This window comes from Pseudomonas sp. LAIL14HWK12:I1, from assembly GCF_003202095.1.
Lineage (GTDB): Bacteria > Pseudomonadota > Gammaproteobacteria > Pseudomonadales > Pseudomonadaceae > Aquipseudomonas > Aquipseudomonas monteilii.
Genome location: NZ_QJKG01000008.1, coordinates 1 through 56746, shown reverse-complemented (window position 1 = coordinate 56746; position 56746 = coordinate 1). Strand labels below are relative to the sequence as shown.

General features: G+C 62.1%; 50 protein-coding genes (1 of these 50 cut by a window edge). 23 read left to right on the top strand and 27 right to left on the bottom strand.

Features of this window, described 5'->3' with window-relative positions; genetic code table 11:
- The 4 genes from D906_RS19500 to rpsU form a co-directional block, all read right to left on the bottom strand.
- A protein-coding gene (locus D906_RS19500; protein ID WP_027610116.1) for a bifunctional diguanylate cyclase/phosphodiesterase crosses the window boundary here: on the bottom strand, positions 1 to 3569 show its 5' portion. 175 nt of this gene lie to the left of the window's left edge; 3569 of the gene's 3744 nt are visible here — the first part of the coding sequence; it begins with the start codon at positions 3567 to 3569; the stop codon falls past the left edge of the window.
- A 126-nt stretch (positions 3570 to 3695) separates the two neighbouring features.
- Complete coding sequence (gene rpoD, locus D906_RS19495) at positions 3696 to 5546, bottom strand: RNA polymerase sigma factor RpoD (protein WP_019097143.1); 1851 nt, start codon at positions 5544 to 5546, stop codon at positions 3696 to 3698.
- A 67-nt stretch (positions 5547 to 5613) separates the two neighbouring features.
- On the bottom strand, positions 5614 to 7596 hold the full coding sequence (gene dnaG / locus D906_RS19490; RefSeq protein WP_027615912.1) for a DNA primase: 1983 nt from the start codon (positions 7594 to 7596) through the stop codon (positions 5614 to 5616).
- 301 nt (positions 7597 to 7897) lie between these two features.
- A complete protein-coding gene (gene rpsU / locus D906_RS19485) occupies positions 7898 to 8113 on the bottom strand; it encodes a 30S ribosomal protein S21 (RefSeq protein WP_003255575.1) in 216 nt (71 codons plus the stop codon).
- Between the two features lie 204 nt (positions 8114 to 8317).
- Between rpsU and tsaD the strand changes: the two genes are divergently transcribed.
- The gene (tsaD, locus tag D906_RS19480; RefSeq protein WP_019097141.1) at positions 8318 to 9343 is read left to right on the top strand and encodes a tRNA (adenosine(37)-N6)-threonylcarbamoyltransferase complex transferase subunit TsaD; all 1026 of its coding nucleotides are present in this window, start codon (positions 8318 to 8320) and stop codon (positions 9341 to 9343) included.
- Between the two features lie 3 nt (positions 9344 to 9346).
- Here tsaD and plsY read toward each other — a convergent pair whose 3' ends face one another.
- Positions 9347 to 9916, bottom strand: a complete 570-nt coding sequence (plsY, locus tag D906_RS19475; RefSeq protein ID WP_016715760.1) for a glycerol-3-phosphate 1-O-acyltransferase PlsY — start codon at positions 9914 to 9916, stop codon at positions 9347 to 9349.
- 74 nt (positions 9917 to 9990) lie between these two features.
- Here plsY and folB point away from each other — a divergent pair, with 74 nt between their 5' ends.
- Both folB and folK read left to right on the top strand, forming a co-directional pair.
- Positions 9991 to 10347 carry a dihydroneopterin aldolase gene (gene folB, locus D906_RS19470; RefSeq protein ID WP_016715761.1) on the top strand — a complete coding sequence of 119 codons (357 nt, stop codon included), beginning with the start codon at positions 9991 to 9993 and terminating at the stop codon, positions 10345 to 10347.
- Positions 10338 to 10847, top strand: coding sequence for a 2-amino-4-hydroxy-6-hydroxymethyldihydropteridine diphosphokinase (gene folK / locus D906_RS19465; RefSeq protein ID WP_019097140.1), 510 nt, complete (start codon positions 10338 to 10340; stop codon positions 10845 to 10847). The genes folB and folK overlap by 10 nt, the downstream gene beginning before the upstream one ends.
- Before the next feature lie 60 nt (positions 10848 to 10907).
- Here the strand turns inward: folK and D906_RS19460 are convergent, their stop codons facing one another.
- The 11 genes from D906_RS19460 to D906_RS19410 form a co-directional block, all read right to left on the bottom strand.
- Positions 10908 to 12023: a multifunctional CCA addition/repair protein gene (locus D906_RS19460; RefSeq protein ID WP_027615911.1), complete on the bottom strand. Its 1116-nt coding sequence runs from the start codon at positions 12021 to 12023 to the stop codon at positions 10908 to 10910.
- 55 nt (positions 12024 to 12078) lie between these two features.
- Positions 12079 to 13647, bottom strand: a complete 1569-nt coding sequence (locus tag D906_RS19455) for a SpoVR family protein (protein WP_027615910.1) — start codon at positions 13645 to 13647, stop codon at positions 12079 to 12081.
- Positions 13644 to 14918, bottom strand: a complete 1275-nt coding sequence (locus D906_RS19450; protein ID WP_025754030.1) for a YeaH/YhbH family protein — start codon at positions 14916 to 14918, stop codon at positions 13644 to 13646. The genes D906_RS19455 and D906_RS19450 overlap by 4 nt, the downstream gene beginning before the upstream one ends.
- Before the next feature lie 130 nt (positions 14919 to 15048).
- A complete protein-coding gene (locus D906_RS19445; RefSeq protein ID WP_019097136.1) occupies positions 15049 to 16971 on the bottom strand; it encodes a PrkA family serine protein kinase in 1923 nt (640 codons plus the stop codon).
- Positions 16972 to 17255: 284 nt separating this feature from the next.
- The gene (gene glpE / locus D906_RS19440) at positions 17256 to 17588 is read right to left on the bottom strand and encodes a thiosulfate sulfurtransferase GlpE (protein ID WP_016715767.1); all 333 of its coding nucleotides are present in this window, start codon (positions 17586 to 17588) and stop codon (positions 17256 to 17258) included.
- Positions 17589 to 17602: 14 nt separating this feature from the next.
- The gene (locus tag D906_RS19435) at positions 17603 to 18469 is read right to left on the bottom strand and encodes a symmetrical bis(5'-nucleosyl)-tetraphosphatase (RefSeq protein WP_016715768.1); all 867 of its coding nucleotides are present in this window, start codon (positions 18467 to 18469) and stop codon (positions 17603 to 17605) included.
- Positions 18469 to 18849 carry a Co2+/Mg2+ efflux protein ApaG gene (apaG, locus tag D906_RS19430; protein ID WP_019099225.1) on the bottom strand — a complete coding sequence of 127 codons (381 nt, stop codon included), beginning with the start codon at positions 18847 to 18849 and terminating at the stop codon, positions 18469 to 18471. Before apaG ends, D906_RS19435 begins: the two co-directional genes overlap by 1 nt.
- Positions 18850 to 18993: 144 nt before the next feature.
- Positions 18994 to 19794 (bottom strand): 16S rRNA (adenine(1518)-N(6)/adenine(1519)-N(6))-dimethyltransferase RsmA, encoded by an 801-nt coding sequence (rsmA, locus tag D906_RS19425; protein WP_019099224.1) that lies wholly within the window; start codon positions 19792 to 19794, stop codon positions 18994 to 18996.
- Positions 19791 to 20780, bottom strand: coding sequence for a 4-hydroxythreonine-4-phosphate dehydrogenase PdxA (pdxA, locus tag D906_RS19420; RefSeq protein WP_025754028.1), 990 nt, complete (start codon positions 20778 to 20780; stop codon positions 19791 to 19793). Before pdxA ends, rsmA begins: the two co-directional genes overlap by 4 nt.
- Positions 20777 to 22096, bottom strand: coding sequence for a peptidylprolyl isomerase SurA (gene surA / locus D906_RS19415; protein WP_025754027.1), 1320 nt, complete (start codon positions 22094 to 22096; stop codon positions 20777 to 20779). The genes pdxA and surA overlap by 4 nt, the downstream gene beginning before the upstream one ends.
- Positions 22077 to 24881: an LPS-assembly protein LptD gene (locus tag D906_RS19410; RefSeq protein WP_027615909.1), complete on the bottom strand. Its 2805-nt coding sequence runs from the start codon at positions 24879 to 24881 to the stop codon at positions 22077 to 22079. Before D906_RS19410 ends, surA begins: the two co-directional genes overlap by 20 nt.
- 130 nt (positions 24882 to 25011) lie before the next feature.
- Between D906_RS19410 and D906_RS19405 the strand changes: the two genes are divergently transcribed.
- The 3 genes from D906_RS19405 to D906_RS19395 are packed head-to-tail and all read left to right on the top strand — an operon-like array spanning position 25012 to position 27468.
- Positions 25012 to 26031 carry an aminoglycoside phosphotransferase family protein gene (locus D906_RS19405; protein WP_019099220.1) on the top strand — a complete coding sequence of 340 codons (1020 nt, stop codon included), beginning with the start codon at positions 25012 to 25014 and terminating at the stop codon, positions 26029 to 26031.
- Positions 26028 to 26699: an N-acetylmuramate alpha-1-phosphate uridylyltransferase MurU gene (murU, locus tag D906_RS19400; protein ID WP_025754024.1), complete on the top strand. Its 672-nt coding sequence runs from the start codon at positions 26028 to 26030 to the stop codon at positions 26697 to 26699. Before D906_RS19405 ends, murU begins: the two co-directional genes overlap by 4 nt.
- A gap of 1 nt (position 26700) precedes the next feature.
- Positions 26701 to 27468, top strand: coding sequence for a TerB family tellurite resistance protein (locus D906_RS19395; protein WP_016715776.1), 768 nt, complete (start codon positions 26701 to 26703; stop codon positions 27466 to 27468).
- 36 nt (positions 27469 to 27504) lie between these two features.
- On the opposite strand, the gene D906_RS19390 is transcribed toward D906_RS19395, so the two are convergent.
- On the bottom strand, positions 27505 to 28503 hold the full coding sequence (locus D906_RS19390) for an alpha/beta hydrolase family protein (protein ID WP_027615908.1): 999 nt from the start codon (positions 28501 to 28503) through the stop codon (positions 27505 to 27507).
- A gap of 95 nt (positions 28504 to 28598) precedes the next feature.
- Here D906_RS19390 and D906_RS19385 point away from each other — a divergent pair, with 95 nt between their 5' ends.
- The 9 genes from D906_RS19385 to trpE all read left to right on the top strand — a co-directional run bounded on the left by D906_RS19385 (position 28599) and on the right by trpE (position 39464).
- Entirely contained in the window at positions 28599 to 30986 is a 2388-nt protein-coding gene (locus D906_RS19385; protein WP_027615907.1) for a PAS domain S-box protein, read from the top strand.
- Positions 30987 to 30993: 7 nt separating this feature from the next.
- The gene (locus D906_RS19380; RefSeq protein WP_173401663.1) at positions 30994 to 31626 is read left to right on the top strand and encodes a response regulator transcription factor; all 633 of its coding nucleotides are present in this window, start codon (positions 30994 to 30996) and stop codon (positions 31624 to 31626) included.
- Positions 31627 to 31921: 295 nt separating this feature from the next.
- Positions 31922 to 33046: an ABC transporter ATP-binding protein gene (locus D906_RS19375; protein WP_016715779.1), complete on the top strand. Its 1125-nt coding sequence runs from the start codon at positions 31922 to 31924 to the stop codon at positions 33044 to 33046.
- A 40-nt stretch (positions 33047 to 33086) separates the two neighbouring features.
- Positions 33087 to 34121 carry an ABC transporter substrate-binding protein gene (locus D906_RS19370; RefSeq protein WP_019099216.1) on the top strand — a complete coding sequence of 345 codons (1035 nt, stop codon included), beginning with the start codon at positions 33087 to 33089 and terminating at the stop codon, positions 34119 to 34121.
- Between the two features lie 60 nt (positions 34122 to 34181).
- Positions 34182 to 35429: an ABC transporter permease gene (locus D906_RS19365; RefSeq protein WP_019099215.1), complete on the top strand. Its 1248-nt coding sequence runs from the start codon at positions 34182 to 34184 to the stop codon at positions 35427 to 35429.
- An 11-nt stretch (positions 35430 to 35440) separates the two neighbouring features.
- A complete protein-coding gene (locus tag D906_RS19360; protein ID WP_016715782.1) occupies positions 35441 to 36268 on the top strand; it encodes an ABC transporter permease in 828 nt (275 codons plus the stop codon).
- Between the two features lie 155 nt (positions 36269 to 36423).
- Positions 36424 to 37098 carry a ribulose-phosphate 3-epimerase gene (rpe, locus tag D906_RS19355; RefSeq protein WP_016484625.1) on the top strand — a complete coding sequence of 225 codons (675 nt, stop codon included), beginning with the start codon at positions 36424 to 36426 and terminating at the stop codon, positions 37096 to 37098.
- Positions 37095 to 37913 (top strand): phosphoglycolate phosphatase, encoded by an 819-nt coding sequence (locus tag D906_RS19350; RefSeq protein WP_025754022.1) that lies wholly within the window; start codon positions 37095 to 37097, stop codon positions 37911 to 37913. The genes rpe and D906_RS19350 overlap by 4 nt, the downstream gene beginning before the upstream one ends.
- A gap of 69 nt (positions 37914 to 37982) precedes the next feature.
- On the top strand, positions 37983 to 39464 hold the full coding sequence (trpE, locus tag D906_RS19345; protein WP_025754021.1) for an anthranilate synthase component I: 1482 nt from the start codon (positions 37983 to 37985) through the stop codon (positions 39462 to 39464).
- A gap of 32 nt (positions 39465 to 39496) precedes the next feature.
- Here the strand turns inward: trpE and estP are convergent, their stop codons facing one another.
- Positions 39497 to 41377: an esterase EstP gene (gene estP / locus D906_RS19340; RefSeq protein WP_019097607.1), complete on the bottom strand. Its 1881-nt coding sequence runs from the start codon at positions 41375 to 41377 to the stop codon at positions 39497 to 39499.
- Between the two features lie 369 nt (positions 41378 to 41746).
- Between estP and D906_RS19335 the strand changes: the two genes are divergently transcribed.
- From D906_RS19335 to D906_RS19320, 4 genes are all read left to right on the top strand, one after another.
- The gene (locus tag D906_RS19335; protein ID WP_027615906.1) at positions 41747 to 42340 is read left to right on the top strand and encodes an aminodeoxychorismate/anthranilate synthase component II; all 594 of its coding nucleotides are present in this window, start codon (positions 41747 to 41749) and stop codon (positions 42338 to 42340) included.
- Positions 42341 to 42349: 9 nt separating this feature from the next.
- Positions 42350 to 43399 (top strand): anthranilate phosphoribosyltransferase, encoded by a 1050-nt coding sequence (trpD, locus tag D906_RS19330; RefSeq protein ID WP_019097608.1) that lies wholly within the window; start codon positions 42350 to 42352, stop codon positions 43397 to 43399.
- Entirely contained in the window at positions 43396 to 44229 is an 834-nt protein-coding gene (gene trpC / locus D906_RS19325; RefSeq protein ID WP_027615905.1) for an indole-3-glycerol phosphate synthase TrpC, read from the top strand. The genes trpD and trpC overlap by 4 nt, the downstream gene beginning before the upstream one ends.
- 105 nt (positions 44230 to 44334) lie before the next feature.
- The gene (locus D906_RS19320; RefSeq protein WP_019097609.1) at positions 44335 to 45039 is read left to right on the top strand and encodes a lipoate--protein ligase family protein; all 705 of its coding nucleotides are present in this window, start codon (positions 44335 to 44337) and stop codon (positions 45037 to 45039) included.
- Here the strand turns inward: D906_RS19320 and crp are convergent.
- Positions 45036 to 45680 (bottom strand): cAMP-activated global transcriptional regulator CRP, encoded by a 645-nt coding sequence (crp, locus tag D906_RS19315; protein ID WP_012270218.1) that lies wholly within the window; start codon positions 45678 to 45680, stop codon positions 45036 to 45038. The two genes, D906_RS19320 and crp, sit on opposite strands and share 4 nt — an antisense overlap.
- A 191-nt stretch (positions 45681 to 45871) precedes the next feature.
- On the opposite strand from crp, the gene D906_RS19310 reads away from it, so the two are divergent.
- A complete protein-coding gene (locus D906_RS19310) occupies positions 45872 to 46294 on the top strand; it encodes an OsmC family protein (protein ID WP_016715792.1) in 423 nt (140 codons plus the stop codon).
- A 38-nt stretch (positions 46295 to 46332) separates the two neighbouring features.
- On the opposite strand, the gene D906_RS19305 is transcribed toward D906_RS19310, so the two are convergent.
- The 6 genes from D906_RS19305 to hemJ form a co-directional block, all read right to left on the bottom strand.
- Complete coding sequence (locus tag D906_RS19305; protein WP_019097610.1) at positions 46333 to 47373, bottom strand: hypothetical protein; 1041 nt, start codon at positions 47371 to 47373, stop codon at positions 46333 to 46335.
- 10 nt (positions 47374 to 47383) lie between these two features.
- Positions 47384 to 48031 carry a 2-polyprenyl-3-methyl-6-methoxy-1,4-benzoquinone monooxygenase gene (gene coq7 / locus D906_RS19300; RefSeq protein WP_016715794.1) on the bottom strand — a complete coding sequence of 216 codons (648 nt, stop codon included), beginning with the start codon at positions 48029 to 48031 and terminating at the stop codon, positions 47384 to 47386.
- 65 nt (positions 48032 to 48096) lie between these two features.
- Positions 48097 to 48435 (bottom strand): histidine triad nucleotide-binding protein, encoded by a 339-nt coding sequence (locus D906_RS19295; RefSeq protein ID WP_003255518.1) that lies wholly within the window; start codon positions 48433 to 48435, stop codon positions 48097 to 48099.
- A 63-nt stretch (positions 48436 to 48498) separates the two neighbouring features.
- Positions 48499 to 49281 carry an SDR family oxidoreductase gene (locus tag D906_RS19290; protein ID WP_016715795.1) on the bottom strand — a complete coding sequence of 261 codons (783 nt, stop codon included), beginning with the start codon at positions 49279 to 49281 and terminating at the stop codon, positions 48499 to 48501.
- 67 nt (positions 49282 to 49348) lie between these two features.
- Positions 49349 to 50305: a nitronate monooxygenase family protein gene (locus D906_RS19285; RefSeq protein ID WP_019097611.1), complete on the bottom strand. Its 957-nt coding sequence runs from the start codon at positions 50303 to 50305 to the stop codon at positions 49349 to 49351.
- Positions 50306 to 50333: 28 nt separating this feature from the next.
- Positions 50334 to 50759 carry a protoporphyrinogen oxidase HemJ gene (gene hemJ / locus D906_RS19280; protein ID WP_016715797.1) on the bottom strand — a complete coding sequence of 142 codons (426 nt, stop codon included), beginning with the start codon at positions 50757 to 50759 and terminating at the stop codon, positions 50334 to 50336.
- A 142-nt stretch (positions 50760 to 50901) separates the two neighbouring features.
- On the opposite strand from hemJ, the gene argC reads away from it, so the two are divergent.
- Both argC and erpA read left to right on the top strand, forming a co-directional pair.
- Positions 50902 to 51936, top strand: a complete 1035-nt coding sequence (argC, locus tag D906_RS19275) for an N-acetyl-gamma-glutamyl-phosphate reductase (protein WP_016715798.1) — start codon at positions 50902 to 50904, stop codon at positions 51934 to 51936.
- Between the two features lie 146 nt (positions 51937 to 52082).
- On the top strand, positions 52083 to 52433 hold the full coding sequence (erpA, locus tag D906_RS19270; protein ID WP_026020379.1) for an iron-sulfur cluster insertion protein ErpA: 351 nt from the start codon (positions 52083 to 52085) through the stop codon (positions 52431 to 52433).
- Between the two features lie 59 nt (positions 52434 to 52492).
- On the opposite strand, the gene D906_RS19265 is transcribed toward erpA, so the two are convergent.
- The gene (locus D906_RS19265) at positions 52493 to 53584 is read right to left on the bottom strand and encodes an anhydro-N-acetylmuramic acid kinase (protein ID WP_019097612.1); all 1092 of its coding nucleotides are present in this window, start codon (positions 53582 to 53584) and stop codon (positions 52493 to 52495) included.
- A gap of 3 nt (positions 53585 to 53587) precedes the next feature.
- Positions 53588 to 55009: a peptidoglycan DD-metalloendopeptidase family protein gene (locus D906_RS19260; RefSeq protein WP_019097613.1), complete on the bottom strand. Its 1422-nt coding sequence runs from the start codon at positions 55007 to 55009 to the stop codon at positions 53588 to 53590.
- A gap of 213 nt (positions 55010 to 55222) precedes the next feature.
- Between D906_RS19260 and tyrS the strand changes: the two genes are divergently transcribed.
- Positions 55223 to 56422: a tyrosine--tRNA ligase gene (gene tyrS / locus D906_RS19250; protein ID WP_016715801.1), complete on the top strand. Its 1200-nt coding sequence runs from the start codon at positions 55223 to 55225 to the stop codon at positions 56420 to 56422.
- The last annotated feature ends 324 nt before the right edge of the window (positions 56423 to 56746 follow it).

The following is a 56746-nucleotide window of genomic DNA, read 5'->3' as shown; positions in this document are numbered from 1 at the left end:
ATGATCGCCAGTTGCATGCTGCGGCCCAGGGCGATGATCGCACGGGCGATGGCAGCGTCGTGTGGGTCGTCAGGCAGGCCACGGATGAACGATTTGTCGATCTTGAGGATGTCCAGCGGCAGGCGCTTGAGATAGCTCAGTGATGAGTAGCCGGTGCCAAAGTCGTCGATGGCCAACTGCACGCCCAGTTTTTTCAGCTGGTACAGCACGGCCAAGGCCTCTTCTGCCTGGCTCATGATGAAGTTTTCGGTGATTTCCAACTGCAAGTCGCCGGCCTTGAGCTGGTGCTGCTTGAGCAGTTGCTCGATGCGTCGGGCCAGGTGTGGGTGGCGTAGCTGGGCGCCGGCGAGGTTGATCGACAGCGGGCCGAACGGTTCGTAGTGTTGCTTCCAGGCCTGCATCTGTCGGCAGGCTTGCTCCAGCACCCAGTCGCCGAGCTGGAGAATGGTGCCGTTCTCTTCCGCCAGGTGGATGAAGTGCTCCGGCGGTACTTCACCAAAGGTGGGGTGGCTCCAGCGGATCAGCGCCTCGGCGCCTACCAGGCTTTGGGTCTTGAGGCTGAGCTTGGGCTGGAAGCACAGGCTCATTTCGTTGCGTTCGACGGCGCGGCGCAGCTCGTGCTCAAGGGCGATGCGCTCGCTGGCCTGAGCGGTGAGGTCGCGGGTGTAGGCTTCGACGCGGTTGCGGCCTTTGGCCTTGGAGCGGTACATGGCCGCGTCGGCGTTGCGGATCAGTGTCGCGACATCAGTGCCGTCCTGTGGGTACAGGCTGATGCCGATACTGGCGCTGGTGAAGAACTCGTGCTCACCGGCCTGGAACGGCGCGACGAAGCAGGCCAGCAGCTTGTTGGCGATGGTGCTGGCGTCACTGGGCTTGTGCAAGCCAGGTAGCAGGATGATGAACTCGTCGCCGCCCAGGCGGGCCACGGTGTCGACGTCACGCACCTGCTCCTTCAGGCGCTGAGCGATGCCTTTGAGCAGCAGGTCGCCGACCGGGTGGCCCAGGCTGTCGTTGATGTGCTTGAAGCGGTCGAGGTCGAGGAACAGCACCGCGCCCTGGCGGTTTGATACTTGCGCGCAGGTAAGCACGGCCTGCAGGCGGTTCTCGAACAGGGCACGGTTGGGCAGGCCGGTCAGCGGGTCGTGGTGGGCCTGGTAGTCGAGCTTGGCCTGGGCGTGCTTGAGGCTGGAAATATCGGCAAACACGGCCACGAAATGGGTGATCTCGCGCTCGTTGTTGCGCACCGCACTGATGGTCAGCCAGCCGGGGTACAGTTCGCCGTTCTTGCGCTTGTTGTAGATCTCGCCTTGCCAGTGGCCTTCGTCGGTAAGCTGGTGCCACATGGCGGCGTAGAAGGCGCTGTCGTGTTGGCCGGAAGCGAGCAGGCGCGGGGTTTGGCCAAGGGCTTCGATTTCGCTATAGCCGGTGATTTCGCTGAAGGCGCGGTTGACGGCACTGATACGTTGGTCGATGTCGGTGATCAGCACGCCTTCGGCGGTGTTTTCGAACACGGTGGCCGCCAGTTGTAGCTTTTCCTGCATCAGATGGCGTTCGGTGATGTCGCGGGCAATGGTCAGCATGCAATCGACGCCGGCAATCGGCAGGGGCCTGGCGGATAGCTCGCAGAGGCGGATCTGCCCGTCACTGCGGCGGATGTGGCAGGTGAAGTCGCGCACGAAGCCGTCGCGGTTGAGCTGGTCGACCAGGCGCTTGCGCTCGTTGAGGTCGACCCAGATACCCAGGTCCAGCGAGGTCTGGTCGATGGTCGGGTTGAGGTCATAGCCGGTGAGGCGGCAGAAGCCCTCGTTCACCTCCAGCAGCAAACCGTCGCTCTGGCGCGACAGTAACAGGCCGTCGGGCGAGGCGTGGAAAGCTTTGGCGAACTTCTCTTCCGAGGTTTGCAGCTGTTCCTGGGTTTCCTTGAGCTGGCTGATATCGCGTACTGCCACCACCAGCGCCGGGGTGCCGTCGAGCTCGAAGGTTTCGGCCGAGGTCAGGCCGGTGAACAGTTGGCCGTTGCTGCGGCGGAAGCTCATTTCAAGGTTACGGATACCGCCCTGGTGCAGGCGTTCGAGCACCCGCGGGCCGCTGCCTTCGACACCCCACAGGTTGAGGTCGGTGGCGGTACGGCCAATCACCTGGCCTGGGGTCAGGCCGATCTGTTCTTCGAAAGCTTCGTTCACCTCCAACAGGCAACCGTCACTGTGACGGGCGATTAGCAAAATATCGGGGCACTGCTGGAACACCGAGGCGAACTTCTGCTCGGACAAACGCAGGGCATCTTCGGTGCGCTTGGTTTCGCTGATGTCGATCATCAGCCCGCGCATCACCGGTTGGTGGCCGTGTTTGATCATGCTGACGATGTTGCGGACCCAGAGGGGTTGTCCGTCGGCCCGGATTACCCGGTAATCCAGGCTGTGGTCGCGCCCGGCTGCAGTTTCGCTGTCGCAGTAGGCCTGGGCCCAGAGGGCGTCTTCCGGGTGCAGAATGCTGCGCCAGAAGCCAGGCTTGAGCCAGTCATTCAGGGGGTAGCCAAGCAGGTCTTCGGCATGCGGCGAAACGTAGCTGTAGGTGAAGTCGTTGGCATCGGCTTCCCAGGCGATGGCCGACAGGCTTTCTATCAAGCCGCGGTAGTGGTATTCGCTGCTGCGCAGCTCCTGCTCCAAGGCAATGCGCCGTGAAATTTCCGAACTGAGGCGGCGGTTGATGCGGATCACCACGGCCAGTACGGCCATCAGCAACAACACCGTTGGCAGGCCATACACCAGCAGGTCGGACCAGAACATCCGCTGGTCGACCACATTGCCTACCCAGCGCTGTTGTATCTGGCTGACTTCGCTGCTGCTCATGTCGGCCATCACTTTGTCGAGAATACCGACCAGTACGTGGTTGCTGCGGGGGACGGCCATCGCCAGTTGGTAGCGATAGGGCGTTTCGCCGCTGACGTAGAGGCCGTCGAGCTTGAGCTGGCGCAGGCTCCAGATGCTGGAAGCGAGGTCGCCGACGACGGCATCTACCTGATCGGTGGCCAAGGCCTGCAGCGTGGAGCTTACATTGGGCAGTGCGACCAGGTTGAGGTCCGGGTGGTGGGTGCGCAGCAACTCGTGGGGGGCGTAGTTTTCGACCACAGCGATTTTCAGGCCGTACAGGTCCTCCAGTTTGCGCGGCTGTGCGCCGCCTTTGTGGGCAAGGATGACAATGGGAAAGTCGAGGTATGGGCGGGTGAAAGCCAGGTAGCCCTGGCGTTCAGGGGTAGACATGATGCCGGGCAGCAGGTCGATACGGCTTTCGCGCGCCTGCGCCAATACCTCGGTCCAGCTACTGGGTTCGACCGGTTTTAGCGTCACACCCAGACGTTGCTGGATCATGGCGATGTAATCGGCGGCCAATCCCTGGTACCGGCCCTCCTGGTCGCGAAACTCGAACGGTGGCCAAGAGGCGTCGACACCCAGGCTTAGCTGCGGGTGGGCAGCCAGCCAGGCTTTTTCCTCGTCTGTCAGGGTCAGGGCGCCGGCCGTTGTGTTCCACAGCATCAGGAGCAGCAACAGAATGGCCGGCTTCAAGGACATGGCAGCCTCGCATTCAGGTGGTCTGAAGTCGAGTGTAGACGGGCATTGCGGCAGATGTGCAGTGGAAGCCGGGCTTTATGTTTCGGGCCACTAAAGAAAAACCCCGGCCTGGGCCGGGGTTTGTCTTCACTCGTCGAGGAAGGAGCGCAAGTGCTCGCTGCGAGTCGGGTGGCGCAGTTTGCGCAACGCCTTCGCTTCGATCTGACGGATACGCTCACGCGTTACGTCAAACTGCTTGCCCACCTCTTCGAGGGTGTGGTCGGTGTTCATGTCGATACCGAAACGCATGCGCAGCACCTTGGCTTCGCGTGCGGTCAGGCCCGAGAGCACGTCGCGGGTGGCTTCCTTGAGGCTTTCGACCGTGGCAACGTCGATCGGGGACTGCATGGTCGAGTCCTCGATGAAGTCGCCCAGGTGCGAATCTTCGTCGTCACCGATCGGGGTTTCCATGGAGATCGGCTCTTTGGCGATCTTCAATACCTTGCGGATCTTGTCCTCAGGCATTTCCATGCGCTCGCCCAGCTCTTCCGGGGTCGGTTCACGGCCCATTTCCTGCAGCATCTGGCGGGAAATACGGTTGAGCTTGTTGATCGTTTCGATCATGTGCACCGGAATACGGATGGTGCGTGCCTGGTCGGCGATCGAGCGGGTGATCGCCTGACGAATCCACCAGGTGGCGTAGGTCGAGAACTTGTAGCCGCGACGGTATTCGAACTTGTCCACCGCTTTCATCAAGCCGATGTTGCCTTCCTGGATCAGGTCGAGGAACTGCAGGCCACGGTTGGTGTACTTCTTGGCGATGGAGATCACCAGACGCAAGTTCGCCTCGACCATTTCTTTCTTGGCGCGGCGGGCCTTGGCTTCACCGATCGACATGCGACGGTTGATTTCCTTGATCTCGGCAACGGTCAGGCCGGTTTCGGTCTCAAGGTCGATCAGCTTCTGCTGGCAGGCAACGATGGCGGCGTCCTTTTCACCCAGGGCAGCAGCCCACTTGGTGTTGCGCTTGGCCAGGTCACCGCTCCAGGTCTGGTCGGTTTCGTTGCTTGGGAACATGCGCAGGAAGTCGGCACGCGGCATGCGGGCGTCACGCACGCACAGCTGCATGATGGCGCGTTCTTGCTGGCGCAGGCGGTTCAGGGCATCACGTACACGCTCGACCAGTACCTCGAACTGCTTCGGTACCAGCTTGATGGGCATGAACAGGTCGGCCAGGGCCTGCAGGGCCTCGACGCTTTCCTTGTGGGTACGACCGTTTTTCTTCAGGACCTTGGTGGTCGCCTGAAGCTGCTCGGATACCGCACCGAAACGCTGGGCTGCGACGACCGGGTCAGGGCCGCTTTCGGCCTCTTCCTCGTCGTCACCGCCTTCGGACTCTTCTTCGTCGTCGTCGGCCTCTTCTTTCGCAGCGGCGGCCTTGGTGCCAGGGATCGGCACTTCTTCGGTCGGTGCAGCGATGTTGTCGTCAGGGTCGATGTAACCGCTGAGAACGTCCGACAGACGGCCACCCTCGGTGGTGACGCGGTCATATTCGCCGAGAATGTAGTCGACAGTGCCCGGGAAGTGGGCGATGGCGCCCATGACTTCACGGATGCCTTCCTCGATACGCTTGGCGATTTCGATTTCGCCTTCGCGGGTCAGCAGCTCGACGGTACCCATTTCGCGCATGTACATGCGCACCGGGTCGGTCGTGCGGCCGATATCGGTTTCAACTGCCGCCAACGCAGCAGCGGCTTCTTCGGCCGCGGCTTCGTCGGTGTCGGCTTCCGCCAACAGAAGGGCATCCGCATCCGGAGCACTCTCGAATACGTTGATCCCCATGTCGTTGATCATGCGGATGATGTCTTCCACCTGTTCCGGATCTGAAATATCCTCAGGCAGGTGGTCGTTGACCTCCGCGTAAGTCAGGTAGCCCTGCTCACGACCGCGGGTGATCAACTCTTTGATACGAGACTGCTGTTGCGCTTTTCCGGACATAACACCCTATCCACTGAAGGTCTTGGCGGGCAAAAAACAAGCCGAGGATTATACCCGAGCATGGGCCTCACGCGCCAGATGAGGTCGGCGTTTGTGCGGGAACATTCCGGCTCAGCAGGGCGAGGAGCTGGGTTTTTTCCTCGCTGGTCAATTCGCTTTGACGTGATTTCCTGAGCAGTTGTTCCAGGCTGCGCTCGCGTTGGCGGGCGGACAAGCTAGTTATAGTGTCGAAAAACTGTTGTTCAAGGTTGTCGGCCACGATCAGCCATTCCTTTTCTGCCAGCGCCCGCAGCAGGCGGCCCTGTTCGGTGCCGTGCCAACGTGCGATCAACTGCATTGAGCTTAGCCCAGGATTTTTCTGCGCGGCTTCGATCAGCGCCACCAGCAGCTGGCTGTACAGATGTTCTTCGTCGGCAAAATGGCTGGCGTCTTCCACCTTGCCGGCCAGCAGCGGGTGGTGCAGCAGGGTGCGCAAGGCCGCCAGGGTGGGTGGCTCGACCGGGGCCGGTACGCGTGGCGGCGCTTCGTCGCGTTGCTGCCAGGGTTTGCCGCCTTTGCGGTTCTTGTTCCAGGGCTTGTCGCTCCATTGCTTCTTGCCGCCGCCCTTGTTCGGCTTCCACTCCTGTTCCTGATGAACAGGGGCGTAGTCGTGCTGCGGCATGTCGCCGAAGTCGGGGGTGTAGCTGGCCATGGCGTCGTAGTCGTAGCCAGGGTCGTAGTCCGGCACGCTGTTGGCCGCGGGTGCCTGTTGCGCCAGTTGCTCGACCTGCTGCGGGTCGAGGCCGGTGATTTCCTTCAGACGGTTGCGCATCAACTGGCGCAGGTTGGCGCCAGGGATCTTTTCGATCAACGGTGCGGCCAGGGTCGCCATGTGCGCCTTGCCTTCCAGTGAGCGAGGGTCGGCTTCGACACTCAGCTGTTCGAAGAAGTAGTCGGCCAGGGGCTGGGCGTGCTGGTTGATACGGGCCATGAAGGCATCGGTGCCTTCGGCGCGCACCAGGCTATCCGGGTCTTCGCCTTCGGGCAGGAACAGGAAGCGCGCGCGGCGGCCGTCCTGCAGGTTCGACAGGGTCGACTCCAGCGCACGCCAGGCGGCCTTGCGCCCGGCCTGGTCGCCGTCGAAGCAGAACAGCACGCTGGGCACCACGCGGAACAGCCGCTTGAGGTGCTCTTCGCTGGTGGCGGTGCCCAAGGTGGCCACGGCATTGCGCAAGCCTTGCTGGGCCAGGGCGATGACGTCCATGTAGCCCTCGACGACGATGATTTCGTCGAGGTTGCGGTTGTGCTTGCGCGCCTCGTACAGCCCGTACAGTTCCTGGCCCTTGTGGAACACCGGGGTTTCCGGGGAGTTCAGGTACTTGGGCTTGTCGTCGCCGAGTACCCGGCCGCCGAAGGCGATGATGCGCCCACGGCTGTCGCGGATCGGGAACATCACCCGGTCGCGGAAGCGGTCGTAACGCTTGCCGCTTTCGGCGTTCTCGATCAGCAGGCCGGCGTCGATCATCACTTTCTGCTGCAGGGTGTCGGCACCCAGGTGCTTGAGCAGGTTGTCCCAGCCTGGCGGTGCAAATCCCAGGCCGAAGTCGCGGGCAATTTCCCCGGACAGGCCGCGGCCTTTGAGGTAATCCACCGCCGCCTTGCGGGTCGGGTGGCTGCGCAGGGCCTGGCGGTAGAACTCCGAGGCGGCATCCAGTAGCGGGTACAGTGGCGAGTCGGTGGGCTGGCGCGGCTTGTGGTCGCGGCGGCCCTGTTCGCGGGGCACTTCCATGCCGGCTGCGCGGGCCAGTTCCTCGACGGCCTGGGGGAAGTCCAGGTTGTCGTGGTCCATGACGAAGCCCAGGGCGTTGCCGCCTGCGCCGCAGCCGAAGCAGTAGTAGAACTGCTTGTCGGGGCTGACCGTGAAGGAGGGGGTTTTCTCCTTGTGGAACGGGCAGCAGGCGGAGTAGTTCTTGCCGGTTTTTTTCAGCTGGACGCGCGAACTCACCACATCGACGATGTCGAGGCGGTTGATCAGGTCGTCAATGAAGCTCTGGGGAATCAGCCCGGCCATGGCAGTCTCGTCATCTGGCAACTGGCAAGTCTAATCGCTCACGCGCCGAATGGGGCGAGTGTTGCTTGGGGAAGTGCGAGGGAGTGTGCTCGTCGCCGGCCCTTGAGGGCCCGTCAGTCGGACGTGCACGTCTGGTCATACAGCAAGAAGGACCAGCTCTGACGTTTCAGGCAGGTTGCCCATGTGCAGTTCGCATGACGCTTGTGCAGGGCCTTGAGCTAGCTGCTCAAGTTTGAAGCGACCACTGCCATCGCCCGGCGGTTAGCCGGGCAGGGCAGAAGCTTTGCGTTGAACGCCTGTATTAGTACAGACGAACGGCGCGGCGCTGTTCGCGCTGAACTTTCTTGGCGTGACGCTTAACAGCGGCAGCTGCTTTGCGCTTACGCTCTGCGGTCGGCTTCTCGTAAAACTCGCGGCTACGAACTTCAGCCAGTACACCGGCTTTTTCGCAGGAGCGCTTGAAACGACGCAGAGCTACGTCGAAGGGTTCGTTCTCTTTAACTTTGACGGCTGGCATCCAGGGCTACCTTAATTCATTACCGGGGTAGACGTGCTCCTGGCAAAACAAAGGTGTGCTGGAGAACGTCGGTTTTCAAGGGTTGCGGATGTTAACCCTTAGCAAGCCGGAATGCAAAGCCTCTGATCGAAAACCGCTGGTCGGCATCCGACACGGGGACTATCATGCGCGGCTTCGAATTCAGCCCCCACAAGGGACGAACCCATGCTAGTACTGGGATTGGAAACATCCTGCGACGAAACTGGTGTCGCATTATACGATAGTGAACGCGGTTTGTTGGCCGACGCACTGTTCAGCCAGATCGACCTGCACCGCGTGTTTGGCGGTGTGGTGCCCGAGCTTGCCTCGCGTGACCACGTCAAGCGCATGCTGCCGCTCATCCGCCAGGTGCTGGACGAGGCCGGTTGCGTCGCCACCGAGATCGACGCCATCGCCTACACCGCAGGCCCTGGCCTGGTCGGTGCATTGCTGGTGGGTGCTTCCTGCGCCCAGGCACTGGCCTTTGCCTGGGACATTCCGGCAATTGGCGTACACCACATGGAAGGCCACTTGCTGGCGCCCATGCTGGAAGAAAACCCACCGGAGTTTCCGTTCGTCGCTTTGTTGGTTTCCGGCGGGCATACCCAGTTGGTTCGGGTCGATGGTATCGGCCAGTACGAACTGATGGGCGAGAGCCTGGATGACGCTGCCGGTGAGGCGTTCGACAAGACCGCCAAGCTGATCGGTCTCAACTACCCCGGTGGCCCGGAAATCGCGCGCCTTGCTGAAAAGGGTGTGCCTGGGCGTTTCGTTTTCCCACGGCCGATGACTGATCGCCCGGGTCTGGAGTTCAGCTTTAGCGGCCTGAAAACCTTCGCCCTCAACACCTGGCAGCAATGCAAGGATGCTGGCGACGACGGTGAGCAAACCCGTTGCGACGTGTCCCTGGCATTCCAGCAGGCGGTGGTGGAGACTTTGACCATCAAGTGCAAGCGGGCGCTCAAGCAGGCTGGCCTCAAGCGCCTGGTCATCGCCGGTGGCGTGAGTGCCAACAAGGCGTTGCGGGCCTCCCTCGAGGACATGCTCGGCAGCATCAAGGGCAACGTGTACTACGCGCGGCCACAGTTTTGTACCGACAATGGCGCGATGATCGCTTACGCCGGCTGCCAGCGCCTGTTGGCCGGGCAGCAGCAGGACCTGGCCATCAGCGTGCAGGCACGCTGGCCGATGGAACAGTTGCCGCCGCTGTAGGTTTCAGAAGTGCCGTTCGCGCCCGGCAAACAGGTCGCGCAGGTTGCTGCGGTGGCGCCACACGATCATCACCGTCAGCACGGTGATCGGTAGCAGGGCTTCCGGCTCGCGCCAGGCCAGCAATGGCAAGGTCAGTGGCGTGGCAATCAGCGCCGCCAGCGAGCTGGTACGGGTAAGGTAAAACGTCAGTAGCCAGGCGCCGATGGCCAGCAGCGCGGCCGGGAAGTACAGGCCCATGAGCATGCCGGCGGCGGTGGCTACGCCTTTGCCACCGCGGAAGCAGAAATACAGCGGGAACAGGTGGCCCAGCACCGCACATACGCCTACCCAGGCTTGCGCGTGCAGGTCCAGCCCGGCAAAGCGGGCAAGCAATACCGGCAAAAGGCCCTTGCACAGGTCGCCAAGCAGGGTCAGGATCGCCAGTTTACGGCCTGCCAGGCGTAGCATGTTGGTGGCGCCGGCATTGCCTGAGCCGCTGGAACGCGGGTCCGGGCTGCCCGAAAGGCGGCTGAGGACAATGGCGAAGGACAGCGAGCCGAGCAGGTAGGCGAGCAACGCCAGTAACCAAAACATGCTAACTATTCCGGGCGAGGACGCCCTGATTCTAACGGCGCCAGTCGCCCTTGTCGTGCTGTGGAGAGAAGTGCTTGGACAGAGTGTTCATCGAAGGCCTGGAAGTCGATACCGTCATCGGTGCCTATGACTGGGAGCGGGATATTCGCCAGTGCCTGCGCCTGGACCTGAGCTTTGCCTGGGACAACCGCCCGGCGGCGGCGGGTGACGACCTGAGCCTGGCGCTGGACTATGCCAGCGTGTCGGCGCGCGTCCAGGCGTTTGCCGAGCAGGCGCGCTTCGAGTTGGTGGAAACCTTTGCCGAGCGCCTGGTGGCCACTTTGATGGAAGAGTTCCAGATCCCGTGGGTGCGGTTGAAACTGACCAAGCCGGGGGCGGTGCCGGCGGCCCGAGGTGGTGTAGGCGTGGAGATCGAGCGCGGATGTCTCTGAGCACGGTTTACCTGGGCCTTGGCAGCAACATCGACCGCGAGGCGCATTTGTGCGCGGGGCTCGATGCCCTGGCGGGCATCCTGACCGACATGCGCTGCTCACCGGCGTTCGAAAGCCAGGCGGTGGGGATCAAGAGCGGGCCATTCATCAACTTTGTGGTGACCGGGCAAACCGCGTTGCCCTTGATAGAGCTGGACCGCCGGCTGAAGTTCATCGAGGCCGACAATGGCCGCTATGCGCCGGACCGTAAAGGGTTGCCGCTGGATATCGACGTGCTGATGTATGACGATTTGCACGGTACGTTCGATGGGCTGGTGCTGCCCAGGGCCGAGATCCTGAAGAACGCGTTTGTGCTGTGGCCGTTGTCGTTGCTGGCGCCTGAGCTGGTGCATCCGGGGGCGGGCAAGACCATGGCGAAGTTGTGGCAAGAGGCGCAGATCGATCAGGTGTTGGCGCCGGTCGCCTTTGAATGGCGTGGGTTGCAGTTGACACCGGCATAAGTCTGTACTGGCCCTTTCGCGGCTTTAGCCGCGAAAGGGCCAGTACGGGCAGCCGAAAAATCACCCTTCTGCAACACCGCTGTAGGCTTCAATCGCCTTCAATCGCTCAGCCTTTAGCGCCTCGCCCAGTGCCTGGCCCGTCAGCCCGGCCTGCACCAAGGGCTTCACATCCACCGCTCGCGCTGCGGTGGATGCACCCCGCAGATAAGCTGCCTGTGGATAACCCTCCTTGCCATCACCCAGCGCCACCATCTCGCACGCGGCAATGAAGTCCTCGAACCGCTGCGGTCGCCGATACACATCGAACTTTTGCAACAGCTCCAGCAGTGCCGCAGCAGGTAAATCCAGCGCATGATTGCCCTGTGCCAGGCATTCCCCTGTCAGCAGTGCCAATTCCTGGCATTCCCGCGGCGCCTTGAGGCGCTGGTTGACGGCTTTGATCGATGCTGGTTCCAGCCCATGCAGCAGGCAGGCCCAGCGTATGTGCAGTGGCTGCTTGTGCAATGCTGCTTGCTCCAGCGCCGCCAGGGCCTGGGAATCGTCTAGAAGCTCGGGCAGTTGCTCCTGTAGGGCATCGCACGCGCGCAGCACCTGGAAGAACACCTGCGGTTGGGCTTCCATCAGCGCCCGCTCGATTTCCTTCCAGCTACGTTCGGCAGTCAAGGCCTGCAGCTCGCCAGAGGCACTGATCTGACGCATCAGCTCCAGGGTTTCGTCGGCAACCCGGAAACCCAGGGGTGCATAGCGGGCAGCAAAGCGGGCAACGCGTAGCACACGCAAAGGATCTTCGGCAAACGCCGGGGAAACGTGGCGTAAAAGGCGTTGATCAAGATCGTCCTTGCCGTGGTAAGGGTCGTACACCGTGCCCGCCTCATCCTCGGCCATCGCATTGATGGTGAGGTCGCGGCGGATCAGGTCTTCTTCCAGGGTCACGTCAGGGCTGGCGTGAAAGGTGAAACCGCCATAGCCGCGCCCGCTCTTGCGCTCGGTGCGCGCCAGCGCGTATTCCTCGCCGGTTTTCGGGTGCAGGAACACCGGGAAATCGGCGCCGACCGGCCGATAGCCTTTGGCGAGCATTTCTTCGACGGTGGCGCCCACCACCAGCCAGTCGATATCGCTGACCGGGCGGCCGAGCAGGCGGTCGCGCACGGCGCCGCCGACTTTGTAGATGTGCATGTGCAGCTCTCCATAACTGCCGACAGGATAACCTGTCGGCCGTCATGGCGTTGCACTAGAGGTGGTGGATGACCGCCAGGTCCATGCGCCCGTAGTCCGCGCTTTCGCCATGCTCGCCACGCGGCGGCATGTGATGGGTCTTCATCACCTGCTCACCTTGCACGGTTTCCAGGTGGATATCGAAGCCCCACAGGCGGTGCAGGTGCTTGAGCACTTCATCGGTCGAGTCGCCCAGCGGTTTGCGGTTGTGCTGCTGGTGGCGCAGGGTCAGCGAGCGGTCGCCACGGCGGTCGACGCTCCAGATCTGCACGTTCGGTTCACGGTTGCCCAGGTTGTACTGTGCTGCCAGTTGCTCACGAATCACCCGATACCCGGCTTCATCGTGAATCGCGGGCACCAGCAGGTCGTCGCGCTGGTCGTCATCGAGGATGCTGAACAGCTTGAGGTCGCGCATCACCTTGGGTGACAGGTACTGCAGGATGAAGCTTTCGTCCTTGAAGCTGCTCATGGCGAACTTGATGGTAGAAAGCCAGTCACTGCCGGCAATGTCGGGGAACCAGCGGCGATCTTCCTCGGTCGGGTTTTCGCACATGCGGCGGATGTCGGTGTACATGGCAAAGCCCAATGCGTACGGGTTGATGCCGCTGTAGTACGGGCTGTCGAAGCCAGGCTGGAACACCACGCTGGTGTGCGACTGCAAGAACTCAATCATGAAGCCTTCGGTAATCAACCCCTCGTCGTACAGGTCGTTCATCAGGGTGTAGTGCCAGAACGTCGCCCAGCCTTCGTTCATTACCTGGGTCTGGCGCTGCGGGTAGAAGTACTGGGCAATCTTGCGCACGATGCGCACCACTTCGCGCTGCCAGGGTTCAAGCAGCGGGGCGTTTTTCTCGATGAAATACAGGATGTTTTCCTGAGGTTCGGCGGGGAAACGCCCGTCATCGCGGTCGTTACCCTTTTCCGCGCTTTTCGGAATGGTGCGCCACAGGTCATTGATCTGGCGCTGCAGGTGCTCCTCGCGCTCCTGTTGCCGACGCCGCTCTTCCTCGGCAGAAATGGGGTAGGGCCGCTTGTAGCGGTCGACACCGTAGTTCATCAGGGCATGGCAGGAGTCGATCAGGTCTTCCACTGCATCAATGCCATGACGCTCTTCGCACTGGGCGATGTACTGCTTGGCGAACACCAGGTAGTCGATGATCGAACTGGCGTCAGTCCAGGTGCGGAACAGGTAGTTGCCCTTGAAGAAACTGTTATGCCCGTAGCAGGCATGGGCGATCACCAGTGCCTGCATGCACATGGTGTTTTCTTCCATCAGGTAGGCGATGCACGGGTCGGAGTTGATCACGATCTCGTAGGCCAGGCCCATCTGGCCACGGCTGTACGACTTTTCTGTGCTGAGGAACTGCTTGCCGTAGGACCAATGGTGATAGCCCAGCGGCATGCCGACCGAGGCGTAGGCGTCCATCATCTGCTCGGCCGTGATCACCTCGATCTGGTTGGGGTAGGTGTCCAGGGCGTAACGCTCGGCCAGGCGGCTGATTTCCCGATCGTAGGTCTGGATCAGCTCGAACGTCCACTCGGACCCGGTGGAAATGGGTTGGCGTCTCTGTGCTCTGGCGGTCATGTGGCTAACCTGCGCTGGAAGAGTTCACGGAAGACCGGGTAGATGTCGCCGGCCGATACCAGCTGCTGCTGAGCGAACGTATCGGGGTAGGCTTCACCGATGCGTTCGTATTCATACCACAGCGCCTGGTGCTCACGGGGAGTGATCTCGACGTAAGTGTAGTACTGCACATGCGGCATGATCTGCTTGGAGAGGATCTCGCGGCAGATGGGCGAGTCGTCGTTCCAGTTATCGCCGTCGGAGGCCTGCGCGGCATAGATGTTCCAGTCGCTGGCCGGGTAGCGTTCAGCCATGATCTCCTGCATCAGCTTGAGTGCGCTGGAAACGATGGTGCCGCCCGTTTCCCGCGAGTAGAAGAACTCTTCCTCGTCGACTTCCCGGGCGCTGGTGTGGTGGCGGATGAACACCACTTCGATGCGGTCGTAGTTACGCTTGAGGAACAGGTACAGCAGGATGAAGAAGCGCTTGGCGATGTCCTTGGTGGCCTGGGTCATCGAGCCGGACACGTCCATCAGGCAGAACATCACCGCCTTCGAGCTGGGGTTGGGCTGCTTGACCAGCAGGTTGTACTTGAGGTCGAAGGTATCGAGGAAGGGGAGGCGGTTGATGCGCGCCTTCAAGCGTTCGATTTCCTGTTCGACTTCCTGGATATCGGTGAAATTGTCCGGTTCTTCGACCCGCAGGCGGGCGAGTTCCTTTTGTGCTTCGCGCAGCAGTGCGCGGCTGCTTCCGGTCAGGGCGATACGCCTGGCATGGGCCGAGCGCAGGGTACGCACGATATTGATGCGCGATGGGTTACCTTCATTGGCGATACCGGCGCGCACGGTCTTGAAGGTGTCGGCGCCTGTCAGGTGACGCTTGACCAGGTTGGGCAGTTCGAGGTCTTCGAACATGAATTCAAGGAACTCTTCCTGAGTGATCTGGAAGACGAATTCGTCCATGCCTTCGCCGGAATTACCGGCCTTGCCACGGCCACCGCCGCCACCCCCACCGCCTTGCGGCCTTGGGATGTGTTCCCCGGCAGTGAATTCCTTGTTGCCAGGATGCACGATGGTCTGTTTGCCCCCGCGACCATGGTGCAGCACCGGTTCGTCGATGTCGCGACCGGGAATACTGATCTGCTCGCCATGTTCCATGTCCATGATGGAACGGCGGCTCACCGCCTCTTCGACGGCCTTCTTGATGTGTTCGCGGTACCGCCGCAGAAAGCGCTGGCGGTTGACCGTGCTCTTGTTCTTGCCGTTCAGGCGTCGGTCGATAACGTAGCTCATGGTCCCTCCGGTAGCTGGGAACAGCTGCACGCTTCAAGCTACGAGCTGCTGCACGTCATGGCAGCAAAGCAGCTGCCGCCGCCCAAGGCCGGCATGGCAGCCTTGGGCGCGCGGTGTATAGCTTGTCGCTTTATTGCGATTTCCTGACCCGCAGGTACCATTCCGACAGCAGGCGCACCTGTTTGTCGGTGTATCCACGCTCCACCATCCGGGTGACGAAGTCGTTGTGTTTCTTCTGGTCCTCTTTGCTGGCCTTGGCGTTGAAGCTGATGACGGGCAGCAGGTCTTCGGTGTTCGAGAACATTTTCTTCTCGATCACGACCCGCAGTTTTTCATAGCTCAGCCAGCTTGGATTCTTGCCGTTGTTGTTGGCGCGTGCGCGCAGTACGAAGTTGACGATCTCGTTGCGGAAGTCTTTCGGGTTGCTGATGCCGGCCGGTTTCTCGATCTTTTCCAGCTCCTCGTTGAGGGCGATGCGGTTGAGGATTTCGCCGGTTTCCGGGTCGCGGTATTCCTGGTCCTGAATCCAGAAGTCGGCGTACAGCACATAGCGGTCAAAGATGTTCTGGCCGTATTCGCTGTAGGACTCCAGGTAGGCCGTCTGGATTTCCTTGCCGATGAACTCGATGTAGCGTGGTGCCAGGTATTCCTTCAGGTAGCGCAGGTAGCGTTCGCGTACTTCCGCCGGGAACTGTTCCTGTTCGATCTGCTGTTCCAGCACGTACAGCAAGTGGACCGGGTTGGCGGCAATCTCGTGTGGGTCGAAGTTGAACACCTTGGACAGGATCTTGAAGGCGAAGCGGGTCGAAAGGCCGTTCATGCCTTCATCAACGCCAGCGGAGTCACGGTATTCCTGGATCGACTTGGCCTTCGGATCGGTATCCTTGAGGTTCTCCCCGTCGTAAACGCGCATCTTGGAATAGATATTGGAGTTTTCCGGCTCTTTAAGGCGGGAAAGCACCGTAAATTGAGCCAGCATCTTGAGTGTATCCGGCGCGCAATGGGCCTTGGACAGCGAGCTGTTGACCAGCAGTTTGTCGTAGATCTTGATCTCATCGCTGACGCGCAGGCAGTACGGCACCTTCACGATGTAGATCCGGTCGATGAACGCTTCGTTGTTCTTGTTGTTGCGGAAGGTGTGCCACTCCGATTCGTTGGAGTGCGCCAGCAGGATACCGGTATAGGGAATGGCCCCAAGGCCTTCGGTACTGTTGTAGTTGCCTTCCTGGGTGGCAGTGAGCAAGGGGTGCAGGACCTTGATCGGCGCCTTGAACATTTCGACGAATTCCATCAGGCCCTGGTTGGCCCGGCACAGCGCGCCCGAGTAGCTGTAAGCATCGGCGTCGTTCTGTGGGTACTCTTCAAGCTTGCGGATATCGACCTTGCCGACCAGGGCCGAGATGTCCTGGTTGTTCTCATCGCCGGGCTCGGTCTTGGCAATGGCGATCTGGTTGAGAATCGACGGGTAGAGTTTCACTACCTTGAACTTGGAGATATCGCCGCCAAACTCCTGCAGACGCTTGGTGGCCCATGGCGACATGATGGTGTTCAGATAGCGCCGTGGGATGCCGTACTCTTCCTCGAGAATGGCCCCATCTTCGGTGGCGTTGAACAAACCCAAGGGCGACTCGAACACCGGTGAACCCTTGATGGCGTAGAACGGCACCTTTTCCATCAGCTGCTTGAGTTTTTCGGCCAGCGACGACTTGCCGCCGCCCACCGGGCCCAGCAGATAGAGGATCTGTTTCTTCTCTTCCAGGCCTTGGGCGGCGTGACGGAAGTACGAAACGATCTGGTCGATGCACTCTTCCATGCCATGGAAGTCGGCAAAGGCCGGATAGCGGCGAATAACCTTGTTGGAAAAGATGCGCGACAGCCTGGAGTTGGTAGAGGTGTCGATCAGCTCTGGCTCACCGATGGCCAGCAACAGCCGTTCGGCCGCCGATGCGTAGGCACTGCGATCCTCTTTGCACAGCTCGAGGTACTCCTGCAGCGAGAGTTCTTCCTGGCGCGTAGACTCGAAACGTTGTTGGAAGTGGCTAAAAATACTCATGACGTCACCTCGCTCGATACGTGGAGACGACGCCGGATCAGTCAGCTGATGCTGGCATGCAACCGGGTTCGCCGATTGCTGTAAACCCCCCAGAACACCCTGTAACGCTACCGATGACCCGCACGCCGGTGTACCGGCTCTCCCCTTTTTTGGATGGCCTGAGCTTAAGCGTAGTTGGTTATCTGCAAGGTCAAGGGGCGAGGTGGGCAGAAGTTACGAACGACCGTTCGTCAGATAAGCCGCAAGCCCGCACGGGGCGCGGGCTGCAGGAAAAATGAAAATATTTATTCGGCGCTGCCTTGGGCGGTCTCGGCCGGGTAGGTGGCGCGCCACAGTTCGAAGCCGCCGTCCACGCTGTACACGTTGGAGAAGCCTTGGCCTACCAGGTAGGCGGCAGCGCTCTGGCTGGAGTTGCCGTGATAGCAGACCACCAGGGTCGGGGCGTCGAGGTCGGCATTGCGGATGAACTCGGCAACCGAATGGTTATCCAGATGCTGGGCACCGGTGATGTGGCCGGCGGCGAAGGCCTGCGGGTCGCGAATGTCGACGACGACCGCACCTTCTTGCTTGCGAAGCTCCAAGGCCTGCTCGGGAGGGATGCGCTTGAATTCGCTCATGGGTACTACTTCCTTCAGGTGTGGTCGTTGAGTGTAGTGGGTTGTGTCGGCTGGCGCAGGGTGCCGTCGTCGGCGCAGTCGCAGCGGTGGTATTCGCCGCTGTCGACGTTGTACAGGGTCATGGCGCCGCCCCACACGCAGCCGGTGTCCAGTGCGATGACGCCTGGCGCGTCTGCGCGGCCTTCGAGGGCGGCCCAGTGGCCGAAGATGATCTTCACATGCCGCGAGCGGCGGTCCTTGTGTGCGAACCAGGGCTTGTAGCCCTTGGGTGCGGTGCCCAGGCCCTCTTTGCTCTTGAGGTCGAGCTTGCCCTCGGCGGTGCAGAAGCGCATGCGGGTGAAGTAATTGGTGATGACCCGCAGGCGTTCGACGCCGGTGAGGTTCTTGCTCCACTTGTTCGGCTCGTTGCCGTACATGCCGTCGAGGTAGAGCTTCAGTCGGCCATCGTCGCGCAGTACTTCTTCCACCTCAGCCGCCAGACCAAGTGCCTGGCCGAGCGTCCACTGTGGCGGGATGCCGGCGTGCGCCATGGCAATGCCGCGTGCCTCGTCGTAATGCAGCAGCTTTTGCTGGCGCAGCCAGTCGAACAGCTGATCGGCATCCGGCGCTTCGATGATTTCGCGCAGGGTGTCGCTTTTCTTGAGGCGCTCGACGTTGTGCCAAGCCGCCAGCAGGTGCAGGTCATGATTACCCAGCACGCAGACCAGCGACTGGCGGATCGAGTACAGGAAGCGCAGGGTTTCCAGCGACTCGGGGCCGCGATTGACCAGGTCGCCGACCAGCCACAGGCGGTCGACGGCCGGGTTGAAATTGACGCGTTCAAGCAGGCACTTGAGAGGTTGCAGGCAGCCTTGCAGATCGCCAACGGCGTAGGTAGCCATCAGTGCAGCGCCCCGGGCACCGCCAGGCGGAAGGGCTCGATTTCGGCGTCGAAGCGCTTACCGTCTTCGGCGAACATCTGGTAGCTGCCCTGCATGGTGCCCACGCGGGTGCTGATAACTGCACCACTGCTGTAGGTGTGGCTCTGGCCCGGGTCGATGTTGGGTTGCTGGCCAACCACACCGGCGCCGCGCACTTCCTCGACTTCGCCGTCACCATTGGTGATCAGCCAGTGCCGCGACAACAGCTTGGCTTTGAGCGAGCCGTTGTTCTGCACGGTGATGGTGTAGGCGAACGCGAAACGACTGTTTTCGGGGTCGGATTGTTCTTTCAGGTAGCGGGTCACGACGCTGACGTCGATTTGATAGCGGGGGTCGGACATGCAAGGGCCTTGGGCGAGCTTACGCAATAATGCAGTCTAGGCCATTGGGAGGGGGAAGGGCCAGCGCCGAGGGGGCTTGAGGGCTAGGTTGGATATGCCGGCCTCTTCGCGGGCAAGCCCGCGACGAGGCCGGTACAGGCGAAATCAGGCTTGCTGGTCAGCCAACTGATCGGCCAGGCGCACAAAGGCCGCCAGGTCCAGCTGTTCAGGGCGCAGGCTGCCATCCACGCCGGCAGCTTCGATGGCCGCGCTGTCGAGCAGGCCCTTCATGGTGTTACGCAGGGTCTTGCGGCGCTGGTTGAATGCCTCGCGTACCACGTGCTCCAGCAGCTTGGCATCCTTGGCCGGGTGTGGCAGCACTTCGTGCGGTACCAGGCGGACGATGGCCGAGTCCACTTTCGGGGGCGGGTTGAAGGCGCCAGGGCCTACGTTGAACAGGTGTTCGACCCGGCAGTGGTACTGCACCATGATCGACAAACGCCCCCAATCACCACCACCGGGGCCGGCAGCCATGCGCTCGACCACTTCCTTCTGCAGCATGAAGTGCATGTCACGGATCAGCCCGGCATGGCTGAGCAGGTGGAAGATCAGTGGGGTGGAAATGTTGTAGGGCAGGTTGCCCACCACCTTTAGGCTGCGCGGCGGCACGCCGAGCTGGTTGAAGTCGAACTTCAGGGCGTCACCCTGGTGCAGGCGGAAGTTGCTGCGGTCAGCGAACTTGTGCTGCAGGATCGGCACCAGGTCTTTGTCCAGTTCCACCACATCCAGCTGTGCACCGCTGCCCAGCAGGCCTTCGGTCAGGGCGCCCTGGCCCGGGCCGATTTCCAGCAGGTGTTCGCCGGCCTTGGCGTTGATGGCGCGCAGGATGCGGTCGATGATGCCGGCGTCGTGCAGGAAGTTCTGGCCGAAGCGCTTGCGCGCCCGGTGTTGGTATTGCTCGTTCATGGTCGGTTCTCGGCCATCTGGTAGGCGGTTTCCAGCGCGACGCGCAGGCTGCCGGTGTCGACCTTGCCGGTGCCGGCCAGGTCCAGGGCGGTGCCGTGGTCGACCGACGTGCGGATGATCGGCAGGCCCAAGGTTACGTTGACCGCAGCGCCGAAGCCTTTGTACTTGAGTACGGGCAGGCCCTGGTCGTGGTACATCGCCAGCACCGCGTCGCAGTGCTCCAGATATTTGGGGGTAAACAGGGTATCGGCCGGCAGTGGCCCGCGCAGGTCCATGCCTTCGGTGCGCAGGCGGGCCAGGGTCGGCTCGATGATGTCGATTTCTTCGCGGCCAAGATGGCCGCCCTCGCCCGCATGCGGGTTGAGGCCGCACACCAGAATGCGCGGGTTGGCGATGCCGAACTTGTCGCGCATGTCGGCATGCAGGATACGGGTTACACGCTCCACGCGCTCGGCAGTGATGGCGTCGGCAATATCACGCAGTGGCAGGTGTGTGGTCACCAGGGCCACACGCAAGCCACGGGTGGCCAGCATCATCACCACCTGTGCGGTGTGGGTCAGTTCGGCAAGGAACTCGGTATGCCCGGAGAAGGCGATACCGCTTTCGTTGATAACACCCTTGTGCACCGGGGCGGTGATCATCCCGGCGAAGTGCCCGTCCAGGCAGCCTTGGCCTGCACGGGTCAGGGTCTCCAGCACGAACGCGGCGTTGGCTTTGTCGAGCTGGCCTGGCGCTACCGGGGCAGCGAGGGGGGTATCCCAGACGTAAAGGCTGCCTGCGGGTGCCGGCTGGTCGGGCCATTGGCCCGGGGCTACCGGCAGCAGGCTGACAGCCAGCCCCAGCAGCGTGGCCCGCTCGGCGAGCAGGTCACGGCTGGTGATGGCGATCAGGGGGTGGGGCTGGGCGTCTGCGGCGAGCAGCAGGCACAGGTCGGGACCTATACCGGCTGGTTCGCCGGGAGTGACGGCGAAGCGCAGGGGCTTCACTGGGCGGCCTGGTCAGCGCCAGGCAGCTTGATTTCAACGTAGGCTTCGTCGCGGATCTGGCGCAGCCAGGTTTGCAGCTCTTCGTCGTACTTGCGGTTACGCAGAACGCTCAGGGCCTGCTGTTCGCGAGCCTGCTCGGTGCTGTCGGTGGCACGGCGGCCCAGCACTTCCAGCACATGCCAGCCGTACTGGGTCTTGAACGGCTTGGTTACCACGCCTTGTTGGGCGTTGGCCATCTGTTCACGGAACTCCGGTACCAGGCTGTTCGGGTCTACCCAGTTGAGGTCGCCGCCGTTAAGCGCCGAGCCTGGGTCTTCCGAGAAGCTCTTCGCCAGTTCGCCGAAGTCTTCGCCGTTCTTGATGCGGTCGTACAGGCGCTCGGCCAGTTGCTCGGTGGCCGCATCGCTGCGGATCTCGCTTGGCTTGATCAGGATGTGGCGTACATGCACTTCGTCACGCAGCACGTTCTCGCTGCCCCCGCGCTTCTCCTCGAGCTTGAGGATGATGAAGCCGTTAGGGATGCGGATAGGCTGGGTGATTTCGCCGACCGGCATGCTGCTGAGCATCTTGGCGAAGTCGGGTGGCAGCTGGCCGGCTTTACGCCAGCCCATTTCGCCGCCTTCCAGGGCGTTTTCGCTGGCGGAGCGGGCAATGGCCAGTTGGCCGAAGTCGGCGCCTTGCTTGAGCTGCTGGTACACATCGCCAACCTGGCGCGCCGCCGCCTGGATGGCTTCCGAGTTGGCGCCTTCCGGGGTCGGGATCAGGATGTTGGCCAGGCGGTACTCTTCCGACATCTGCATCTTGCCCATGTCGGAGTTGAGGAAGTTCTTCACTTCCTGCTCCGACACCTGGATGCGCTCGGCCACACGGCGCTGGCGCACGCGGCTGATGATCATCTCGCGCTTGACCTGCTCGCGGGCGTCGTCGAACGACAGGCCGTCGTGGGCCAGGGCAGCACGGAACTGGTCCAGCGACATGCCATTGCGCTGGGCAATGGTGCCGATGGCCTGGTTCAGCTCTTCGTCGGTGATGCGGATGCCGGAACGTTCGCCGATCTGCAGTTGCAGGTTTTCGACGATCAGGCGCTCCAGTACTTGCTGTTCCAGGGCACCGGTCGGCGGCACACCGCCGCCGCGCTTGGCGATGGTTTGCTGTACCTCGTGGACACGCTGGTCCAGCTGGCTTTGCATGACCACGTCGTTGTCGACGATGGCCACCACGCGATCAAGAGGTTGCACCGCGGCATGCACCGCGCCACTCAGCAATGCAACGCCCAGCAACGCCGGGCGCAGTCGATCAATAAGCTTGGTCTTCACGTTCACGGTAACCTTGAATGCCTTGGTCGAGGAAAGATTCGACCTTGTTGCCAACTACGCCACCGAGGCCTTTCAGGACGATCTGAAGGAAGACACCGTGGTCGCCTTTTTCGTTCTGCGGCAGGGCTTGGCTGAAGTCGTCGTAGTCGATCCAGTAGCGGTTGATCAGGCGCAGCTTCCAGCAGCAGTTGTCGTACTCGAAACCGCCCATGGCTTCCAGGGTACGGTTGCGGTTGTAGTCATGCTGCCAGCGGGCAATGACGCTCCACTGCGGAACGATTGGCCAGATCACCGAGAAGTCATGCTGCTGGATCTTGTAGTAGTCCTTGATGAAGTTAGGTTGTCCCTCAACTCCATAGTCCCCACCGCCTACTACCCATTTACCGGTTGCGGAATCGTAAGCGATGGTGTCGTTACGATAGCGATAACCGAGGTTTACTACCTTGTTCGGGTTGTCCTCAGGCTGGTAATGGAACATCGCGCTACCCGAACGGGTGCTGCGGCTGTCCGGGTCCCAGTTGAAGTCCGAATTGAAGCGCCAGTCGCGGTTGAAGTAATAGTTGTACACCAACGCGTACGGCGACACATCGGATTGCGAATCGCTGCGGTCGCGGTAGTCGATGCCGGGTAGCTGGACTTTACGATCTTTGAAGTAATACGCCTGACCGATGCTGAAGTTCTGGCGCTCGAAGCCGTTTTCTTCGATCCAGCGGGTGGTTACGCCCAACGATAGCTTATTCTCGTCGCCGACACGATCGGTGCCGCTGAAGCGGTTATCGCGGAACAGCGAATCATAGCTGAACAAAGTCTCCCCGGTATCAAACAGCGGGATGTCCACCTGATCCTTGTACGGAACGTAGAGATAGAACAAGCGTGGCTCGAGAGTCTGTTTGTAGTTCGTGCCGAACATGGAAGTGTTACGGTCGAAGTACAGGCCACTGTCGACGCTGAAGATCGGAACGTCGCGGTTCTGGTTACTTTTGAAATCGCCGTAGAGCGGAATCCTATCTGGCTGTGTAACCAGATCGTTCTTGCCCTTACTGTCCAGGTCGAGATCGTAGTGGGTATACATGTACTTCAGCTTTGGCGTGATGTAGCCGTAGCTGGCTTCCATTGGCAAGCTGATGGACGGGGCGACGTTCAGGCGAGTACCGTTGGCGCGGGCTACACCGAAGATATTCTGGTCTAGTCGTTGGCCAGGGATGGTTGTGCTCGTATCAGGCTGGCCATCCTTGTTTGTAACGAAATCATTTTTCAGATCACGATCAAAGCGAACGGCCTCGGTTTCATAGCTAAGGTTCAGCCCGCCCGGCTCGAACGGTAGCTTGCCATTGAAGGTAATCTGCGGCAGGCGATCGTACGGGGTGATCTTCGAGATGGTTGCCATCTCGTAGGCATGCACATTCAGGCGCGCGGTGTAGCTGTCGCCACGGTAGGTCAGTGCACCCTGCTGGTTCAGCAGGTCCTGGCTTTCAACACCGATCTGGTCGGACTCCAGGTCCTGGAAGTAGAACGGGTCGCTGATGTCGGTGTAGTCCACCTCGGCCATCAGGCGCTCGTCCAGCCCGCCCTTGTGCTGCCAGTTGACCATCCAGCGCTGATCTTTGTAGTCAGTCTGGTCTTTGCGGTCGTCGTTCTTGTCGTTCAGATACGCACCGCCGAACTGGCCTTCGCTCGAAGGCGTCAGGTAGCGGAACTCGCCTTCCATCAGCAGGCCGCGCTTGGCCATGTAACGCGGGTACAACGTGGCGTCGTAGTTAGGCGCCAGGTTGAAGTAGTACGGCGTCACCAGCATGAAGCCGGTGTCGCTGCTGGTGCTGAACGATGGCGGCAGGAAGCCGGACTGGCGACGGTCGTCGATCGGGAAGTAGATGTACGGTGTGTAGAACACCGGGAAATCCTTGACCCGCAGCGTCACGTTGGTCGCGGTACCGAAACCGGTGGCCGGGTTCAGGGTGATGTTGTTGCCCTTCAGCTGCCAGGCGTTGCTGCCCGGTTCGCAGGTGGTGTACGTACCGTCCTTGAGGCGGATGATGGCGTTTTCGCCACGCTTGGCGTACAGGGCACTGCCGCGGATGTGCGACTTGTGCATCACATATTCGGCGTTATCGACCTGGGCTTCGCCCGTGTCGAGCTGAATCTGTGCCTCGTCACCGACCACCAGCGAGCCGTTGTCACGGATCTTGACGTTGCCCTTGAGCTCGCCACGGTTTTCGGTCTGGTAGAGGTTGGCCTCGTCGGCTTCGGCCTGCATGCTGCCTTGGCGCATCACCACGTCACCGGCGAGGGTAGCGATCTGCTGCTCCTGCTGGTACTTGGACACCTTGGCGTTGATGTAGGTCGGCGACTCGTCCTTCGGCGTGGTGTCGGCCATGCCCGGGCGGGTTGGCTCGATGTACGCACCCCCGCAGTACGGGCCGGTTTCGGCCAGCTGCGCGGCGGTGAGTTTTTCACGCGGAACCCAGTCCAGGTGGCTGTAGTCTTCGCTGCGCGACTTCAGGGCGCGGCCTTTGGCCTCGGTGACCAGCATTGGCCGGTCCGCGGTTTCGCCTTCGCTCGCGGCTTCGGTGCCGGTGCTGACAGCAGCACCCTCATGCACCGGGCGCGGCGGCAGGTTGTTGACTGGGGCCTTGGGCTTGCAGTCCCAACCACCGGCAGCGGACACTTGGCAGTCGAACTGTTCGGCTGCCACCACATACGACGTGGCCAGAGGTTGCAGGGCCAGCAGACCGCCGGTTACCAGCAACGGAAACTTTCTACGAAACGCGGGGGATTTCAATGCCATCTTATTAGTCCGGGCTTCCTGCGTGCCATCTGCCCGCGTGTGGGGCCGCACGCCTCTCGATGGTCTGAAAAAGATGCTGGATAATAAAGCATGACCCGCTTGACGGCTAGGGCCGTCGGAGACCCTTGTAATGCCTGAACACGATGTACGCTTGCAACAACTGACGGTCTGGCTCGATGAGCAGCTCAATGATCTTTTCCGCAACAACGCCTGGGGCGAAGTGCCGAACGGCAGCCTGACTGCGGCCAGCAGCGACGCCAGCTTCCGCCGCTACTTCCGCTGGCAGGGCGCCGGCCACAGCTTTGTGGTCATGGACGCACCGCCTCCGCAGGAGAACTGCCGACCGTTCGTCGCCATCGACCATCTGCTGGCCAGCGCTGGCGTGCATGTGCCGCTGATCCACGCCCAAGACCTGGAGCGCGGCTTCCTGCTGCTGGGTGATCTGGGCCATCAGACATACCTTGATATCATTGATGCCGACAACGCCGACGGGCTGTTCGCAGACGCTATCGATGCACTGCTGGCCTTCCAGCGCCTGCCGATGGACGCGCCACTGCCCAGCTACGACGACGCGCTGCTGCGCCGTGAAGTGGAATTGTTCCCGGAGTGGTACGTGGGCCGTGAACTGGGCCTGACCTTCACCGATGCCCAGAAGGCTGCCTGGCAGCGTATCAGCCAGATGCTGATCGACAGTGCCCTGGCCCAGCCCAAGGTGTTGGTGCACCGCGACTACATGCCGCGCAACCTGATGCAGAGCACCCCCAACCCCGGCGTGCTGGACTTCCAGGACGCGGTGTACGGCCCGGTCACCTACGACATCACCTGCCTGTTCAAGGACGCCTTCCTCAGCTGGCCTCAGCCACGGGTCGAAGGTTGGCTGCGTGACTACTGGCAGAAGGCGCAGGCTGCCGGCATCCCGGTACAGGCCGATTTCGACGCGTTCCAGCGTGCCAGCGACCTGATGGGCGTGCAGCGCCACCTGAAGGTGATCGGCATCTTCGCCCGTATCTGCCACCGCGACGGTAAACCCCGTTACCTGGGCGACGTGCCGCGTTTCTTCGCCTATATAGAAGAAGTGATCAGCCGCCGGCCCGAATTGGCGGAGCTGGGTGAACTGATCGCGCAGTTGCAGGCCGGAGCGCGTGCATGAAGGCAATGATCCTGGCAGCAGGTAAAGGCGAGCGCATGCGCCCGCTGACCCTGCACACCCCAAAACCGCTGGTCCCGGTGGCCGGTCAGCCGCTGATCGAGTACCACCTGCGCGCCCTGGCGGCGGCAGGCGTTACCGAGGTGGTGATCAACCATGCCTGGCTGGGACAGCAGATCGAAGACCACCTGGGTGATGGCAGCCGCTTTGGCCTGAGCATCCGCTATTCGCCCGAGGGCGAGCCGCTGGAAACCGGTGGTGGCATCTTCAAGGCCCTGCCTTTGTTGGGTGACGCGCCATTTTTGCTGGTGAACGGCGATGTCTGGACCGACTACGACTTCGCACGCCTGCAAGCCCCCTTGCAAGGGCTTGCTCACCTGGTGCTGGTCGACAACCCGGGCCACCATGGCCGAGGTGACTTCCGCCTGCTGGGCGAACAGGTTGTCGATGGCGATGAGGCGCCGGGCACGCTGACTTTCAGTGGCATTTCGGTGCTGGACCCTGCGCTGTTCGAAGGCTGCCAACCGGGTGCCTTCAAGCTGGCACCGCTGTTGCGCCAGGCCATGGCGGCAGGGCAGGTCAGTGGCGAACACTACCGTGGGCACTGGGTGGATGTCGGCACGCTCGAACGCTTGGCCGAAGTCGAGCGCCTGATTGGCGAGCGCGCCTGACATGTGGTGGCCAGGGACACTGATTGGCGCCGGCGCCGGCTTTGCCGTGGCCAGCATTCCGGGCGCTTTGCTGGGCCTGTTGCTTGGGCAGGCCCTTGACCGCCGCTTGCGCCTGGAAGGCTGGGAAGACATGCGCGAGCGCCTGGGCGGGCGCCCGGCCTTGCGCGATGACGAGTTGCTGTTCGTGATGCTTGGGCGCCTGGCCAAGTGCGATGGTCGGGTGGGCGAGCAGCACATCCAGCAGGCGCGTCAGGAGATGGTGCGCCTGGACCTGGCCGAAGCGGCCCGGCTACGCGCTATCAATGCGTTCAACCGTGGCAAGGCGGGCAAGGACCGGCTTGGCAGGCACCTGCGGCGAATTCGCCAGCAGCCACATGCGGCGGAAGGTACCTTGCGTGCCTGTTGGCGCATGGTCTGGGCCGACGGCAAGATGGGCAACAAGGAGCGTGAGCTGCTGCTGGACTGGGGGCAGAAACTGGGCCTGAGCCGGCGGCAGGTGCAGGCCATGTCGCTGGAGTACGAGCCACGCAAGGCTACGGGCGCGGAAGGTGTCCCCATGACCTATGCGGCTGCCTTGCGCTTGTTGGCGGTGGAGGCGGACACCGAAGGCGACAAGGTCAAGCAGGCCTATCGTCGGCTGGTCAGCCGTCACCACCCGGACAAGCTGGCGGGCACCGGCGCCAGTGAGGCGCAGGTGCGGGAAGCGACCGAGCGTACCCGTGAGTTGCACCAGGCGTATGCCATGATCCGTAAGCGGCGGGGCCTGTAAAAAACAGGGCCGCAAAGCGGCCCCATCGATTTCAGCTTAACCCTGTGGGCTCATCCACCCCCGCACCCGGCGGAACAGTTGCTCCTGCTCCGCCGCCTTGTTCCCCGGCATGGCAATCAGCGACAACTGCCGGTACTGGCTGTCCTTCTGCCGCTTGCTGGCCTGCAGCCGCTGTTGGGCTGCGCTGCGGTCCTGGCTGCGGGTGGCGTAGTAGATATCGGCTGTAGGCACCTTCAAGGTTGGCGCCAGGCTTTCCAGGTCATGTTCCACCCGTGCTGGCGTCTGCGCCGCCACCATTACCAGTTTCTGCACGTGCGGTGGCTGTTTTTCGCTCAGGTAGCGGGCTGCCCAGTACGCACCGCTGCCATGCCCGATCAGCACGATGCTGCGGGCATTGTGCTGCTGGGCAAACGCCACAGCAGCGTCCAGGCGGGCGAAAATGCGCTCGGCGTCGGCCGTGTCTGTCTGCTCGCTGGCCTGTTCGGCGTCGGTACTTTCCGCCGTGTCGGCATCGGCAGCAGTGGCCTGGGCGACATTGGCATTGGCGTCAGCGGGTACGTCCTTGGCTGGCGCACTTTCACCCTTGGTTTTTTCGGGTTCGGCAGCCGGCTTGGCCTCGACCCGCGCCTGCGGGCTGTCGGCCAGCAGATCCGGCAGGCTCAGGCTCAGGCTGTGCCAGCCGACATCTGGGAATTTTTGCCGCAGGGGGCCTACGGCATTAGGCCAGTCGGCCGTTTCACCAGCACCCGGGACGATGATCACTGCCCCTTGCGGGTCGCTGTCGTTGGCCGGCTTCCACAAGGCCAGGAAGCTGTCGGCGCCCGCCTGCAACGTCTGTTGCTCAGCCCTGGGTACCAGCCGCTCCAGCGCCAGGGCGTCTTCCTGGCTGCGCTCCAGCAGGGGCGGGCGAGGGGCTTCGGCAGTGGGTGCCTCGGTTGTGGCGGGTGCTTTTTCTGCATCGGCGGCCAAGGCGGCGAGCGGAAGGATCGACGCCAGGCAGCACATTGCCAGCGTCGTGCGATAAAGTGTGGACATGCGTCAACCCAAGGCCAGAATGATACCGGCAGCCTAATAGTATTTGCCCGTGACGGCCATGCTGCATGGCCGCCTTTGCCAAGACGAGCGTGTAGATGAAGCGAGTGCGTCGCCTGTTGGTTATCGGCTGCTTGTGGCTGCCCTTGATAGCCTTGGCCAGGGCCGAGGCGGAGCCCACGGTTGTACTGGAACCTGCGCAGCAGCAGTGGCTGGACAGCCATCGCAGCCTGCGCGTCGGCCTGGTGCTGCAGGCGCCTTACGCCCAGTTCGACCGGCGCCTGCAGCAACTGTATGGGGCCAACGTAGAACTGGTGAACAGCCTGGCGCAGGCACTGCGCCTCGACCTTACCTGGCGCAACTTCACCGACCAGGCCAGCCTTGAACATGCCCTGCAGGCCGGGGAAATCGACTTTGCCCCAGGCCTTACCCAGACGCCAGCCAGCCTGCGCTTGTGGTTGTTCAGCGACCCGTACATGCGCGTGCCGCAACTGGTAGTGGGGTCGCGCACTGGGGCCATGGCGGTAGAGCTGGAAAAGCTCGAGGCCGAGCAGCGCGTGGCGGTGCGCATGCCCAGCCAACTGGCGGATTATCTGCGTGGCAACTACGGCAACCTCAACCTGCAGGGGGTACCCAACGAGCGTGAGGCCTTGCAACTGGTGGTAGGTGGCCAGGCCAGTTTCGCCGTGCTGGATGAAGCCCAACTCAGCCGCCTGTCGCGTGAGAGCGAGTTCAGCGAGCTGGCTGTGGTTGGCGATATAGGCCTGCCGCAGTTACTGCGCATTGGTTCTCGGCGCGACTGGCCACTGCTGGCCGACGTGCTGGAGCGTGGCCTGCAGGCATTGCCGGCCAAAGAGCTGGAGCAAATGCACCAGCGCTGGTTGCAGCCGAAGTACCCACGCCTGAGCGAGTCGCCTGGCTTCTGGCAGAACCTGGCCTTGCTGTTCGGCATGCTGCTGTTGTGCGCGCTGGCCACGCTGGTGTGGCAACGCCGGCAGCAGCGCCAGCTGGAGCGCAGCCTGTTGGCCACGCGGGAAAGCCTGGTGGAGCGCCAGGTGCGCGAAGAGGCGTTGCGATTGAGCCAGTTCGCCATCGACCAGAGCACGGTGGGGATCCTGTGGGTCAACTGGGACAGCCACGTGCGCTACGCCAACCACGCTGCCGAGCGCATGCTGGGTTACGCCGAGGGGGAGCTGCTGGAACGGCCGCTGGGTGACTTCGAGCCAAGCCTTGACATGGACCGCTGGCTGGAGCTGTGGAAAGGCGCGCGTACGGGGGCAACGGGTATCGGCCAGTTCGAGACGCAATGCCGACGGGCCGACCACAGCCTGCTGCCGGTCGAACTGTCGCTGAGCTTTCTGCGCTTTCGTGATTCCGAATACCTGGTGGTCTACCTCGCCGACGTCACCGAGCGCCACCGTGCCCTGGCGGCACTGCGCGAAAGCGAGGCGCGGCTGAAGGGCATTGCCGGCAATGTGCCGGGGCTGGTATTTCGTCTGGAACGCGACCCGGCCGAGGGCGATCTGGAGTTTCCCTACATCAGTGAAGGCAGTGAGGCGCTGGTGGGCTATACGCCCGGCGAAATCCAGCACCCGCAGATGGGGCTGCGTAACCTGGTGCACCCTGAGGACCGCGCCGATTACCACCGGGTGCAGGACCTGGCCCTGGCCAGTGACCAGGACTGGTCCTGGCAGGGCCGCATCCTCACCCGCCAGGGCGAACAGCGTTGGGCCGACATCAAGGCCAGTACCCGGCGCCTGGGTAACGGCCAGGTGGTGTGGGACGGCGTGGTGTGGGACATCACCCAAGGCAAGCGGGCGGAAATGGCACTGGCCAAGTCCCAGGAGCAGCTACGCGAGCTGTCGGCCCATCTGGAAAGCGTGCGTGAAGAAGAGAAAGCCCGCATCGCCCGGGAAGTGCATGATGAGCTGGGGCAGATGCTGACCGTGCTCAAGCTGGAAGTGTCGATGTGCGAGCTGGCCTTTGCCGAGCTGGACCCGGGCCTGAACGAGCGTCTGGGTAGCATGAAACGCCTGATCGCCCAGCTGTTCCAGTTGGTGCGCGACGTGGCCACGGCCTTGCGCCCGCCAATCCTCGATGCCGGCATTGCCTCGGCCATCGAATGGCAGGCACGGCGTTTCGAGGCGCGCACGCAGATCCCGTGCCTGGTACAAGTGCCGGATAATCTGCCAGCATTGAGCGATGCCAAGGCTATTGGGTTATTCCGTATCCTCCAGGAGGCACTGACCAACGTGATGCGTCATGCCCAGGCGCACAGCGTGGAGATCGAGCTGGTGCTTGCACAGGGGCAATTGCGCATGACGGTCAGCGATGATGGCCAGGGCTTTTGCCGCGAGCAGACCCGGCCCACGTCGTTTGGCCTGGTGGGCGTGCGTGAGCGGGTGCTGATGTTGGGGGGCAGCATGACGCTGGACAGCGAGCCGGGCGAAGGCACCAGCCTGAGCGTGGCCATACCGTTGGAGTAGGAGAGCGATCGTGATTCGAGTGCTGGTGGCCGAAGACCACACCATTGTCCGTGAAGGGATCAAACAACTGATTGGCCTGGCCAAGGACATGCAGGTGGCGGGGGAGGCCGGTAACGGCGAGCAGCTGCTCGAAACCTTACGCCACACGCCTTGTGAGGTGGTATTGCTGGATATCTCCATGCCGGGTGTGAATGGCCTGGAGGCGATCCCGCGGATACGTGCGTTGCACGATGCCCCGGCGATCCTGATGTTGTCGATGCACGACGAGGCACAAATGGCGGCGCGGGCGCTGAAGGCCGGAGCGGCAGGTTATGCCACCAAGGACAGTGACCCGGCGCTGTTGCTGACCGCGATTCGCCGGGTGGCGGGTGGCGGGCGTTACATCGACCCGTCGCTGGCTGACCGCATGGTGTTCGAAGTGGGCCTGACTGAGTCGCGGCCGTTGCACACGCTGCTGTCGGAGCGCGAGTTTTCGGTGTTCGAGCGCCTGGCCCAGGGCGCCAACGTCAACGACATCGCCCAGCAGCTGGCGCTGTCGAGCAAGACCATCAGCACCCACAAGGCGCGCCTGATGCAGAAGCTGAAAGTGAACTCGCTGGCGGAGCTGGTGAAGTACGCCATGGAGCACAAGCTGGTCTGATTGCGACATGCGCTATCGGTGAACCTGTCGACGTCCCTGTGGGAGCGGGCGTGCCCGTGAAAGGGCCTGACCTGCTGATCTCCATGGCTGTGCCGGCCTCTTCGCGGGCACGCCCGCTCCCACAGGTTCGGTGGAGTGTTCGCAAGGGCATTCCAATCCCGCCATCCTTGTAGGGCAATCCCTACAACAAATCTTCCATCCGGATGATGGCATTCTCTCAGCACCCCCGATTTTCGGGCGCTTGCGCCTCTTCTACTCTTTTGCCTACGCAGTCATCCAACAAGAAGGTGCAGGCATGAGCGAGGCGAAGTCGAACGCTGCAACCAGCGAAACGCTGGTCAGCTTCCGTGGTGTGCAGAAGAGCTACGACGGCGAGTCGCTGATCGTCAAAGACCTCAACCTGGAGATTCGCAAGGGCGAGTTCCTGACCCTGCTCGGCCCTTCCGGCTCGGGCAAGACCACCAGCCTGATGATGCTGGCCGGCTTCGAAACGCCCACCGCTGGTGAAATCCAGCTGGCCGGGCGCTCGATCAACAACGTGCCGCCGCACAAGCGCGACATCGGCATGGTGTTCCAGAACTACGCGCTGTTCCCGCACATGACCGTGGCCGAGAACCTGGCCTTCCCGCTGACCGTGCGCAACCTCAGCAAGACCGACATCAGCGAGCGGGTCAAACGCGTGCTGAACATGGTGCAGCTCGATGCCTTCGCCAAGCGCTACCCCGGCCAGCTCTCGGGTGGCCAGCAGCAGCGCGTGGCCCTGGCCCGGGCGCTGGTGTTCGAGCCACAGCTGGTGCTGATGGACGAACCGCTCGGCGCGCTGGACAAGCAACTGCGGGAACACATGCAGATGGAGATCAAGCACATTCACCAGCGCCTTGGTGTGACCGTGGTGTACGTGACCCACGACCAAGGCGAAGCACTGACCATGTCCGACCGTGTGGCGGTGTTCCACCAGGGCGAGATCCAGCAGATCGCCGACCCGCGCACGCTGTACGAAGAGCCCTGCAATACCTTCGTCGCCAACTTCATCGGCGAGAACAACCGCATCAACGGCACATTGCTGGCCAGCGACGGCAAGCGCTGCCAGGTGCAACTGCCGCGCGGTGAGCGGGTAGAGGCGCTGGCGGTGAATGTCGGTCAGGCCGGCGAGCCGGTCACCCTGTCGATCCGCCCCGAACGCGTGCGCCTGAACGGCCACAGCGAAAGCTGCGTGAACCGCTTCTCTGGCCGGGTGGCTGAATTCATTTACCTGGGCGACCACGTGCGGGTGCGCCTGGAAGTTTGCGGCAAGGGCGACTTCTTCGTGAAACAGCCTATTGCCGAGCTCGACCCGGCGTTGGCCGTGGGCGATGTAGTACCGCTGGGCTGGGAGGTGGAGCACGCCCGCGCGCTCGATCCGATTGCCGAAGCCCATTGATGGATTGCTTCACCAACCCTGTACTGTGGAGAGAATAAGAATGCGCAAGCAGTTGAAACTGACCGCCCTGGCCTTGGGGCTGTTCGCCGCTGGCCAGGTCATGGCCGCAGACCTCACCGTGATCTCGTTCGGGGGCGCCAACAAGGCGGCCCAGGTAAAAGCGTTCTACGAGCCATGGGAGAAGGCGGGTAAGGGCAAGATCGTCGCCGGTGAGTACAACGGCGAAATGGCGAAGGTCAAGGCGATGGTCGACACCAAGAGCGTGTCGTGGAACCTGGTAGAGGTTGAGTCGCCAGAGCTGGCGCGTGGTTGCGATGAGGGCATGTTCGAAGAGCTCGACCCAGCCCTGTTTGGCAATGAGAGTGACTACGTGCCGGGTGCCATCCAGCCGTGCGGCGTGGGCTTCTTCGTCTGGTCCACGGTCATGGCCTACAATGCCGACAAGCTGAAAACCGCACCTACCAGCTGGGCTGATTTCTGGGACACCAAGAAATTCCCGGGCAAACGCGGCCTGCGCAAAGGTGCCAAGTACACCATGGAATTCGCACTGATGGCCGATGGCGTTGCGCCCAAGGACGTCTACAAAGTGCTGGCCACCAAGGAAGGCCAGGACCGCGCGTTCAAGAAGCTCGATGAGCTCAAGCCCAGCATCCAGTGGTGGGAAGCGGGTGCACAGCCACCGCAGTTCCTGGCCTCGGGTGACGTGGTCATGAGTTCTGCATACAACGGCCGTATTGCCGCTGTGCAGAAAGAGAGCAACCTCAAGGTGGTGTGGAACGGCGGCATCTACGACTTCGATGCCTGGGCCATTCCGAAAGGCGCCAAGGATGCCGAAGAAGCGAAGAAATTCATCGCTTTCAGCGTGCAGCCCGAGCAGCAGAAAACCTACTCCGAGAACATCGCCTACGGCCCGGCCAACGCCAAGGCTGTGAGCCTGCTGTCGGACGAAGTGAAGAAGGACATGCCGACCACGCCTGAAAACATCGCCAACCAGGTGCAGATCGACGTGGCCTTCTGGGCCGACAACAGCGAGCAGCTGGAGCAACGCTTCAACGCCTGGGCGGCGAAGAAGTAAACGTCCAGTGTGCGGGGCTGCATCGCAGCCCCCATTTCAGCCTGTATTGCGGAGTTCGCCATGGCCATTGCAGTGCCCCTCAACGAAGGCGCAGGTCCAAGTCTCAAGCAGCGCCTCAAGCACGCCGAGCGGGTCAACCGCTGGAAGGCGCAGGCGTTGATCGCGCCGCTGGCGCTGTTTCTTCTGCTGGTGTTCCTGGTGCCGATCGCGGCGCTGCTGTACAAGAGCGTCGGCAACCCGGAAGTGGTCGGCGGCCTGCCACGCACGGTCGAAGTCATCAGCCAGTGGGATGGCAAGAGCCTGCCCGGCGAAGATGTGTACAAGGCGCTGAGCCAGGACCTGGCCGAATCGCGCAAGAACCAGACCCTTGGCGACCTTTCCAAGCGCTTGAACATGGAGCTGGCCGGTTACCGCAGCTTGTTGACCAAGACCGCCCGGGCACTGCCATTCAAGGCTGAGCCTGCCTCTTATAAGGAGGCGTTGCAGGCCGTCGACGAGCGTTGGGGTGATCCAGCCTACTGGCAGGCGATACGCCGCAATACCAGTTCGGTGACGTCGTTCTACCTGCTGGCCTCTGTCGACCATCGCATCGATGACCTTGGCGAACTGGCCAAGGCCACCCCGGACCAGGCCATTTACCTGGACATTTTTGCCCGTACCCTGTGGATGGGGGTGGTGATCACCGCCATCTGCCTGGTGCTGGCCTACCCACTGGCCTATTTACTGGCCAACCTGCCGACCCGGCAGAGCAACCTGCTGATGATCCTGGTGCTGCTGCCGTTCTGGACTTCGATCCTGGTGCGGGTGGCGGCGTGGATCGTGCTGCTGCAGTCGGGCGGCCTGATCAACAGCGCGCTGATGGCCATGGGCATCATCGATCAACCGCTGGAACTGGTGTTCAACCGTACCGGCGTTTACATCTCGATGGTGCACATCCTGCTGCCGTTCATGATCCTGCCACTGTACAGCGTGATGAAGGGCATTTCGCCCAGCTACATGCGTGCGGCAATTTCGCTGGGCTGCCACCCGTTCGCCAGCTTCTGGAGGGTTTACTTCCCGCAGACTTACGCCGGTGTAGGTGCGGGTTGCCTGCTGGTGTTCATCCTGGCCATCGGCTACTACATCACCCCGGCACTGCTGGGCAGCCCGAACGACCAGATGGTCAGCTACTTCGTTGCCTTCTACACCAACACCAGCATCAACTGGGGCATGGCCACCGCGCTGGGCGGGCTGTTGCTGCTGGCGACTGTGTTGTTGTACCTGATCTATAGCTGGCTGGTCGGCGCCAGCCGCCTGCGCCTGAGCTGAGGAGCCTTGTGATGTTGAGCCCATACATGTCGCCCGTGGAGCGGGTCTGGTTCTACAGCCTGCGCATTCTTTGCGGTTTGATCCTGCTGTTCCTGATCTTGCCGGTACTGGTGATCGTGCCGCTGTCGTTCAACAGTGGCAGCTTCCTGGTGTACCCGCTGCAGGGCTTCTCACTGCAGTGGTACCAGGACTTCTTCGGCTCGGCTGAATGGATGCGGGCGCTGAAGAACAGCATCATCGTCGCCCCGGCAGCCACGGTGCTGGCCATGGTGTTCGGCACCCTGGCGGCCATCGGCCTGACCCGTGGCGATTTCCCCGGCAAGTCGCTGGTGATGGCGCTGGTGATTTCGCCGATGGTGGTGCCGGTCGTGATTATCGGTGTAGCCAGTTACCTGTTCTTTGCACCGCTGGGGATGGGCAACAGCTTCACCTCGCTGATTCTGGTGCATGCGGTGCTGGGTGTACCGTTCGTCATCATTACCGTGTCGGCCACCTTGCAGGGCTTCAACTACAACCTGGTGCGCGCGGCGGCCAGCCTGGGCGCGTCGCCACTGCTGACCTTCCGTCGGGTGACCCTGCCGCTGATTGCGCCCGGGGTGATTTCGGGGGCGCTGTTCGCCTTTGCCACGTCGTTTGACGAGGTGGTGGTGACCCTGTTCCTGGCAGGGCCCGAGCAGGCGACCCTGCCGCGGCAGATGTTCAGTGGTATTCGCGAAAACCTGAGCCCGACCATTGCAGCGGCAGCGACCTTGCTGATTGCCTTCTCGGTGATATTGCTGCTGACCCTGGAGTGGTTGCGTGGGCGTAGCGAGAAGCTGAGAACCCAGCAGCCTGCCTGATTGTCAGTTTTCTGTACCGACCTCTTCGCGGGCAAGCCCGCGAAGAGGTCGGTACAGGTTGAAACAGCTGGTCGACACGGATTGATACCAATCAGCCTCTACCCGTTTGCCTGAGTTACAATGCGCGCCACCGTGATTCTGCCAACAGGTGCGCCATGCAGCCCTACGCTATTGCCCCCTCCATTCTTTCCGCCGATTTCGCCCGCCTGGGTGAGGACGTCGACAAGGTTTTGGCTGCGGGTGCCGACATCGTTCACTTCGATGTCATGGACAACCACTACGTTCCCAACCTGACCATCGGCCCGATGGTGTGCACTGCCCTGCGCAAGTACGGCGTCACCGCGCCGATCGACGTGCACCTGATGGTCAGCCCGGTCGACCGCATCATCGGCGACTTCATCGAGGCTGGCGCCACCTACATCACCTTCCACCCGGAAGCCACCCAGCACATCGACCGCTCGCTGCAGTTGATCAAGGACGGGGGCTGCAAGGCCGGCCTGGTGTTCAACCCGGCCACCAGCCTGGACGCCCTGAAGTACGTGATGGACAAGATCGACATGGTGCTGCTGATGAGTGTCAACCCAGGCTTCGGCGGGCAGAAGTTCATCCCCGGCACCCTCGACAAGCTGCGCGAAGCGCGTGCGCTGATCGACGCCAGTGGCCGTGATATCCGCCTGGAAATCGACGGCGGCGTCAACGTCAACAACATCCGCGAGATCGCTGCCGCTGGCGCCGACACCTTCGTGGCCGGCTCGGCGATCTTCAACGCCCCGGACTACCAGGAAGTCATTGCCAAGATGCGCGCCGAGCTGGCTCAGGCCCGCCCATGAGTGGCTTCGAGCAGCTGTTCCCGGGGACGCTGCCCAGGCTGGTGATGTTCGATCTGGACGGTACCCTGATCGACTCCGTGCCAGACCTGGCCGCCGCCGTGGACCGCATGCTGCTCGAACTTGGGCGCCCGCCTGCGGGCCTTGAGGCGGTGCGCCATTGGGTTGGCAATGGCGCCCAGGTGTTGGTGCGCCGAGCACTGGCGGGCGGTATTGAGCATGACGCTGTGGATGATGTGCTGGCCGAGCAGGGCCTGGCGCTGTTCATGGAAGCCTATGCCCAAAGCCATGAGCTCACCGTGGTTTATCCCGGCGTGAAAGACACCCTGCGCTGGCTGCAGAAGCAGGGTGTGGAAATGGCACTGATCACCAACAAGCCGGAGCGCTTCGTCGCCCCTTTGTTGGACCAGATGAAGATCGGCCGCTATTTCCGCTGGATCATCGGCGGCGACACCCTGCCGCAGAAAAAACCGGACCCGGCGGCGTTGCTGTTCGTCATGCAGATGGCCGGCGTTACCCCGCAACAATCGTTGTTCGTCGGTGATTCGCGCAGTGACGTGCTGGCGGCCAAGGCGGCTGGCGTGCAATGCGTGGGGCTGACCTACGGCTACAACCATGGCCGGCCGATCCACGACGAAACCCCCAGCCTTGTGATCGATGACCTGCGCGCCTTGCTGCCCGGTTGCGAAGACCCGGCCACTGGGATAACGTTGGCGGACCTTCAAGCCTCACAAGACAGAGAGTCCACCGTGGCGGTTACTGGCAAATTCTGGATGAAAGTCATCAAGGCTCTGGCCCGTTGGCGTTGGCGCGCCTGACTTCTGCCTGCCGGCGTGTGCCGGCCCATCCGTTTGCCTGACTTATTGCTGCTTGCCACGAGGCTACTCATGAACCGCGAAGAATTCCTGCGCCTGGCCGCTGTCGGCTACAACCGCATCCCCCTGGCCTGCGAAACCCTGGCCGACTTCGACACGCCGCTGTCGATCTACCTGAAACTGGCCGACCAACCCAACTCGTACCTGCTCGAGTCGGTGCAGGGCGGCGAGAAGTGGGGCCGTTACTCGATGATCGGCCTGCCGTCGCGCACCGTGATGCGCGTTCACGGCTACCACGTCAGCATCTTGCATGATGGCGTCGAGGTGGAAAGCCACGATGTCGAAGACCCGCTGGCGTTCGTCGAAAGCTTCAAGGACCGTTACAAGGTCGCCGACATCCCCGGCCTGCCGCGCTTCAACGGCGGCCTGGTCGGCTACTTCGGCTACGACTGCGTGCGTTATGTGGAAAAGCGCCTGGGCGCCAGCCCCAACCCGGACCCGCTGGGTGTGCCGGATATTCTGCTGATGGTGTCCGATGCCGTAGTGGTGTTCGACAACCTGGCAGGCAAGATGCACGCGATCGTGCTGGTCGACCCGGCTGAAGAGCAAGCCTTCGAACAGGGCCAGGCACGGCTGCAAGGCCTGCTGGAAACCCTGCGTCAGCCGATCACCCCGCGCCGTGGCTTGGACTTGAGTGGCCCGCAGGCCGCCGAGCCGGAATTCCGCTCCAGCTACACGCGTGAGGACTACGAGAACGCAGTCGGCCGTATCAAGGAATACATCCTGGCCGGTGACTGCATGCAAGTGGTGCCGTCGCAGCGCATGTCCATCGACTTCAAGGCAGCGCCTATCGACCTGTACCGCGCGCTGCGCTGCTTCAACCCGACGCCCTACATGTACTTCTTCAACTTCGGTGACTTCCATGTGGTTGGCAGTTCGCCCGAGGTGCTGGTGCGTGTCGAGGACAACCTGGTTACCGTGCGCCCGATTGCCGGTACTCGCCCGCGTGGAGCGACCGAAGAGGCCGACCGTGCGTTGGAAGACGACCTGCTGTCGGACGACAAGGAAATCGCCGAGCACCTGATGCTGATCGACCTGGGCCGTAACGACGTGGGCCGTGTGTCCTCGACCGGCAGCGTGCGGCTGACCGAGAAGATGGTGATCGAGCGTTATTCCAATGTTATGCACATTGTCTCCAACGTCACCGGCCAGCTGCGTGAAGGGCTGACGGCGATGGATGCGCTGCGCGCGATTTTGCCGGCTGGCACCTTGTCGGGCGCACCGAAGATTCGTGCGATGGAGATCATCGACGAACTGGAGCCGGTCAAGCGTGGGGTTTACGGTGGTGCCGTGGGGTATTTTGCCTGGAATGGCAACATGGACACCGCGATTGCCATCCGTACTGCCGTGATCAAGGACGGCGAACTGCATGTGCAGGCCGGTGGCGGCATCGTTGCCGACTCGGTGCCGGCGCTCGAGTGGGAAGAAACCATCAACAAGCGCCGCGCGATGTTCCGTGCGGTCGCCTTGGCTGAGCAGACTTCCGCCAAGTAAATGGATTGGGGCCGCCAAGCGGCCCCATCTATTCAGAAGTCCACGCTGATCCCCAGGCTCACCCCCTGCTGGGTCAATTCATCACTCTTGCGCCAGTTGTAGTTTCCGCGCAAATGCACCCCTGCCACCACTTCATGGCTTACCCCCAGGCTCGCCCGGGTCAGGTCGCTGTGCGGCGTATACCCGGTCAGGGTGAAGTCATTCGCCGGCAAGCTGGTGAGGTGCATGGTCACATCCTGCCGGTCATCCTCGAACTCATGTTCCTGCGCCACTTCTGCGAACAGCCGGGTACTCGGCAGCACCTGCACACTGCCCTGCAAACCCAGGCCCAGGCGGCGTGACGTGCGCGCCTGGTCATCGAAGCCCAGCGCCGTCGAACGACCACTCTTCTCGTCGTAACCATCCACCTTCACGCGCGCATAGTCGGCACTGATGAAGGGTGCCAGCTGCCAGTTGCTGCTGTCGGCTGCCAGGTTGTAGCCCAGCCGCCCGGATATCGCCCAGGCCTCGCCATCAGTGTCGCCTTTTTCGCTGCGGTCATTCACGCCAAGGGCGAAGGTGCGCTTCAGGTCGCTGTAGTCCAGGTGCCCGGCGGTCAGCGCGGCATCCGCCCACCAGCGGTCCTGGCGGTATTGGGCAAAGGCGCTGGCCAGATAGCTGTTCAGCGTGTAGTCCGAGTCGTGTCCGCCGGCTTCCAGTTTCTGCCGGTATACGCCTCCCGCCAGGCCCAGGCGCCAGGCGTCGTTCAGGCGATAGCTGCCCCCCACGGTCAGGTTGTAGCCGCGGCCATCGCCACTGGCCGCGCTGCTCTGGCCGTCGAAATCCAGGTCCTGGGCGCCGCTGGCGACAAAGGCTTGCCACTGGCCAACGGCCTGCCAGGGTGTCTGCCACTGGTTGCGCAGTTCGTCCTGGTGGGCACGCAGGCTTGTGTGGGCCATTTCCGGAAGCAGGGTCAGTTCCCATGGTGCGGAGAGGATCGAGTAGGCGTAATCGGCGATCAGTTGCTGGCCAGCGATGGTCGGGTGCACCAAGTCGTTGAACAGCAGCTTGGTCGGGTCTGGTGTTGTGCCGTTGATGCCGTACACCGGGTTTTCCACGCAACCTTCGCCGCTGTAGCAGGTACCCACCAGGTTCTGGCCGGTGGCCAGGCCGAACTGGCTGGGGCTGGCCAGTGCCTCGCTCAGCAGCATGGGCACGTTCAGCGGGATGATCTCGGCGTCAATTTGCCCCAGTTGGCTGAGCAGCGACTGGTTGAAGACACCAGACAGTAATGACAGGGGGGTCTGCTGCGGCGTGCCGCTGAAGTTCGGTGTTTGGCCAAGGTCCGGGAGCAGCCAGACCATGATGTAGCGGGCGCCACCTTGTTGCAGGGCCTGGGCGCTGGCGGCCAGGCGGGCACCGGCGGCTGCGGCATCGGCGGGGCTGTTGACCAGGCCCTGCAGGAAGTCATTACCACCACCAGTCAGGTAGTACAGTGCGTTAGGGTCGGCGCGCAGGCCGTTAGCCAGGTAGCCTGGCTTCTCCCGTAATACCTGCCCGGCGCCGGGGCGTCCTGGCGGGATGACCGTCTCGGAAGTGCTGGTGATCGAATCCAGGATCTGTTGGGTGGTGTAGCCACCGACTGCCCAGTTATTGCCGTCGGGAAGCCCCAATACCGGATTGAGAGGGGAGGTGGAAGGGCCAAGCTCGGTCGGGTTCACACCCAGCTGCCCGCCGAGGATCATCGGTGACACTGGCGCATAGTTGCCATTGGCATCGAGGTTGGTGAAGCGCACGCCGCCAAACTGCCCGGCATCGCTGAGGCTGTCGCCAAACACAATCATGCCGGAGTAGGGCGAGGGTGCCGCGAATGCCTGGCTGCAGGCTAATGCCAATGAGGCGAGGGTAAAGCGCAATAACGGGGCTTTTCGCATCAGGGAACATCCTTTTCTTTGTTTTTATGAGGTACTGCCCGATCGACCTTAGCAAATCGCCGTGCATCCCTCCCAAGTCCATTCGTTTCCCCGTGTTTACAGGCATATTGCGCCCGCCGCCCCGGTAAGCTACTGTGCCGGGACGTATGAGCGAGACCTATCCTGTGTTGATCGTCAGCAAACTCTTGATGCGCGTAATCAAGGCCCACGCCCGTTGGCGTTGGCGCGCCTGACTTTATCTCTTGCCGGCCCGCCCGGCCCGTCCCCGTTTGCCTTCTTCATTTTCTGCCCTTTGTGGCGAAGCCGTGCCCGTGACGGCAGCAGGAAGGTTCGAATTCTGAAGTCAGTAAGTCCAAGAGGTTTAACACCATGTTACTGATGATCGACAATTACGACTCATTCACTTACAACGTCGTGCAGTACCTGGGCGAGTTGGGGGCCGAGGTGAAGGTCATTCGCAACGACGAAATGACCATCGCCCAGATCGAAGCACTCAACCCTGAGCGCATCGTCGTATCCCCAGGCCCGTGCACACCGAGCGAGGCCGGTGTGTCCATCGAGGCCATCCTGCATTTTGCCGGCAAGCTGCCGATCCTGGGCGTGTGCCTGGGCCATCAGTCCATCGGCCAGGCCTTTGGGGGGGACGTGGTGCGTGCCCGCCAGGTGATGCACGGCAAGACCAGCCCGGTGCATCACCGCGACCTGGGTGTGTTCACCGGGCTCAACAACCCGCTGACCGTTACCCGATACCACTCGCTGGTGGTCAAGCGCGAAACCTTGCCCGGCTGCCTGGAAGTCACCGCCTGGACCGCGCATGAAGACGGCTCGGTCGATGAAATCATGGGCCTGCGCCACAAGACGCTGAATATCGAAGGGGTGCAGTTCCACCCCGAGTCGATCCTGACCGAACAGGGCCACGAGCTGTTCGCCAACTTCCTCAAGCAGACCGGCGGCCGCCGCTAAGGATCGAGCATGGATATCAAGAGTGCGTTAAGCCGTATCGTCGGCCAGCTGGACCTTACTACCGAAGAAATGCGCGATGTGATGCGCCAGATCATGACTGGCCAGTGCACTGAAGCGCAGATCGGTGCCTTCCTGATGGGCATGCGCATGAAAAGCGAAAGCATCGACGAAATTGTCGGTGCGGTTTCGGTCATGCGTGAACTGGCCGACAAGGTCGAACTGAAAAGCCTCGATGGCGTGGTCGACATCGTCGGCACCGGCGGTGATGGCGCCAACATCTTCAACGTGTCCACCGCTTCGTCGTTCGTCCTGGCGGCGGCAGGCTGCACCGTGGCCAAGCACGGTAACCGCGCGGTGTCGGGCAAGAGCGGTAGCGCCGACCTGCTGGAAGCCGCCGGTATCTACCTGAACCTGACGCCCACCCAGGTGGCCCGCTGTATTGACAGCTTAGGCATCGGCTTCATGTTCGCGCAAAGCCATCATTCGGCCATGAAGCATGCTGCCGGCCCGCGTCGCGACCTGGGGCTGCGTACCCTGTTCAACATGCTCGGCCCGCTTACGAATCCGGCCGGAGTGAAGCACCAGGTGGTCGGCGTGTTCGCCCAGACCCTGTGCCGCCCGTTGGCCGAGGTACTGCAGCGCCTGGGCAGCAAGCATGTGCTGGTGGTGCATTCGAAGGACGGCCTGGATGAGTTCAGCCTGGCTGCCCCTACTTTTGTTGCCGAGTTGAAGAACGGCGAAATCACTGAATACTGGGTCGAGCCGGAAGACCTTGGCATGAAGAGCCAGAGCCTGCATGGCCTGGCTGTCGAGAACCCGCAAGCGTCGCTTGAGCTGATCCGCGATGCGCTGGGCCGGCGCAAGACCGAAAACGGCCAGAAAGCCGCTGAAATGATCGTGCTCAACGCGGGGGCTGCCCTCTATGCCGCCGATCACGCGATGACCCTGGCTCAGGGCGTGGAACTGGCCCACGATGTACTGCACACCGGCCTGGCCTGGGAAAAGCTGCAGGAGCTGGGTGCCTTTACTGCAGTATTCAAGGTGGAGAACGAAGCATGAGTGTGCCGACGGTGCTGGAAAGGATCATTGCCCGCAAGTTCCAGGAGGTGGCCGAGCGCAGCGCGCGCGTCAGCCTTGCCGAGCTGGAACGCCTGGCCAAAACTGCCGATGCCCCGCGTGGCTTCGCCAATGCGCTGATCGAGCAGGCCAAGCGCAAGCAGCCAGCCGTGATTGCCGAAATCAAGAAGGCTTCGCCTAGCCAGGCCGTGATCCGTGAGCATTTCGTGCCGGCGGAAATCGCGGTTAGCTACGAGAAAGGCGGCGCTACCTGCCTGTCGGTGTTGACCGATGTCGATTATTTCCAGGGTGCCGATGAATACCTGCAGCAGGCCCGCGCGGCGGTATCGCTGCCGGTTATCCGCAAAGACTTCATGGTCGACCCTTACCAGATCGTCGAAGCCCGGGCCTTGGGTGCGGACTGTGTGCTGTTGATCGTGTCGGCACTGGATGACGTGAAGATGGCCGAGCTGGCGGCTACGGCCAAGGATGTCGGCCTCGACGTGCTGGTGGAAGTGCACGACGGTGATGAGCTGGAACGCGCGCTGAAAACCCTGGATACGCCGCTGGTGGGGGTGAACAACCGCAACCTGCATACCTTCGAGGTCAGCCTGGAAACCACACTCGACCTGCTGCCGCGTATTCCGCGTGACCGCCTGGCAATTACCGAGAGTGGCATTCTCAACCGGGCCGATGTGGAGCTGATGGCGATCAACGAGGTTTACTCGTTCCTGGTGGGCGAAGCGTTCATGCGCGCCGAGCAGCCTGGGCTGGAGTTGCAGCGGTTGTTCTTCCCGGAGCAGGTGAAGAAGACTGTTCAGCCACTGGACTGAATAAATGAAGCCGGCGTTTATGCCGGCTTTTTTGTATGCCTGTCATGGCCTCTCGCGCCGGACCGCCGCGAAGAGGCCATCAATAACAACATCAAAGGTGGATCAATGACCGATCAACCCCTGGCCCTGACCGTCGAACAAGGTCTGCACGCCGAACAGGAACTGCTGGCTGCCGTGTGCCGCGGCGAACGCGACAGTGGCGTGCTGTTCTGGCGCCCCACCGACCATGCCCTGGTCATGCCCCGGCGCATGAGCCGTCTGGACAACTTCGAGGCCGCCTGCTCGGAGCTGGCGATTGCCGGCTGGCCGGTGCTGCTGCGTGAGACGGGCGGTGAACCGGTACCGCAGTCGCATTCGACCGTGAACGTTGCACTGGTCTATGTCGCCCCGCGCAGCGAAGGTGATCATGGCCGCATCGAGAATGCCTACGAACGTTTGTGCCTGCCGCTGTGCGATGTGCTGCGTGAGTGGGGTGGGGTGGCGTCGGTGGGGGAAATCGACGGGGCGTTCTGCGATGGCCGCTACAACGTCAACCTCAATGGCCGCAAGCTGGTGGGCACTGCCCAGCGCTGGCGCCAAGGGCTGGGCGGCAAGCGCCCGGTGGTGCTGGTGCACGGTGCGTTGCTGCTGGACAACGAACGGGAGTCGATGGTGGCGGCGGTCAACCGCTTCAATGAATGCTGCGACCTGGAGCAACGCTGCCGCGCCGACGCGCACATCGCCTTGCATGAAGTGGCACCCGAGGCGCCCTGGTTCGAGCGCCTGTCACAGGCTTACGCCAAGGTGCTGGCAGACCTGCCCAAAGACTAGCGGGTACCGTAGACCACCATGGTCTTGCCCTTGACCTGCACCAGGCTGCGCTCTTCAAGGTCCTTGAGGACGCGGCCGACCATTTCCCGGGAGCAACCGACAATACGGCCGATTTCCTGACGGGTAATCTTGATCTGCATGCCGTCGGGGTGGGTCATGGCATCAGGCTGCTTGCACAGCTCCAGCAGGCAGCGGGCAACCCGCCCGGTCACGTCGAAAAAGGCCAGGTCGCCGACTTTGCGCGTGGTGTTGCGCAGGCGCTGGGCCATCTGGCTGCCCAGCGCGTAGAGGATTTCCGGGTCCTGGCGCGCCAGTTCGCGAAACTTCTCGTAACTGATCTCGGCCACTTCGCATTCGGTCTTGGCCCGTACCCAGGCACTGCGCTGCTGTTCACCTTCAACGGGTTCGAACAGGCCCAGCTCGCCAAAGAAATCGCCATTGTTGAGGTAGGCAATGATCATTTCATGCCCGTCGTCGTCTTCGATGAGGATGGTCACCGAACCCTTGATGATGAACGACAGTGTCTCGGCCCGGTCGCCGGCGCAGATGATGTTGCTTTTGGCGGTATAGCGTCGGCGCTGGCAGTGCACCAGCAGCTTGTCGATATTCTTGATCTTGGCGGGTAGGGCGGAGGCAACCATCACGAAATCCTGTTCGATACGACGCATAGGCTTTTTATAGAGGTTGGCTGGCGGCGAGCGCCAGTCATTTGGCGCCAGCTTATCAGACACTACAGGATGTTTCGGTACTAAACCGACACCTCTCGTACTTTTCCCACAGCCGCACAAGGTCTAAGCTGACACCCTTTTCCGAAAATCAGGAGTCCGGGTAGATGAAGGCACGTATCCAGTGGGCCGGTGAGGCCATGTTCCTCGGCGAATCGGGGAGTGGCCATGTCGTCGTGATGGACGGCCCGCCCGAGGCCGGCGGCCGCAACCTGGGTGTGCGCCCGATGGAAATGCTGCTGTTGGGCCTGGGTGGCTGCAGCAGCTTTGACGTGGTGAGCATCCTGAAGAAATCGCGCCAGGCGGTGGAAAGCTGCGAGGCCTTTCTGGAAGCCGAGCGTGCCAGCGAAGACCCGAAGGTGTTCACCAAGATTCACATGAATTTCGTGGTGAAAGGCCGTGCGTTGAAAGAAGCCCAGGTCAAGCGGGCGGTGGAGCTGTCGGCGGAGAAGTACTGCTCGGCTTCGATCATGCTCGAGCGTGCCGGGGTTGAGATTACCCATGGTTACGAGATTGTTGAGCTGGGTTGACTTAGAGAAACCGGGGCTGCAAAGCAGCCCCGGCAATATCAGCGCCGAAGCGCCGGCAGTGCAGCTTGCATCCACCCTGGCAACCATCCTCGCATCACGTGGCTCAACCGCTCCCGCCGCTTCTGGTAAACCAGCCCCAGCCCGATAACCCCCAGCCCGATCAGGGTCAACACCACCGGGAACAGCAGCGATTCGGCAAACACCTCGTACGACAGGTACCCCAGGTAAGCCGCCACCCCCAGCGCCCCAAATACCATGAATACCGGCCTGCGCAACAGAACCGCCGTGCCCATCAACGCTACGTTGATGAGGCAGTACATGGCCTTGCCCAACTCACTGCCGCTGTCCAGCAGCGTCAACCCGCCCCAGAATGCGGCCAGCCCGGCCAGGTAGCCCCAGCGGGCGTAGTCCTCTCGCGTGCGACCGTCTATCACCAGGAATACCACCAGCAAACCCAGCCCGAACCACAACGAAACCTCGCGGCGCTGCTCCCAGCTGAACGGCGAGCCGAAGAACCATTCGCTCAGGTCCATCGACATGAACCACAACGCCACAGCCATTGGCATGACAATGAACGGGTAGGGGATCAGCCGCAACATCAGTAGCCCGGCAAGCACCGTGGCCGCTTCCATCGCCAACCAGCCGCCCTGCACGTAGGTGTAGTACTGGTGATAGTTGGCTTGCGCGTCGTCCAGTGGCCACCAACCGGCCAGGCGTTCGATGGCGAACACTGCCAAGGGCACGATGCTGACGGCCACCGCGGCCAACACCCCGGCAGCGACAGGCTGGGCGCGCCGTTGCAGGTTGAGGGCGAACACTGTGAGCAACAGGATGTACAGGCTGGCGATGACCAGCAGGGCGATGTCACCGATGCGCATCCACGCCTCGGTGAGCAGCCAGCCCATGGCCGCCATGATCAGCATGGCGCCAAAGTAGAAGGCGACATGGGCCAGCTGGAAGCTGCCCCGGTGCGCCGGTTGCTGGCGCAGGAATGCAAGCAGCGCCTGGTCCTGGCCCGGCTGGAGAATGCCGGCTTGCACGGCGCGCGCCAGGTCCTTGGCGTCGAAACGGTCCGTCATGGTGATGCCTTCAGATGCGGTAAGTGCTCTTGGTCATGACCTTGGCCAGCAAGCTCATGCCAAAGCGGACCGGCGCCGGGAAGCGATAGCCGCCGGCTTCCAGGGCAGACTCGGCGTGCTGCTCTTCGTCGACGCGCATTTGTTCGAGAATGGCCCGGGATTTTTCATCTTCGTGCGGGATCTGCTCCAGGTGCTCGTCGAGGTGCTTGCACACCTGGTGCTCGGTGGCGGCGACGAAGCCCAGGCTGACCTTGTCGCTGACAAGCCCGGCGAGCGCGCCGATGCCGAACGACATGCCGTAAAACAGGGGGTTGAGCACGCTCGGGTGGCTGTTCAGCTGGCGAATGCGTTGCTCGCACCAGGCCAGGTGGTCCACTTCTTCCTCGGCGGCATGCTCCATGGCCTTGCGCACTTCGGGCAGCTTGGCGGTCAGGGCCTGGCCCTGGTACAGCGCCTGGGCGCACACTTCACCGGTGTGGTTGATACGCATCAGCCCGGCGATGTGGCGGGTCTGCTGCTCGTCGAGGTCGACGTCTGGCTGGACGATGGCCGGCGATGGCCGGGCGGGTTGGCCGCTGAAGGGCAGCAAGGTGCGCATGGCGGTATCGGCCTGCAGCAACAAGCGGTCGAGCGGCGAGTAGTGACGTTCGGTAGCCATCGGGCACCTCCGCAAGAATGTGCCCGACAGTTTACCGCAATAGCGGCGGGGTCGCTTGCCGTGGATCAGCCCGGTGGCCAGTTCATCTGGCGCTGGCCAAGCACATGCATATGGATGTGGTAGACAGTCTGGCCGCCTTTCGGGTTGCAGTTCATGACCACGCGGAAACCTTCCTCGCAGCCTTGCTCGACTGCCAGACGCTGGGCAGTGAACAGGATGTGGCCAGCCAGAGCCTTGTCTTCTTCGGTCAGGTCATTCAGCGTGCGGATGTGCTTTTTCGGGATGACCAGAAAATGTACCGGTGCCGCGGGTGCAATGTCCTTGAAGGCCAGGATCTGGTCGTCTTCGTAGATGATATCCGCCGGGATTTCCCGGTTGATGATTTTGAGGAAAAGATCGTCCACAGCACTTGCTCCATGGTGAGGGTCGGGCCGAGTGTACTCAGCCGGGCGCCGCTCGCCCAGTGGCTATTCCATGCCGACCGGGCAATAGCGGCGGTGGATGGCCCCGGCGAGCTTGCGCAGCAGCCAGCGTGGCAGCAGGCGTGGGGCAAATGCCAGCCAGCGGTTGCGCCGGCCGGGCAGGATCAGTGCGCGGTTCTTGTCCAGCGCACGCACGGTGTACAACGCCACTTCCTCGGGGCTCAGGCAGCGTGGTTTGCCATCGAGCCGCGGTATGCGTCGGCGTGAGGAGCGGACCGGGCCGGGGCATAGCACCGAAACCTTGATGCCGGTGCGCTTGAGTTCTTCGCGCAGGGCCTGGGAAAAACTCAGTACATACGCCTTGCTGGCAGCATAGGCTGCCATCCATGGGCCAGGGGCGACCCCGGCCAGGCCCGCGACGTTGAGGATCTGCCCGCCGCCCTGTACGGCCATCAGGTTGCCGATGGCGTGACACAGGCGGCTCAGGGCCAGTACGTTGACCTCCAGCAGGTCCTGCTCGTCGGCCCACTCATGGGCCAGGAACGGCCCGTAGGTACGCAGGCCGGCGCAGTTCACGAGCAGGTCGATACGCCGCTCGCCTTCTTCCAGCTCCAGCACGAAGCCAGACAAGCGTAGCGGCTGGCTGAGGTCGCAGGCGCGAAACAGTACCTCGACACCAAAGCGTTGGGTCAGCTCGATGGCTACCGGTTCCAGCGTTTCTCGCTGGCGTGCCACCAGGATCAGGTTGCGCCCGCGCCGTGCCAGGGCTTCCGCCAGGGCCAGGCCCAGGCCGCTGGAAGCACCGGTGATCATGGCGTAACGGGTCATGCAAGGCTCCTGGGGCCGGAAGAGGGCGCCTAGTGTACAGCTTGGCCAGGCAAGGTGTTGCCTTTTGCTACAAGGTGCTGGCGCGCAGGGCCTGGCAGCGTTCCAGTGCCTCCCGGTACTCGCTGTGCAGGCGCTCGATCAGGGCGCGGGCACTGGGCAGGTCGTCGATACCACCGACGCCCTGGCCCGCCGACCAGACGGTCTTCCAGGCTTTGGCTTCGTCGTCGATCGGTTTGAGCTTGCCCTGTTCATGGCTGCTCTTGAGGGCATTCATGTCATAGCCGGCCTGCTCCAGGCTCGGGCGCAGGAAGCTGGCAGGGATGCCGGATACTGCCGGTGTGTGGATGATGTCTGCCGCGTGGGCGCTCAGCAGCATCTGCTTGTAGGCGTTCTGGGCGTGGCTTTCTGCCGTGGCGATGAAGCGCGTGCCCATGTAGGCCAGGTCAGCGCCCAATAGTTGCGCAGCCAGGATCTCATGGCCGTGGTTCATGCAGCCGGCCAGCAGCAGGGTCTTGTCGAAGAACTGGCGAATCTCCGCAGCCAGGGCGAACGGGCTCCAGGTGCCGGCATGGCCACCCGCACCAGCGGCGACAGCGATCAACCCGTCCACGCCTGCTTCAGCAGCTTTTTCGGCGTGGCGGCGGGTGGTGACATCGTGGAACACCAGCCCACCGTATCCGTGCACAGCATCGACCAGCTCCTTCACTGCGCCAAGGCTGGTAATGACGATTGGTACGCGGTGCTCTACGCACAAGGCCAGGTCGGCCTGCAGGCGCGGGTTGGTCGGGTGAACGATCAGGTTGACCGCGTAGGGCGCGGGTGTCTGAAGTTGTGCCAAGCCTGCCTCGATCTCTTCCAGCCACGCCTTGAAGCCGGCGCTGTCACGCTGGTTCAGGGCCGGAAAGCTGCCCACCACGCCGTTGGCGCAGCAGGCCAGCACCAGTCGGGGGTTGGAGATCAGGAACATCGGTGCGGCAACCACGGGCAGGCGCAGGCGTTGTTCGAGCGAGGCGGGTAGCGACATGGCAAAGCTCCTTGTGCGGGTGGCTATGTCAGAACGGTTTGACCACCACCAGAATTACGATACCCAGCAGGAACAGCACGGGTACTTCGTTGAACCAGCGATAGTAGACGTGGCTGCGGGTGTTGTTGCCGCTGGCGAAGCGTTTGCGCTGGGCGCCACACATGTGATGGTAGCCGGTCAGCAGGATGACCAGGGTCAGCTTGGCATGCAGCCAGCCCTGGCTCAGCCAGCCGGGGGTCAGGTACAGCATCCACGCGCCGAACACGTAGGTGGCGATCATCGCCGGGTTCATGATGCCGCGGTACAGCTTGCGCTCCATGGTCACGAAGCGGTCCTGGCTGATGCTGTCTTGGCTTTGGGCGTGGTAGACGAACAGCCTGGGCAGGTAGAAAAGGCCGGCGAACCAGCAAACCACGCTGACGATATGCAGCGCTTTGATCCATAGGTAGAGCATGGAGGGAGTTCCTTCAGGTATTCACGGTCGTCAGATAGTAGTGGTCAAGCGCCCGAAGGGTCACCCGAAGAGTTGTTACAGGCGCCTTGCGCCCCTATTATCGTGCGCTTTCCAGACGGCTCGTTGATAAGGGGCAAGCGTTATGATCAAGGTCGGTATCGTCGGCGGCACGGGTTACACCGGCGTCGAACTGTTGCGTCTGCTGGCACAGCATCCACAGGCCGAAGTGGCGGTCATCACTTCGCGCTCCGAGGCGGGTGTGGCGGTGGCGGACATGTACCCGAACCTGCGCGGCCACTATGACGGGCTGGCGTTCAGCGTGCCGGACAGCAAGACCCTGGCTGCCTGTGACGTGGTGTTCTTCGCCACCCCGCACGGTGTCGCCCATGCACTGGCCGGTGAACTGCTGGCAGCCGGCACCAAGGTGATCGACCTGTCGGCCGACTTCCGCCTGCAGGATGCCACCGAATGGGGCAAGTGGTACGGCCAGCCGCACGGTGCTCCAGAGCTGCTCAAGGACGCGGTGTACGGCCTGCCTGAGGTCAACCGCGAGAAAATCCGCCAGGCGCGCCTGATTGCAGTGCCGGGTTGCTACCCGACCGCCACCCAGCTGGGCTTCCTGCCGCTGCTGGAAGCGGGCCTGGCCGACCCGTCGCGGCTGATCGCCGACTGCAAGTCGGGTGTCAGCGGTGCTGGCCGTGGTGCGGCAGTGGGTTCGCTGTTCTGCGAAGCCGGCGAAAGCATGAAGGCCTACGCGGTCAAGGGCCATCGCCACCTGCCGGAAATCAGCCAGGGCCTGCGCCTGGCCGCTGGCAAGGACATCGGCCTGACCTTCGTGCCGCACCTGACGCCGATGATCCGTGGTATCCACGCCACCCTGTACGCAAATGTCGTCGATACCTCGGTCGACCTGCAGGCGCTGTTCGAGAAGCGCTACGCCGATGAGCCGTTCGTCGACGTGATGCCAGCGGGCAGCCACCCGGAAACCCGTAGCGTGCGCGGCGCCAACGTCTGCCGCATTGCGGTTCACCGCCCGCAGGGTGGTGACCTGGTGGTGGTGCTGTCGGTGATCGACAACCTGGTCAAGGGCGCGTCGGGCCAGGCGGTACAGAACCTGAACATCCTGTTCGGCCTGGATGAGCGCATGGGCTTGTCCCACGCTGGCTTGCTGCCGTAAGCATCCTTGCTTTGAAAAGGCCCGCGTCGTGCGGGCCTTTTTGTATGTCGCGACTAAAGCCGCACAATTCTTGACCGATTTTCTCGGGAAAGCGGATAATGCGCGTCATCGAGTTTTAAGACGGCTACCGCGCCGGGAGAATCAACATGAGCGTCGAAACCTTCACCCCTACCGGTCTGGAATTCACCCATGGGGCAGCCCAGAAAGTGAAGAACCTGGTCAATGAGGAAGGCAATGACCGTCTGAAGTTGCGGGTGTTCGTGACCGGTGGCGGTTGCTCGGGCTTCCAGTACGGCTTCACTTTCGATGAGGATGTGGCCGAAGACGACACCATCGTCGAGCGTGAAGGCGTGTCGCTGGTGGTCGACCCAATGAGTTTCCAGTACCTGGCCGGCGCCGAAGTGGATTACCAGGAAGGCCTGGAAGGCTCGCGTTTCGTGATCAAGAATCCGAATGCCGCCACCACTTGCGGTTGCGGGTCTTCGTTCTCGATCTGAGGCCTGGCCCTATGAAAACGCCGCGCAATTGCGCGGCGTTTTGCTTTCTGGCGTAGCGGTTAGGCCGGGTAGATTGCGCCCAGTACGCGCAGGCCCTTGGCGGCAGTGACGCTGGGGCGGTTGGCGGGGATGCCTTCCAGGCAGCAATGGGCCAGCCAGGCAAAAGCCATGGCTTCTACCCAGTCAGGGTCAACGCCGTGAGTGCCAGTGCTGGTGACGCGGGCTTCAGGTAACAACTGGCCGAGGCGGGCCATCAGTGCACCGTTGCGTGCGCCGCCACCACATACCAGCAGTGCTTCGGTGCCTTGTTGGGCATTGACCAGTGAGTCGATGATGCTGCGTGCGGTCAGCTCAAGCAGTGTCGCCTGTACATCCTCATCGCGGTAGGCAGGCAGGCGGGCCACGTGGCCATCCAGCCAAGCCAGGTTGAACACCTCGCGGCCCGTGCTCTTCGGGCCGCTACCGGCGAAGAACGGGTCGGCCAGCAATGCGTTGAGCAAGCCGGCCTGCACCACTCCAGACGCTGCCCAGGCACCATCGGCATCATAGGCCTGGCCGTGCTTGCGCTCGATCCAGGCATCCAGCAACACGTTACCGGGGCCGCAGTCGAAACCGTGGACTGGCTTGTCTTGCTCGATCAGGCTGAGGTTGCTGAAACCGCCCACGTTCAAGACTGCCAGATGCTTGCCGAGATGGCCGAAAAGGGTTTCGTGGAAGGCCGGCACCAGCGGCGCACCTTGACCACCGGCAGCCACATCGCGCCGGCGAAAGTCGGCGACCACGCTGATGCCGGTAAGCTCGGCGAGCAGTGCCGGGTTACCGATCTGAACGGTAAAGCCGCGCGCAGGCTCGTGGCGAATGGTCTGGCCGTGGCTGCCGATGGCGCGGATGGCATCGGCCTGCAGGCCCTGGCGAGCCAGCAGTTGGCGGATGCCTTCGCCTGCCAGGGTGGCCCAGCGATTTTCCGCCAGTGCCGCACGAGCGATCTCGTCAGGGCCGCTGCTACATAGCGCAAGCAGTTCCTGGCGCAGGTCGCCGGGCATGGGCAGGTAATGGGTGGCGAGCAGTTCAGGCTGCTCGCCTTGTTCGATCAGGGCGATGTCCAGGCCATCGAGGCTGGTGCCGGACATTACCCCCAAGTAGAGCGCCATGGCTTAGCGCTTGTTCGCTGCGAGCAGGGTGGCCTTTTCCTGATCCATGCGGGCGATCAGCGGCTGACTCTGCTGCAGGAAGCGCTGGCGCTCGTTCTTGGCGATCGGGTCGGCCATCGGAACCTTCTGGCTCAGCGGGTCGACGTGCACGCCATTGACCTGGAACTCGTAGTGCAGGTGTGGCCCGGTGGACAGGCCAGTGGTGCCGATGTAACCAATGATCTGACCCTGCTTCACGGTGCTGCCGGTCTTGATGCCTTTGGCAAAGCCCTGCATGTGGCCGTATAGCGTCTTGTAACGGTTGCCGTGCTGGATGATCACGGTGTTGCCGTAACCGCCACGGCGCCCGGCCAGTTCGATGCGGCCGTCACCCGCTGCCTTGATTGGCGTACCGCGTGGGGCGGCGTAGTCGACGCCTTTGTGGGCACGGATCTTGTTCAGGATCGGGTGCTTGCGGCCGGCGGAAAAGCGCGAGCTGATGCGGGCAAAGTCCACCGGGGTACGGATGAATGCCTTGCGCAGACTGTTGCCGTCGGCGGTGTAGTAGGTAGTGTTGCCCTGCTTGTTGGTGTAGCGCACGGCAGTGTAGGTTTTGCCCCGGTTGGTGAAGCGGGCGGACAGGATATTACCGGTGCCGACGACCTTGCCGTCCATCACCTTCTGCTCGTAGACCACGTCGAATTCATCGCCTGGGCGAATATCCTGGGCGAAGTCGATGTCGTAACCCAGCACGCGGGCCATGTCCATGGTCATGCTGTGAGACAGGCCGGCGCGCTGGGCCGAAGCCGACAGCGAGCTTTTGATCACGCCATGGGCATAGGCGGTACGCACGACCGGCTTGCTGATTTCACGGTTGAAGGTATAGCCCTTGGCGGTTTTGGTCAGGCGAATGGTTTCGAGGTTGCTGACTTTGCTGTGCAGGCTGGCCAGCTGGCCGTCCTTGTCGAGTTCGAACTGCAGCACCTGGCCGTGCTTGAGCTGGCTGAACTGCTTGGCCTGCTTGTTGCTGGCCAGCAGGTCATGCACTGCATTGGCCGGCAGGCCAACCTTGGCAAAAAGGGTGGACAGCGTGTCGCCACGGGCCACGGTGACTTCGCGGTGGCCAGGTTCCTTGGCTGCTTCGGCGACCGGCTCGTCGGCAGGGGCTTGCTGTTCGGCCTTCTGTGTCTCGGGGGGAGTGTCTTCGATCTGGGCGAAGGGCGAGCCTTGCTCATCTTGTGCCTGCACCAGAGGCGCAGCGCGGGATTCGTCTTTCAATTGCTCGGCAGGGCTTTCCAGCTCGAGGTTGAGGGTGGTTTTCTTGGCTTCCACTTCGCTGGAGGGAAATACCAGCAAAGCCAGGCTGAGCAGGGCGGCGATGCCGCTGGCGGCCAACAGATGGCTCTTCGGATAAAGCGGGGGCGCTTTAGGCGGTTCGTTGGTCATGGGCAAGGTGACTTTGAAAAAGGTGAAATGGAAAAGATGAATGACATGATGAAGATGAAATAACTGTATAAAATATAACCAAATCCATTTTCACGCAAGGGCGCGTAGACGCCGCAACCCCGTGTTCGGGTCACATTCCTTTGCGAAACTTGTAATTGACGGCCGATCTTGTATGGTTGGCTCCCCCTGAATCTGAGTCTTGCGGGTTTGTCTATGAAGTCGGTTGAAGAGCAGCTTGCGCTTATCAAGCGCGGTGCGGAAGAAGTACTGGTCGAGTCGGAACTGGTGGAGAAGCTCAAGCGCGGCCAACCTCTGCGCATCAAGGCCGGCTTCGACCCGACCGCGCCCGACCTGCACCTTGGCCACACGGTGCTGATCAACAAGCTGCGCCAGTTCCAGGAGCTGGGCCATCAGGTCATCTTCCTGATCGGTGACTTCACCGGCATGATCGGTGACCCGAGCGGCAAGAGCGCCACACGCCCGCCGCTGACCCGTGAACAGGTGCTGGACAATGCTGAGACCTATAAGCAGCAGGTGTTCAAGATTCTCGACCCGGCCAAGACCGAGGTCGCGTTCAACTCTACCTGGATGGACAAGCTGACCCCGGCCGACTTCATTCGCCTGGCGTCGCAGTACACCGTGGCGCGCATGCTGGAGCGCGACGACTTCGACAAGCGCTATACCACCAACCAGCCAATTGCCATTCACGAGTTCCTTTATCCGCTGGTGCAAGGCTATGACTCGGTGGCGCTGAAGGCGGACGTCGAGCTGGGTGGTACCGACCAGAAGTTCAACTTGTTGATGGGGCGCGAGCTGCAGCGCGCCTATGGCCAGGAAGCGCAGAACATCGTGACCATGCCGCTGCTCGAAGGGCTCGATGGCGTGAAGAAGATGTCCAAGTCGCTGGGCAACTATGTCGGCATCCAGGAAGCGCCGGGGGTGATGTACAGCAAGCTGGTATCGATCCCGGATACCTTGATGTGGCGCTACTTCGAGCTGCTGAGCTTCCGTTCGATGGAAGAGATCGAGCAGTTCCGTGCCGATGTCGCCAACGGTGCCAACCCGCGTGACATCAAGATCAAGCTGGCTGAAGAGATTGTGGCGCGCTTCCATGGTGAAGAGGCTGCAGCCAATGCTCACCGTGCTGCGGGTAATCGCATGAAGGAAGGTGAGCTGCCTGAAGATCTGCCGGAGATCGAAGTGGCTGCGGCCGAAGACTTGCCAATTGCTGCCGTGCTGAACCGGGCTGGCCTGGTGAAGAACTCGGCACAGGCGCGGGACCTGCTGAGTGGTGGTGCGGTGAAGGTTGATGGCGCAGTGGTCGACAAGGACTTCATCTTTGTTCTCGGTGCCACTCACGTGTGCCAGGCGGGCAAGAAGTCGTTTGGCCGGGTTACTCTCAAGGCTGAGTGATCGTCTGATGGTGTAGCTATATAGAAGCGGGGAGGCCGGCAGGCCTCCCCGCTTTGTTTTTCCGCAATATTAAGGTTTCTTGAAATTAAGGGTTGACGCGGTTTCGAATCCCCTTATAATGCGCCCCACTTCCAGCGACATCGGAACGAAAAACTCCTTGATATTCAATGAGTTAAATAGTTAAGGTGGCGTTGAAAGGGCTACGATCGAATGATCGCAAGCGGTTGAAATGGTGGTTGACAGCGGTTTTAAACGCTGTATGATTCGCCTCCCGCTACGAGAGATCGCAGCGAGCCAAGTGTTTGAAGCTAAACGAGTTTCTCG

What these genes read in the sequence shown, in the direction of transcription:
- rpoD (WP_019097143.1), bottom strand. Translation starts at nt 5,546, where the DNA reads ATGTCCGGAAAAGCGCAACAGCAGTCTCGTATCAAAGAGTTGATCACC.
- dnaG (WP_027615912.1), bottom strand. Translation starts at nt 7,596, where the DNA reads ATGGCCGGGCTGATTCCCCAGAGCTTCATTGACGACCTGATCAACCGC.
- rpsU (WP_003255575.1), bottom strand. Translation starts at nt 8,113, where the DNA reads ATGCCAGCCGTCAAAGTTAAAGAGAACGAACCCTTCGACGTAGCTCTG.
- tsaD (WP_019097141.1), top strand. Translation starts at nt 8,318, where the DNA reads ATGCTAGTACTGGGATTGGAAACATCCTGCGACGAAACTGGTGTCGCA.
- plsY (WP_016715760.1), bottom strand. Translation starts at nt 9,916, where the DNA reads ATGTTTTGGTTACTGGCGTTGCTCGCCTACCTGCTCGGCTCGCTGTCC.
- folK (WP_019097140.1), top strand. Translation starts at nt 10,338, where the DNA reads ATGTCTCTGAGCACGGTTTACCTGGGCCTTGGCAGCAACATCGACCGC.
- D906_RS19460 (WP_027615911.1), bottom strand. Translation starts at nt 12,023, where the DNA reads ATGCACATCTACAAAGTCGGCGGCGCCGTGCGCGACCGCCTGCTCGGC.
- D906_RS19455 (WP_027615910.1), bottom strand. Translation starts at nt 13,647, where the DNA reads ATGACCGCCAGAGCACAGAGACGCCAACCCATTTCCACCGGGTCCGAG.
- D906_RS19450 (WP_025754030.1), bottom strand. Translation starts at nt 14,918, where the DNA reads ATGAGCTACGTTATCGACCGACGCCTGAACGGCAAGAACAAGAGCACG.
- D906_RS19445 (WP_019097136.1), bottom strand. Translation starts at nt 16,971, where the DNA reads ATGAGTATTTTTAGCCACTTCCAACAACGTTTCGAGTCTACGCGCCAG.
- glpE (WP_016715767.1), bottom strand. Translation starts at nt 17,588, where the DNA reads ATGAGCGAATTCAAGCGCATCCCTCCCGAGCAGGCCTTGGAGCTTCGC.
- D906_RS19435 (WP_016715768.1), bottom strand. Translation starts at nt 18,469, where the DNA reads ATGGCTACCTACGCCGTTGGCGATCTGCAAGGCTGCCTGCAACCTCTC.
- apaG (WP_019099225.1), bottom strand. Translation starts at nt 18,849, where the DNA reads ATGTCCGACCCCCGCTATCAAATCGACGTCAGCGTCGTGACCCGCTAC.
- rsmA (WP_019099224.1), bottom strand. Translation starts at nt 19,794, where the DNA reads ATGAACGAGCAATACCAACACCGGGCGCGCAAGCGCTTCGGCCAGAAC.
- D906_RS19410 (WP_027615909.1), bottom strand. Translation starts at nt 24,881, where the DNA reads ATGGCATTGAAATCCCCCGCGTTTCGTAGAAAGTTTCCGTTGCTGGTA.
- D906_RS19405 (WP_019099220.1), top strand. Translation starts at nt 25,012, where the DNA reads ATGCCTGAACACGATGTACGCTTGCAACAACTGACGGTCTGGCTCGAT.
- murU (WP_025754024.1), top strand. Translation starts at nt 26,028, where the DNA reads ATGAAGGCAATGATCCTGGCAGCAGGTAAAGGCGAGCGCATGCGCCCG.
- D906_RS19395 (WP_016715776.1), top strand. Translation starts at nt 26,701, where the DNA reads ATGTGGTGGCCAGGGACACTGATTGGCGCCGGCGCCGGCTTTGCCGTG.
- D906_RS19390 (WP_027615908.1), bottom strand. Translation starts at nt 28,503, where the DNA reads ATGTCCACACTTTATCGCACGACGCTGGCAATGTGCTGCCTGGCGTCG.
- D906_RS19385 (WP_027615907.1), top strand. Translation starts at nt 28,599, where the DNA reads ATGAAGCGAGTGCGTCGCCTGTTGGTTATCGGCTGCTTGTGGCTGCCC.
- D906_RS19375 (WP_016715779.1), top strand. Translation starts at nt 31,922, where the DNA reads ATGAGCGAGGCGAAGTCGAACGCTGCAACCAGCGAAACGCTGGTCAGC.
- D906_RS19370 (WP_019099216.1), top strand. Translation starts at nt 33,087, where the DNA reads ATGCGCAAGCAGTTGAAACTGACCGCCCTGGCCTTGGGGCTGTTCGCC.
- D906_RS19365 (WP_019099215.1), top strand. Translation starts at nt 34,182, where the DNA reads ATGGCCATTGCAGTGCCCCTCAACGAAGGCGCAGGTCCAAGTCTCAAG.
- D906_RS19360 (WP_016715782.1), top strand. Translation starts at nt 35,441, where the DNA reads ATGTTGAGCCCATACATGTCGCCCGTGGAGCGGGTCTGGTTCTACAGC.
- rpe (WP_016484625.1), top strand. Translation starts at nt 36,424, where the DNA reads ATGCAGCCCTACGCTATTGCCCCCTCCATTCTTTCCGCCGATTTCGCC.
- D906_RS19350 (WP_025754022.1), top strand. Translation starts at nt 37,095, where the DNA reads ATGAGTGGCTTCGAGCAGCTGTTCCCGGGGACGCTGCCCAGGCTGGTG.
- trpE (WP_025754021.1), top strand. Translation starts at nt 37,983, where the DNA reads ATGAACCGCGAAGAATTCCTGCGCCTGGCCGCTGTCGGCTACAACCGC.
- estP (WP_019097607.1), bottom strand. Translation starts at nt 41,377, where the DNA reads ATGCGAAAAGCCCCGTTATTGCGCTTTACCCTCGCCTCATTGGCATTA.
- D906_RS19335 (WP_027615906.1), top strand. Translation starts at nt 41,747, where the DNA reads ATGTTACTGATGATCGACAATTACGACTCATTCACTTACAACGTCGTG.
- trpD (WP_019097608.1), top strand. Translation starts at nt 42,350, where the DNA reads ATGGATATCAAGAGTGCGTTAAGCCGTATCGTCGGCCAGCTGGACCTT.
- trpC (WP_027615905.1), top strand. Translation starts at nt 43,396, where the DNA reads ATGAGTGTGCCGACGGTGCTGGAAAGGATCATTGCCCGCAAGTTCCAG.
- D906_RS19320 (WP_019097609.1), top strand. Translation starts at nt 44,335, where the DNA reads ATGACCGATCAACCCCTGGCCCTGACCGTCGAACAAGGTCTGCACGCC.
- crp (WP_012270218.1), bottom strand. Translation starts at nt 45,680, where the DNA reads ATGGTTGCCTCCGCCCTACCCGCCAAGATCAAGAATATCGACAAGCTG.
- D906_RS19310 (WP_016715792.1), top strand. Translation starts at nt 45,872, where the DNA reads ATGAAGGCACGTATCCAGTGGGCCGGTGAGGCCATGTTCCTCGGCGAA.
- D906_RS19305 (WP_019097610.1), bottom strand. Translation starts at nt 47,373, where the DNA reads ATGACGGACCGTTTCGACGCCAAGGACCTGGCGCGCGCCGTGCAAGCC.
- coq7 (WP_016715794.1), bottom strand. Translation starts at nt 48,031, where the DNA reads ATGGCTACCGAACGTCACTACTCGCCGCTCGACCGCTTGTTGCTGCAG.
- D906_RS19290 (WP_016715795.1), bottom strand. Translation starts at nt 49,281, where the DNA reads ATGACCCGTTACGCCATGATCACCGGTGCTTCCAGCGGCCTGGGCCTG.
- D906_RS19285 (WP_019097611.1), bottom strand. Translation starts at nt 50,305, where the DNA reads ATGTCGCTACCCGCCTCGCTCGAACAACGCCTGCGCCTGCCCGTGGTT.
- hemJ (WP_016715797.1), bottom strand. Translation starts at nt 50,759, where the DNA reads ATGCTCTACCTATGGATCAAAGCGCTGCATATCGTCAGCGTGGTTTGC.
- argC (WP_016715798.1), top strand. Translation starts at nt 50,902, where the DNA reads ATGATCAAGGTCGGTATCGTCGGCGGCACGGGTTACACCGGCGTCGAA.
- erpA (WP_026020379.1), top strand. Translation starts at nt 52,083, where the DNA reads ATGAGCGTCGAAACCTTCACCCCTACCGGTCTGGAATTCACCCATGGG.
- D906_RS19265 (WP_019097612.1), bottom strand. Translation starts at nt 53,584, where the DNA reads ATGGCGCTCTACTTGGGGGTAATGTCCGGCACCAGCCTCGATGGCCTG.
- D906_RS19260 (WP_019097613.1), bottom strand. Translation starts at nt 55,009, where the DNA reads ATGACCAACGAACCGCCTAAAGCGCCCCCGCTTTATCCGAAGAGCCAT.
- tyrS (WP_016715801.1), top strand. Translation starts at nt 55,223, where the DNA reads ATGAAGTCGGTTGAAGAGCAGCTTGCGCTTATCAAGCGCGGTGCGGAA.